Origin of the sequence: Campylobacter lari, assembly GCF_004357905.1 — a bacterium.
GTDB classification, from domain to species: domain Bacteria; phylum Campylobacterota; class Campylobacteria; order Campylobacterales; family Campylobacteraceae; genus Campylobacter_D; species Campylobacter_D lari_D.
The window spans coordinates 173,014-227,912 of sequence record NZ_SMTT01000002.1 but is presented as its reverse complement, the minus strand read 5'-3'; the positions used below and the strand labels follow the sequence as shown (position 1 = coordinate 227,912).

Genomic DNA, 54,899 nt, shown 5'->3' with positions numbered 1-54,899 from the left:
TTTTTTGACTTTTGTTCTTGTTTTGGGGTAATGCCATATCTTTTTTTATATCTTGCTATAAACCAAGCAGGAGAATTAAATCCAAGTTCATAACAAATTTGAGTGATATTTTTTGTAGAAAATTCAAGTAAAAATTTAGCTCTTTCAAAACGCTTGTTATCAAGCCATTCTTTAGGAGTAATACCAAAACTTTGTTTAAAATTACGACTAAAACTTGCTATATCCATTTTACTAAATTTGGCCATAGAAGCTACACTTTCAAAGTCATTTTGACAATATGCAAACATCTTATAAAGCTCTAATTTAAAACCACTTAAAATGGCTTTTAAAAAAGCTAAAAACTCTGCATTATCTTCACTATATAATAAAGACAAAAATAATTCTTCAAATTTTAATCTAAGCAGATATTCATTTTTCTCATTAAATTCATTTATACAAGGTAAGAAAGACTCGAAAATACCTTTAGTTATCAGATTAGTTTTTAAACTAAATAAACTTTTAGCATATTTTGGAGAATCTAATTTACAAATTAATTCTTGATATTTAAAAATAAGTTCTATTAAAATACTTTCCTTAAAACACAAAATAATAGATTCATATATATTTTCATCATTTAAATAATCTCTAATAGAAAAAGAATTTTTTGTAAAAAACACAAGCTCATCTTTTTTTACATTAAACTGATTATCCATAGTATAAATACTTTTAGAACCTTTTAAAATAAATACTAAAGCATAATCTTTAAATACAACTTCTTGATTTTTATCATTTGAAAAATCTTTTTGATACCAACATAAAGAAAAAAAAGTATTTTTCAAAACATTTTGACTGATTTTTTCAAGATCTTTTGGAAAAATTAACATATATACCTTTTTATAAGTTTTTTGATTATTTATATAATACAATAAAAAATATTTTTTATTAAGAATTTATGTTACAATATAATTAATTTCAATTAAAAAAGGAGAAAAAATGAAAAAAATCATTCTAGGTTCTTTACTAGCATCAAGCTTTTTATTTGGAGCAAATTTAGAAAATTTTAATCCAAAAGCACAAAAAGATCATTTAGTTATCAAAATGGAAATTCTTGATAAAAAAGCTAATAAAGATGCAGGCGAAGTTGTAGCAGTACAAACTCCTTATGGGGTAGCATTTTATCCAAATCTTAAAGGTTTAGAAAGTGGAATTCATGGCTTTCATGTTCATGCAAATGCTGATTGTGGAGCAACTGATAAAGGTTTAGGTATGAAAGCAGGTGGACACTGGGATCCTGAAAAAACAGATGCTCACTCAAGCCCATGGGATGATAAAGGTCACAAAGGGGATTTACCACCACTTTATGTAGAAAAAGATGGTAAAGCAACTAACCCTGTATTAGCACCAAAAATCAAAACTCTTGATGAGCTTAAAAATCATGCTCTAATGATACATTTTGGAGGAGACAATCACAGCGATCATCCTGCAGCACTTGGCGGTGGCGGTGCTAGAATGGCATGTGGTGTTATAAAATAAAAATCTAAAGGCTTTTTAGCCTTTAGTGTTATTTAAAAAGCTTAGTAAAATCAAAATCACCCATAAAATCATGGCTTGATCCGCCAAAACTTTGACTAGGACTATAAGTAGCAATAGCCACTGCAAGCTCACTGAGCATAGAAGCTATTTCTTCTCTTTTATCGACTATATAAGCTTTCATACCTTCATAATCACTAGTTTCTAAAATTTTTAAAGGATTATAAATTTCAAAAGCAAATGCCTTTGAACCAACATTTACATTATAATTATTATCAAATAAAGCATTACCTAAAAATGAGCAATTATCTACTATTTTCAAACTTTCACTAGCAATTAAAACTTTATCTTGCACATCTTCATAGTTTTTATCTTCTAGAAGTTTTGAAATTTTTTTCAATGAGGAATCTAAAATTTGCAAAGCACCTATAAAGTCATTAGCATCAGTAATATCTTCACTAAATTTTTGCGTTTGATGTTTTAAATTTGCACCATCTATGCTTGAACCTACTTGTCCTAAATGTTTTTGTAAGATTTCTAATTCATCTCTCATAATACACCTTCCTTGTTATTGCTATAACAAGAAAAGCATTTTTTATTCCAAATTTTGATCTACCCAAACTCTAAAATCTTTAGCAAAAAGCAAAAAAACCTCATCATAGTTTTGGATTAAAATTTGAGGATTATTATCATTTAATTCTTTTTCATAGTAAAAGTACTTACTCGCTATAAGTTTTTTAGTGTTTATTTGCACTAAATTTAAATTAATACCAAACTTTATTTTAGAATGCAACTCATCACTAAAATCTTGCTCTAAAATATCCACTTTACTTTCTAAAACATAATCAGCACTAGCTAGACTATCTTGATTTAAAACTGCTTTAAATACCCCCAAATCTTGCAAATGAAATTCCAAAAAAGATTTTATCATTAAAGCAGGATTTTCTTTCCAAAAATGATAAGCATAGGTATTGATAGTATAATCTTTTTTATAAAAAATTTCATTAGTATAAGCTAAGCCTTTAGGTAAGGAAACTATAATAGTTGCATTTTTTTTATTTTGACTTTGCTCTAGCTTTTCTAAATTAATACTAAAATATTTATTTGCAGGCAAAGTTTGACTTGGATTAATCAAAGAGCAAGCACTAAAAAAAATAGCTATTAAACTAATATATAAATATCTCATTTTATTCTCCTGGAGCATATTGAGTAGCCTTATCTTTATAAATTATATCTGAAGGATTTTGCTTTAAAATATTTAGTAATTGCGTAAAATCTAAAAACAAAACTCTTAAAATATCTAAATTTTCATTTAAGAGCATTCTACTTTTATTAAGCTCATTAAGTTGACCATTAGCATTGTTTAAAAAATTTGAAAATTCATCTGCACTTTTGCCAAGTTTAGAGCTTGTTTTATTTAAATTTGCTAAGAATGCTGGTACATTAGCATTTAAATGTGCAGAAAATTCTGATGAATTTTGCAAAATTTGCTCTATGTTTTTTAAATTTTTATCACTTAAGAGTTTTTCTAATTTTATTTTTGAACTTGTGATTAGTTCTAATAAATTTGAAGTTTGCTTATCTATGCTTGCAAAAAAACTTTCTTTTGATTTTATAATAGGATAAACATCATCACCTGCTCTCAAAACACTAGCTTCCTCACTACCTCCTGCAAGCTGAATAAATTTAAATCCTGTTATGCCTTGAATTTGCAAACTTGCATAAGTATCTGTTTTAACAACCAAACTAGAATCAAGCTTAACTAAAATTTTTACTCTTAGTTGCTTACTTGAGCTATCTATACTGATGTTTTCAACACTTCCAACATCTACTCCTAAAAATTTAACTGGAGCTTTTACACTAAGTCCTGCAACTGATTCTTCCATATAAATTTCATAATATTTGAATGATTTTTCATCTTTTAAATTTCCATACCACACTATAAAAAACAAACTAATAAAAAATAACACACAAACAAAAATTCCAATCAAAATATAATTTGCTTTGTTTTCCATTATTGCATAAACCTCTCATAAAGTCTTGGATTTTGCTCTTGCAAAGCCTCGACATTTCCCAAAAAACCAACTTTTTTATTCTCTATAACCAAAAAGCGATTTAATACATTTTTCATACTCTCTTTATCATGAGTAATTAAGACTACACATAATTTAAAGCTTTGTTTTAAACTCAAAAGTAACTCATCAAATTCTCTTGAGCTATAAGGATCAAGCCCTGAAGTTGGCTCATCTAAAAAAAGTAATTTAGAATCAAGTGCCAAAGCTCTAGCTATGGCCACTCTTTTTTTCATACCCCCACTTAACTCACTAGGATAAAGCTTTGCCACGCTCTCATCAAGCCCTACCATCTTAAGCTTCATCATAGCTATTTCTTTAATGTCGTTTTTGCTAAGTTTTGTGTATTCAACCAAAGGTATGCTAATGTTTTCAAGTATATTAAAAAAGCTAAATAATGCTCCATATTGAAAAACAACACCCCATTGTTTTTGCAAAAACAAAGCATCTTCATCGCTTATATTTTTTAATCTCTTACCTAAAATTTCATACTCTCCCTTATCAAAATGCTCAAGCATTAACATTTGTCTTAAAAGCACAGATTTACCACTACCACTACCACCTAAAATGCCAAAAATTTCATTATCTTGCACTTCAAAACTAATATCTTCATGCACACATTTACTTCCAAAATAAGTGCTGATATTTTTAGCCTTTATAATCAAAATCCAGCCTTTGTCAAAAATACAGAGAAAATCGCATCAAAAGCTATTACCCAAAAAATAGCATTTACCACACTTTTTGTCGTATAAACACCTATGCTTTCGGTAGTTTTTTGTACAAAAAATCCTCTAAAACAAGCAATAGAAGCAATCAAAAATCCAAAAATAGGTGCTTTTATAAGTCCTATGATAATATGTTTTAACTCCACTGCTTCTTTAAAACGACTCATAAACTCACTCGCACTAATTTCTAAACTAAACCAAGCAACTACAATTCCACCTATAATACTTAAAATATCAGCTACTATTACTACCAAAGGCATAGCAAGTGCTAAAGCCAAAACTCTAGGTAAAATGATAAATTCACTTTCTTTAAAACCCATAGTTTTCATCGCATCAATTTCATCAGTAAGTTTCATTACTCCAATTTGAGCTGTATAAGAACTTGCACTCCTGCCTGCAATAACAATAGCACTAATTAATGGTGCAAGCTCTCTAGTGGCAGAAATTCCCATTAAATCAACAATATAAATATTAGCTCCAAATTGTGCAAGTTGATACGCAGCTTGATAAGCAAGCACTACACCCACAAGCAATGAAGTTAGCATAATAATAGGTAAAGCATTAATAGCGCTATTTTCTACATGATATAAAAATGCCTTAAAGCGAAGTTTTTTAGGGTTTAAAAGTGTTTTAAAACAAGTATAAATAATAAGTCCTATGAAATTTAAAAACTGCACTAAAATTGTAAAAGAATTTGCAACTTTCTTTCCTAAATTTTCAAAAAAATCTTTGATTGTTTTTTTATCTTCATAAGAATCACAAAAGCTTTTATAGTGTTTTTGACAAAGTTCAAAAAGCTTAGCATGCTCGCTTTTAAGATTTATCCTACTAAACTCAAAACCTTTTTGCTTAAATTCATTTTCTAAAGCTAGAAAATACCTAATCCCAGCAGTATCTATAAAATCTAAATTTGCAAAATCAAAAATAATATTTTTTTGAGTAGGAAAATCTAATTTTTCCAATTTTCCTACGCTTGTTTTATCCCATATACCAAAGACGCTAAAAATACATTCTTGATTTTTAACATCTTTGATTATTTTATTTTTCATTACATAGACTTAAAATATATGAGCTTAATTTCTCCTCACTAAATCCAAAATGCTCAAATACATCTTTATCTTTACCACTCTCACCAAAACTTTCTATACCATAAAGCTCATCACAAATTCTATAAAGCTCGTTTGAATTTGCAGCTTCAACACCTATAACCTTACCTTGTAAAATTCTTTCTTTATAAGATTTTTCTTGAGCGATGAATAACTCATAACAAGGCATAGAAACCACATTAGCAATCACACCTTTTTCTTTTAAAATCTTAGCTGTTTTTACACATAATGACACTTCACTACCACTTGCTAAAAGTGTAAATTGCGCATTTGCGTTTTCTTCTAATAAATAAGCCCCATTTTCCACATCTCCAAAAACAGGCTCGCTTAAAGCACTTAATTTTTGACGCGATAAAACAAAAACACTTGGCATATTAGTTTTAAGTGCAATCTGCCATGCTTTTACATTTTCAACCCCATCAGCTACTCTAAATGTCAATGAATTTGGCATAGCTCTAAAAGTGCTAAGCTGCTCTATAGGTTGGTGTGTTGGGCCATCTTCACCTACACCTATACTATCGTGAGTAAAGATGAAAAAGTGTTTAGCCCTCATCAAAGCTGCTATTCTTGCAGCAGGTTTTAAATACTCACTAAATATAAAAAAAGTAGCACAATAAGGCAAAAACAAACCATATCTTGCAAAAGCATTTGATATAGCAGCCATTGCATGCTCTCTTATACCATAGTGGATATTTTTTCCATTTGGAAAATCGCCCATATCTTTGAGTTCAGTTTTATTTGATGGACCTAAATCTGCACTACCACCTAAAAATCCCGGTAAGGCTTTAGCGATAGCATTTAAAATCACACCATTGCTATCTCTAGTAGCTAAATCTTGTCCTTTAAAATCAGGAAATTGTATTTTTGAAAAATCAGGCTCTAAAAGCTCTTTTAGCAATGCTTGCTTCTCTGCATTTAATTTTTGCACTTTTTGATTCCATTTAGCTTGTGCTAAATCCCCAAGTTCTATTGCCCCGCTAAAGCGAATTTTAACTTCTTCTGGGATTTCAAAAGTTTTTTGTGGATCAAAACCTAAAGCCTCTTTTGCCTTTTTTATAAGCTCTTCGCCCAAAGGCGCTCCGTGAGAATGATGACTTCCCTCAAGATCTAAAGCTCCTTTAGCTATGGTAGTATGAGCGATAATCAAACAAGGCTTTTTGCTTTCTTTAGCAGTTTTTAATGCTAAATCAATTTGCTCAAAATCATGCCCATCTATCTCAAGTACTTCAAAATTTTGCGCTCTAAAACGCTCTTTTACATTTTCATTAAAAGCAATAGCCACATCACCTTCAATTGAAATATTATTGCTATCATAAATGATGATTAAATTATCAAGATTATGCACACCTGCTAAAGAACAAGCCTCATAAGAAATTCCTTCTTGTAAATCTCCATCACCGCATAAACAATATACTTTATGATTGATAATCTCTTCGCCCAAAAGCAAACTTGCTTTTTTGGCTGCCATAGCAAAACCAACCGCATTTGCAATGCCTTGTCCTAAAGGTCCTGTGGCAATTTCAACACCTGGAGTGAAAATTTCAGGATGACCTGGGGTTTTAGAGTGTAATTGACGGAAATTTTTTAAATCTTCTAAACTTACATCATAACCGCTCAAATGTAAAAAGCTATAAAGCAAAGCACTAGCATGACCACCTGAAAAGACTAATCTATCGCGGTTTAACCATGTAGGATCTTTTGGATTATGCACTAAATGAGTACTTAAAACACTTATAATATCTGCTAAACCCATTGGAGCACCTGGGTGGCCTGAATTTGCTTTTTGCACCATATCCGCACATAAAAATCTTATAGTGTTGGCTTGTTTTTGTAACATTGTTTAACCTTTTAAATATTTATCAATCAAAATTTGAAGCTCATTAGTAAGCTTAGAGTCTAAATTTTTCATTTTTTCTTCACATAAAGCAATTTTATCATCTTTTGCCTTTTTAGCACCTTCTAAACCTAAAAGTTTAACAAAAGAATTTTTATGCAAATCATTATGAGTTGGCTTTCCTGCTTCTTGAGTATCTAAAGTCGCATCGATAATATCATCTTTGATTTGAAAAACTAATCCTATCAAAAGCCCTATTTCATAAATTTGCTCGCATTCTTTTTCATCTAACTCACAAATTTCACAACCCATTTTTAAAGCCGCTGCAATCAATCTTGCAGTTTTATGAATGTGCAAAAACTCAACTTGCTCTAAATTTAAAGGCATATCTTCAAAATAACAATCAATAGCTTGCCCGATAATCATACCGCCAAGCCCTGCATTAAAGGCTAGAGTTTCTATGAGTTTTAATCTAACATTTTCTTTTAAATCAAGCTTAGAAAGAAGTAAAAAAGCTTGAGTATTTAAAGCATCGCCCACTAAAATAGCCGTAGTTTCATCATATTTTTTGTGTAAAGTTTGCTTTCCTCTACGCAAAGAAGCATCATCCATAGCGGGTAAATCATCATGTATTAAAGAGTAAGTGTGGATAAATTCCAAAGCCAAAGCTGCATTTAAAGCCTTTTCAAACAAAGCAGGATTTTTAGTATTAACTATACCCAAAAGCAGTTGGGCTCTAAAATGCTTCCCACCAGCTTCTAACATCCATTTTAAAGCTTCATTAAAAAATGGATGAAAGCTTTGAGTTTTAGGAAAATTTTGCTCTAAATGCTGTTTGAATTTTTCTAAAATCACTTATTTAGCCTTATAAAAAAGTCAAAGTATCCTTTATTAAAATGCTCAAAGTCATTATTTTTCGCTGAAGGGATATTGCTTGCTTGTCTTGAGACTAGAATATCAAAAGTATTAGCTTGAGCTAAAACAGCTTGAAGTTCATTAAAATTGTTGATTTTTTGATTATTAATTCTTAAAATTTTATCCCCTTTTAAAAATCCAGCCATTTGTGCTTTAGAATTTGGAGTAACTTCTGTAACATTCATTTTCATATCTACGCGCAATCCTAGATTGCTATAAAAAGAACTTGGCTTAGCTTGAACCACTTTTTTAGGCTTAGCAAATACACCCAAGTCTTTATCAAAAACCATAGTGGAGATATTAACATCTTTATTATCTCTTAATACATTAAAGTATAAAGTTGCACCGCGATCAGCAAATAAAATTTTTTCATTTAGTTTTCTTAAATCATCATAAGCTTGTCCATCAACACTCACAAGCTCATCATTAAGTAAAAATTGTCCATTTTTACGCACATTTTTAACATAAATTTTGCCATCACGCATATCAAAATCCACACCTATATCACCCCAATAAGCATCAGGATATTTTGCAAAGTGTTTTAAATAACGATTACCTATAAGTTTGCCATCTTCTAAACTTATACCAAGCATTTTACAACACGGCGAGTTAAGTTCTCCGATTTTAGAAGCAAAGTCAAGTTGATCACGCTCTGTCAAACTTTGCCCAAAATACTTCAAATGTCCTATATAGCTTTTATTGCTATCTAAAATTCCCACCCAACTATTGCGTGTTAAATCTTCTTCATTTCCCATAGGTGCAGGAATTAAACTAAAATCTGTTTTTACTAAATACAAATTTAAAAAGGGATCATATTTAGTATAGCTGTTTAATTTCGCGTTTTTAGTTTTAACTACTGCTAAAGTATTTTCATTTAAAGCAAAGGCAGGTAAGCCCTCATAAATCAACATACTAGCTTTATTTTTTTCATAACAACCCAAAAAATCATTAAAAGTCGGTCTTGGCACAGCAAAAAGTGTGCAAACTACACCCAAAATACAAAGTAAAATTCTCATAGCATTCCCATTCCGCTAAATAAATTACTAGCCATTGATTTTTTATTTTGTTCTACCATTTTCATCACATCATTAATCGCTGCTATTAATAAAATTTGCATAGACTCTTTATCTTCTAACAAAGAATCATCAATGTTTATATCGATGATTTCACCTTTTCCATTAGCACTAACTTTTACTAAACCACCACCACTTTTTGCACTAAATTCTTTTTTTAAAGCTTCTTGCTCTAATTCATTTGCTTTTTCTTGAGCCTTAGTTAAAAGCTCGCCCATTTTAGAAAAATCCATATTTTCAAACATTTATTTTCCTTCTTTTAATATCTCTAATACTACTTCTTTATCGTTAAAAGGATATTTTACACCCTTGATTTCTTGATAAGTCTCATCGCCCTTACCCAAAATCACTACAAAATCATCTTTTGTTTTAAGCTCTAATGCTTTTTTGATCGCTTCTTTTCTATCACATTCTACAAAAACACTCTCATCTTTTTCTATACCATTTAAAATATCATTAATTATATCCATTGGCTCTTCTGAACGCGGATTATCACTTGTGATGATGAGTTTTTTAGCATAGTGTTTGGCAACTTTAGCCATTAACGGACGCTTAGTTTTATCTCTATCTCCCCCTGCTCCAAAAACCACAATCAAATCACGATATTTTAAAGCATCTAAAACTTTTTCTATACCATCGGGCGTATGAGCAAAATCTACAATCACATCTTTTGCAACCACTTGCATTCTACCCTCAATGCCACCAAAATTACTAATGGCCTTTTCAAGCTCTTTTAAATTTGGCTTAACAAGTTCATTTACACAAGCACTTGCAGCCAAAAGATTATAAAGATTAAAAAGCCCCACCAAAGAAGAATCAATCATAAAAGTTTCTTTACCAAAATTTACCACAGCTTCAATGCCATTTTTTAAAGCATAAGCTTTAATGTGATAATAACTTGGATTTTCCACTCCATAAGTAAAAGCACCTTTGACATTAAAATTTATAGCTTTTGCATCTTTGTTGATAAATTTCATACACTCATCGGTAAAAAAACTTTCTTTTGCCGCTTGGTAGTTTTGAAAATCCCCATGAAAATCTAAATGATCTTGAGTGATATTAGTAAAAATTTTAGCCTTAAACTCAAGCCCTTCAATGCGATTTTGCACCAAAGCATGCGAGCTTACTTCCATAATCAAAAATTCACATTTTTCCTTACTTGCTAAAGATAAAAGCTCTAAGGTTTGTAAAATAGGAGCAGTAGTTAAGCCTTTTGGAGTGATATTTTTATCATTTATAAAACTACCCCTAGTTCCCATTAAGGCACATTTATAACCTAAATCAAGCAAGATAGAGTAAATAGCGCCCGCAGTAGTTGTCTTGCCATTTGTGCCTGTAATGCCTATGATTTTAATACTTTCATCTATATTTAAAAGCTTCTTGCATTCGCCAATGCCAATAACTTTTGCTTGTTTTTCTAAAGCTTGATGAAGAAATTTTTCATTTTGAGTAGTTTTTAAGAAAAAACAATCTTTTTCGCATTCATTAGAATTATCACAAATGAAAGTATTTTCAATCTTTACTATCATAATTTAATTCCTTGATTTTCTCACTAAGCTTAATAAATCTATAATTAGAATAAAAATGCGCTGAAACATCTTCCATATAAGCTACGAGCATATCTTTATAACCATGTTCTAAAAGCTTTTCTAAAAAATCCACAAAATCTTCTTTATCGTTAATAATAAGTTTATTAGATATTATAACATTTTCTAAAGCTTGTTTAAACCCAACTTTTGCTTCGCTAAGTAAAAAATCTTGATAACTCAAGCCCTCAAAATCTTCGCTATCTTCTTCAAACTGCACACTTTGGCTAAGATTAATGAGTTTTTCTAAGTCTTTATCTACTTTAGTATTTTTATAATTTTGCATAAAAAATTCAAAAAAAACAAAAGCTTCTTCAGGGCTTTTTAAAGCCAAATCACAAATATTAATAAAAGTTAAAAGTCTCTTATTTTTACGCTTTTCATAAGCAAGAGAAAAATACATCTTAGCATTTTTAAAATCTTTTTTGTAAAAACATTCTATGGCTATTTTTTTATAATTTTGCAAATTCGCTTTCCCCACCTGCTAAATTTACTATAGTAATATCTGGATGTATATCGATTTTAAGTTGTTTTTCCAAGCCATATTTCAAAGTCGTCCCACTAGCTGGGCAGCCATGACAAGCTCCGGTTAGCTTCACATAAACTACACCATTTTTCACACCCAAAAAATCAAGCCCTCCGCCATCATTTTCTAAAATATGCATAGTTTTAGCTAGACTGGCTTTTACAGGTTCGATTAATTCCTCATCACTAAAAGGCATATTCATAATTTTTCCTTGATTATTTTTAGTTTAATTTTATCTTATTTGCCTTTAAAAAATGTAAATTATTGTTTATTTTAGACTTTTTGCTATACAATGGTAAAAAGACTTTAGGAAATTTTATGCAAAAACACACCCAAATAAAAGGTTTTGAAAAACTCAAACTCATTATCATACTAGGCTTTTTATCTGCCATAGCACCACTTTCAACTGATATGTATTTACCTGCTTTAAATGAAGTAGAAAAAAGCTTCCAAACAAATTCTTTTTACACTCAACTTTCTCTTGCAAGTTTTTTCATCGCCTTTTCTTTAGGTCAGCTTTTATATGGACCATTAAGTGATGTATATGGCAGAAAAAAACCTTTATATATAGGACTTTTTATTTTTATTTCTTCAAGTATTGCTTGTGTTTTAGTTGATTCCATTCATGCTTTTATAGCTTTGCGTTTTTTTGAAGCTTTAGGAGGTTGCGTGGGTGTAGTCGTAGCAAGAGCTATAGTAAATGATGTTTTTGAGCTTAAAGAAGCAGCAGGAGTTTATGCTTTGATGATGGTTTTTACTTCTTTAGCGCCTATGCTTTCTCCTACTTTTGGTGGAATTTTACTTGAATTTTTTTCTTGGCATAGTATATTTTTAACATTGTTTATCTTAGGTTTTATTTTATTTTTACTTGTTATTTTTGTTCTAAAAGAAAGCAATCATAACACCAAAGGAAAAAAATTCAATCACAAAGAGGTTACAAAAAGTTACAAAAAAGTTTTAAAAGATCGCCGTTTTGTAGTGTATTTGCTTTGTGGAAATTTAATATTTGCAGGTTTTTTTGCTTATTTAACCGGCTCATCTTTTGTTTTTACACGCGTTTTTGGATTAAGCGAGCAACAATACGCAGCCCTTTTTGGAGCTCATGCTCTAAGCTTTGTTATATGTGCAAATATCAATGCAAGATTAGTCCTTAGATTTTCTCCTTATTATATACTCCCTAGAGCGCTTATGGTGATTACTTTTTTAACTTTTTTACTCATTTTGGGTGCAACTTTTGAGCTAGGTTTTTGGGCTTTTGAAATTCCTTTGTGTTTTATCATAGCAAGTTTGGGTTTTATCCTGCCAAATACCACAACCTTAGCCATGGCAAGATCAAAACAAAATGCAGGCAGTGCTTCAGCACTCTTAGGTGCAGCACAATTTGCTATGGCGGGAGTAATGGCATTTTTAGTAAGTCTTTTAAATGCTAATACACCTATATTTTTATCACTTATTTTAGGAACTTGCACATTTTTATCTTTGATTTCTTATCTAAGTTTGATTAATAAAAGAAAGTTAAATAAAATCAAAAAGAAGTTAAGCGTGATTTCTCACGCTTAATTAAGCAATATTTTTGAAAAGATTCACTGACTATATCGAACCTTTTTCAAAAAACTTTATATTTATTTTCAAAACACTTATAAACAATTTATGTTAAAATTTCTCATCAATCAATAAAATAAAGGCTTTATTAATGAAAAAAATAGCTACTATTTTTGCAGGAGCCGAAGGATGTGGAAAAACTACCTTATATTATAATGAACTTGAAAAAAACAAAGACTTTGGACTTAGAATCAACATCGATGAAATCGTAAGTAGCTTTGGTGATTGGAAAAATCGAGAAGATCAATTTAGAGCTTCAAGGATAGCCATTAAAATGCGTGAAAACTATATTAAAAAAGCTTATGATTTTAACCAAGAAACCACACTTTGTGGCACTAGAATTTTATCTTTATTCAAAAAGCTACAAAAAAATTCTTACACTATAAATCTTTACTACATCGGACTAGACTCTCCAAACACAGCAAAACAAAGAGTTAAAATTCGCGTAGCTAAAGGCGGGCATGATATAAAAGAAGAACTTATAGAAAAAAGATACTACGAGTCTTTACAAAATTTTAACACCGTTGCTAAATTCTGTAACCACATTACTATTTTTGACAATACTCAAAATTATAAAAAACTCTTAGAATTTAAAAACAATAAGCTAGAAGTATTTGAAACTACCAAATGGCTAGAACCATTAATGATAAATTTTAAAAATCCAAGTTTATAAATTTTTATTTTAACTTGTCGATATGCAAATCATGCTACTCACTCCTTAAGGCAAGAAAGAAGTGAGTTAGCAATAGATTGAAGGCTTCAAGGCTATCAAGTATTACAAGGCTACCTCGATAACCTTGTAAAGCTTGATCCCAAGGTTTTTAAAACCTTGGGTTAAGATTATTGTTTTAATTGAAGCAAAGTATTTAAAAGCTGATCACTTGTGGTAATCGTTTTTGAGTTTGCTTGATAACCCCTTTGGATTACGATAAGCTCTGTTAATGCACGACTTAAATCCACATTCGACATTTCTATGGCTGAACCTTTTAAGCCCCCTCTACCGCCTTCGCCTGCATGACCTATGGTAGCTGTTCCTGAGTTTGCTGTCGCTTTATAAAGGTTATTACCCATTTCTTCAAGACCCATATTATTTGGGAAAGTAGCTAGAGCAACCTTAGCTAGAGCTAGAGTTTTACCATTTGTAAATTCTCCATAGATATAACCATTCTCATCAGTTCTTAATGCATCTGGCTTTAGATTACCCCCTGTGTAACCATCTGTTTCTTGTTTAGTAGTAGATGAGTCTTTATCATAGCTTGTTAAACCATCAAAACCACCTGTTGTTCCAAAGTCAAGTTTGATTACTTGATCAGGTTTTGAGCCGTTGTTTCCGGTAAAATTTAATACATTTGGTGTATAGCTTTGTAGTGAGCCATCATTACCAAATCTTAAATTTCCTACTACTATATTTCCCGGAGCTCCATCACCACTAAAATTAATCTCTGCAGGTTCAGGCACTGAGATGATAATAGACCACTCAGCCCCACCATCTGCTGTTTTAGTTTGTTTGGTAAATTGCACGGTTAGCTCATGTCTAGTTCCTAATGAGTCAAAGATTTCTATACTAGCAGTATGAGCTGACAAGTACATGTCTTGAGAATATTTTTCATTATTACCTGCGTTGAAATTTCCATCTAAGGCACTAAACATAGCTGTGAATTTATCATTTGTAGCGATTTTGTTTGCCTCATTAGAATAACCAGTAACTTTAAAAGTCATATCTTTTGCACCATCTTGAGCAGGATTTGTGATTTTAAATCTACCATCACTTTCTACTACTACTTTTACACCAGCATTAGCATCACCTTCTTCTCTTTGCCCATTTCCATCATAGTCTACAGCCCATCTAGCATCTCTTTGTAAAAGCTCTCTTAAATCTTCTGTAGTATGGAAAGTTCTTCTTCCTACCATATCAGGCCATGTGGCATCATCATTAGGGTCTGGGTTAGCTCCTATATCTACATTGCTTGCACTATAAATATACTCATGAGCCGTCACAACACTTATAGGTCCATTTTGTCCACCAAGAATGTTATTTCCAGGTCTCGGAGCGGCTATATTGGCTAAATCTGTACCAGAATTCACATTTTCACCAGCAGTGTTATTTTCTCCAATTGTTATATTGATATTTTTTGTTTTTGATGTAGTTCCTGTACTATTATCATTTGTAAATGTTAATCTACCATCTACTATAGAAGCTACTACACCTGTTTCTGGTGTCTTAGCATTAATAGCATTGATAAAAGTATCTCTACCTACACCTGTAGCTTGGATTCTAGTTCCATTAATAGTGATATCTAAAGTAGCAGGTGTTTGTGTACCATCAGCTTTAGTATAACCCCAAAACGTATAATTAGTATTTTGCTGAATATCTGCCTGGGTTGTAGGTAGGTCTGGATTGGTAAATGCTGTACTTTGCCACTTAGCATCAGCATAACTAACCCATATGCCTTGACCATCTCTTAGGTTTAAGCCTTCACCTTGAGCATTAAATACTACGCCCATATCCACACCTTTTTCGGTTACTTGGGCTCCACTTTTTGAAGTAGTATAAAACTCAGTATGGCCTGTGTCATTTTCATCTACAGCCGTTCCTGTATCTTCTCTTCTACCATGAGTAGAATCAAGAGCATAGATAGGACGCTTAGCAGAAGCATTCATACCTAAAGTATTACCACTATCTAAATTTGCTGTAAGGCTTACTGAAGTACTTGCTCTAGCAGGCATACTCATACCAGGTGGGATAACTATGTCTTGCACTGAAGTTGAAGAGTCAATTTGCCCTGTTTCTTGATTATAATTCCAACCTTGAACCGTGTAGCCGTTATTATCTACGAAATTTCCTACTGCGTCTGTTTTAAAGTCCCCTGCACGGGTAAAAAACTGCGTAGTGCCACCATCATTTGAAACGATGAAAAATCCATCACCATTGATAGCCATATCGGTGTTTTTGTCTGTAGTTTGGATATTACCTTGAGAGTGAATTCTAGTAGTAGAATTTACACCTGCACCAAGTCCAACTTGCATAGGGTTTTTACCACCTAGGTTGCCATCTGGAGCTGTAGCTATCTTAGAAGTTTGACTCATAAGCGTTGAGAAATCCGCACGAGAATATTTAAAACCAAATGTATTAACATTGGCTATGTTATTACCTTCTACATCCATTGCGTATTGGTGTGCTTGGAGTCCTGAAACCCCAGCCCAAAGAGATCTCATCATAATTAAATCCTTTAAAAAATATTGCTTTGTGATTACTTCACAATCTACTATTGCTTAGCCAAGACAAAGCAATAAGTGTTCCAAAAATACAAATAAAATGAAATTAAAAAGTAGAAAATAAATCAAAAATTAGATTTTAATGTGTAAAGTTTTTTTAAAATTACTCGATATAGCTAGTGAATCTTTTCAAAAATATTGCTTAATTAAGCGTGAGAAATCACGCTTAACTTTTATTTCTTTCTTTTAATTTAGCAATCACATCATTTAAACTCAAATCCGCATCAGCTAATAACACTTCTAAATGATAAAGTAAATCAGCAGCTTCATTTATCAACTCATCTTTATCTTTAATAGTAGCAGCCAAAGCGGTTTCAACGCCTTCTTCACCTACTTTTTGTGCTATGCGTTTAGTGCCTTTTGAAAAAAGTTCAGCCGTGTAAGAAGAGCTTGCACAAGTGTTTTTGCGTGAGTTGATAAGTCTTTCAAGACGCGATAAAAATACAAAATCAGCTTTTTTAGAAAGCGTTTCAAAACAAGAAGTATCGCCTGTATGACAAGTAGCGCCTTGAGCTTTTACAAGGATTAAAATACAATCTCTATCACAATCAAGTCCCATATCTATGATATGCAAGAAATTCCCACTTTGCTCACCTTTCATCCACAAACGCTCTTTAGTGCGTGAGTAAAATACAACCTTTTGGTGCTTAAAACTCTCTCTTAGAGCTTGTTCATTCATAAAACCTTGCATTAAAACTTCACAAGAATGATAATCTTGGATTATCACAGGGATAAGGTTATTTACCTTTTGCCAATTTATGCTTTTTATAAATTCTTCTTCATTTATACCCATAGTTTTTCCTTTTAAATACGAATTTGTATACCTTGATCTTTTAAAAATAGTTTTAATTCTTTAATATCTATAAGTTTTTTATGAAACACTGAAGCTGCTAAAGCTCCATCAACACCAAGTTTAAAAGCGTCCAAAAAATGCTCTTTAGTTCCTGCGCCACCGCTTGCCACTAAAGGCACAGGACAAATTTGTCTAACCTTGGTAAGTTGATCGAGATCATATCCCTTTCTCATGCCATCTTGATTCATCATATTTAGCACGATTTCGCCAGCCCCTAGCTCGCATACTTGCTTTACCCACTCTAGTGTTTTTTTACCACTATGATGAGATTTGCTCTCATCTCCAGTATATTTATATACTAAAAGCTCGTTGTTTTCATCTTTAAAAGTATCTATGCCTACGACTACGCATTGCACTCCAAAGCTTTTTGCAAGGCGTGAGATCAAATCAGGATCATTTAAAGCAGGGGAATTAATAGAAATTTTATCAGCACCATTTGCTAAAAGTTCTTTTGCGTCATCTTCGCTTTTTATGCCTCCTGCAACGCAAAATGGTATAGAGATATTTTGTGCTACTTTGCTTACCCAAGCTCTATTGATACGCTCATTCTTGGCTGAAGCTGTAATATCATAAAACACAAGCTCATCAATGCCATTTTGTGAGTAAAATTTAGCAAGTTCTATAACATCTCCCATATCTTCATGATTTTTAAACTGCACCCCTTTAACTACTCTACCATCTTTTACATCTAAACATGCAATTATGCGTTTTGTAAGCATTCTTGAGCCTCCTTTATGCTAAATTCTTTATCAAGCAAGGCTTTGCCTACGATGATACCACTTACTATGCCATTTAGCTTTTTAAAATCTTCTAAGCTCGCCACGCCTCCACTTGCTTGGGTTTGCAAATGTGGGAATTTCTCATGCAAAGCTTTGTATAAAGTGATGTTTGCTCCACTCATCGTGCCATCTTTAGAAATATCTGTGCATAAGATATGTTTTACATCTTTATAAAAATTTAAAAGCCCAAACAAACTCTCATCGCTTGTTTTACTCCATGCATCAACAGCCACAAAAAACTCATCTTTAACGCAAATACTATCAAGTGCTAAGACTATATTTTCTACGCCAAATTCATTTAAAAGCTCTTGTGCAAGGGGCTTATTTTTAACCGCTAAAGAGCCTATAACTACGCGTTTAACACCGCTATCAAACAAAGCTTTAACCTCATCTTTAGTGCGAATTCCTCCACCTACTTGAAGATTTACTCTAATTTTTGAAGCTAGGTTTTCTATGAGTTTTAGTTGTCTTTTACTAGGATCTTTTGCACCACTTAAATCTACCAAATGAAGCCAAACAACACCTTGAGCCTCATACTCTTGAAATTTAGCTAAAGGATCAAAGCTGTATTCTTGCTTTTTAGCATAATCTCCTTTATAAAGCCTTACTACTTTGCCATCTATTAAGTCTAATGCCGGAATGATTTGAGTTTGCATTTTTACCTACATATTTATGAAATTTTTTAATAATACTTCGCCCGCTTCGCCGCTTCTTTCAGGGTGAAACTGCACACCATAAAAATTGTCTTTATTTAAACTTGCACTAAATTTGGTAGAATACTCACACTCTGCGATGGTGTATTCATTTAGCCCCACACAATAACTATGCACAAAATAAAAATAAGCTCCATCTAAATCTTTAAAAAGCTCATGAGAGCTAAAGACTTGATTCCACCCCATATGCGGGAAAGTAAAATTTGCTTTTTCTTGGAATTTTTGTGTTTCAAAAGGCATAATACCAAGTGTTTTTTGGTGTAATTCTTCTGAAAATTTACCCAAAATTTGCATACCAAGACAAATGCCTAAAAGTGGTTTTGTGGTAGTTTGGATAAAATTTTCTAAATTAAGTGCTTGTAGATTAGCCATTGCTTTAGCTGCTGTGCCAACCCCAGGAAGTAAAAGCTTATCTGCTTGTGAGAGTTCTTTTAAATCATGCGTGATAATACTTTTTTGTCCTAAACGCTCGAGTGCAAAAGCAAGTGAAGCTAAATTCGCACAACCTGTATCTATAATAGCTAGTTTCATATCATTCTCTCTTGAAATAAATTTGCTTTTGTTAAAACTTTCAAATCGTTAATCTTGTTTTTAATCATTTGAAAATTTTTCTCTAACTCTATTTTACGATTTACAGAAATTTTAATAAATTCATCTTCTTTTTCAAAACCTATAAATTTTCTATTTAATAAATTAGCTGCAATCCCTGTAGTCGAACTTCCACTAAATGGATCGCAAATTAACGAATTCTCATTACTTGCCATTAAAATTAATCTAACAAGTAAGGATAGTGGCTTTTGGGTGGGATGTTTGCCATTATTTTTTTCCCACGGAGCTATAGCACTAAATTGCCACACATCTCGCATTTGCTTATTATCATTTAATTTTTTCATCAACTCATAATTAAATATATGTTTATGTTTAAGACTTTTTCTAGCCCATATAATCTGTTCTGTAGAATGAGTTAAATATCTACAAGAAAAATTAGGCGGTGGATTAGTTTTTTGCCAAGTAATAATATTTAAAATTTTAAAATCAAGTTTTTGTAAAATTCTGCCAAGAGAGAAAATATTATGATAAGTTCCGCTTATTAAAATACTTCCAGTATCTTTAAGTGCTATTTTTGCATTTGAAAGCCATTTTAAGTTAAACTCATCTATTTTTTCAATATCATCACCTTTATCCCATTGCCCCTTATTTACACTTACTATTTTACCACTTTGGATACTCAAACCATCATTAGATAAAAAATAAGGGGGATCTGCAAAAATTAGATCAATTTGATTTTCAAATTGAGGTAATAATTTATTACAATCATCTTGATAAAGCTGAAAGAGTTTATCTTTGCTTGTAAAAATAGACTTAGACATTTTTTACCTTTAAGATAAAATCATTAATATTAGAAAGATTATAAATTTCTACTTTTTTATAAGCTTCTTCAAGTTTATTTTTAGCTTTTAACCAACCTTGACCATCTGTTATCCATATAAATTCATATTGAGAAAACTGATCAAATTTAAGAGCTAGTTCTTGATAAGCTCTAGCAACTTCATTTAATTTGCTTCCCGCACCTGCATAAAAATTACATTCTATAAAATAAGTTTTTTTAGAAGCAAAAATTGCAAAATCAAATTTTTTTATATCTTCACCAAAAACTTTATGAAGTTCGGGAAATTTTTTAATATTTACCTGCTCTTCAAATTTTAAACAATGTGGAGTAAAAATTTCTTTTAATTGCATTTCCATTATTTTACCACTGCGATTTTTTCTCGCATTAGTATCAAGCCCCACTTCTATTCCGAATACATAATCATTTAAATTTTTAATCTCATGAGTAGAAAAAATTTCTAACAAGCCTGTTTCGCAAATAAAATTATAAACACTATCTGAATTTTTAAAATACCCTTCCAAAGATACAAAATTTGAAAATTGATTTATAACAATGTCCTTTTTATCTTTATCTCTAACCGCAATTAATACATTTAAAACATTAAAAGCTTTTGGATATTCTTCAAAAAGTTCTTCTATAGATTGCCTTAATTCATTTTCGCTTTTTCCTAGTAGAAAATTTAAATGATTAAGATAGATGCTAATTTTATTTTTATTTCTTAAGCATTTTTCCCAATCTACATAAAAATCTAAATGTCTATTTGTGGCTTGCAAACTATTTATAAATTTTTCAAAACTAAGTTCATTTTTCATATCACTCCTTTAGAGCTTGCTAGGTTTTCATTTTCTATTTTTATAGCCATTTTTAAAGCTCTCGCAAAGGCTTTAAAAAGTCCTTCGGCTTTGTGATGATCGTTTTTGCCTTTAACTTTTAAATGCAAACTCGCACCCATAGCATAGCTTAGTGAGTAGAAAAAATGCTCTATCATTTCTGTGCTTAATTCTCCAAGCTTTTCTTTTTTAAATTTAGCCTTATAAACTAAATGCGGTCTATTACAAAAGTCAATCGCGCAACTTGCCAAGCACTCATCCATAGGTAAAACAAAGCCATATCTTGCAATACCTATTTTTTGATCTAGTGCATTTTTAATAGCCTCGCCCAAAGCAAGTGCGACATCTTCTACGCTATGATGTTCATCAACTTCTAAATCTCCTTTGCATTTTATCTCTAAAGATATATTTGCATGCGTAGCAATTTGCTCTAACATATGATCAAAAAATGCGATATTTGTTTTTATATTAGCTTTTGCTTTTTCATTAAAAGCCATTTTAACTTGAATTTGGGTTTCTTTGGTATTACGCTCTATACAGGCACTGCGGTAATTTTGCAAAATAAAATCAGCGATTTGCTCCCAATTAAAGTCGTTTTTGTCATATTTTAAACCTTGAATTCCAAGATTTTGCGCCAAAAGCATATCGCTGTCTCTATCGCCTATAACAAAACTTTTGGTTTTATCATAAAGTTTATTTTTGATATAGTTTTCAAGCATGGCAGTTTTTGGCTTCCTGCAGGCGCAATTTTCATGCTCAAAATGCGGACATATAAAAATATCTTCAAATTCTATGCCACAACTTTGAAAAACACTTAGCATTTTTTCATGAGCCTTGTCAAAATTTTCCCTAGGAAAAGAATTTGTGCCTAGACCATCTTGATTACTTACCATAACAAATTTAAAACCAAAATTTTTTAACTTTAAAAGCGCATTGATAGCACCTTTTTCAAACTCAAGTTTTTCTAAAGAATCGATTTGAAAATCATCTTTTGGCTCATCAATGAGTGTACCATCTCTATCGATAAATAAAATTTTTGCACTCATTTTAGACTTTCTAATCTTAAACTCACGGCATTTTTATGCCCATCAAGCCCTTCAGCTGCTGCTAAAATTTCCACCACAGGACCAAGCTTTTTAAAGCCTTCTTTGCTAAGTTCTTGTACAGTCATTCTTTTCATAAAATCAGCAAGCCCTAGTGAAGAATAAGACTTGGTAAAACCATAAGTTGGCAATACATGATTTGTCCCACTTGCATAATCTCCCATAGATTCTGGAGAATACTCACCTAAAAATATTGAACCTGCATGCATAATATCATCAAGTAAGCTAGATGGATTTTGTGTATGAATGATCAAATGCTCGGGTGCATAGTCATTTGAAATACTTATGGCATGTTTTATATCTTTTGCAAGAATGATTTTAGAGTGTGCTAAAGATTTTGAAGCAATCTCTTTACGCGAGAGTTTTTCAAGCTGTAAAGCAACTTCACTATCTACTTCTTTGGCTAATTTTTCACTTGTGCAAACTAAAATTGCTTGAGAATCTGCTCCATGTTCAGCTTGCGAGAGTAAATCTGAAGCTATAAATTTAGCATTAGCAAACTCATCTGCTAAAACTAACACTTCAGAAGGCCCTGCTTGCATATCAATAGCTACTCCATGATTATTAACTTGCTTTTTGGCTTCAGTTACAAAGGCATTTCCTGGACCAAAAATTTTATCTACTTTTTGCACACTTTGCGTTCCATAAGCAAGCGCTGCTATAGCTCCTGCTCCACCTATTTGATACACTGCATCAACTTCACAAAGTTTTGCCACAAAAGCAATGGCAGGATGTAATGGCGCTGGGGAAGCTAAGGCTATGAATTTACATTTTGCAATTTTAGCAGGGATAGCTAGCATAAGTGCGGTTGAAAAAAGTGGCGCTAAACCTCCTGGTATATAAAGCCCTACTTTTTCAATGGCTCTTGTTAGCACCTTGCAAGTTACCCCTTCAAAGGTTTGAACCTCTATGGTTTGACTTTCTTGAGCTTTGTGGAATTTATAGATATTTTCATAAGCTATTTTGATAGCTTGTTTTAACTCATCATCAATTTGCTCTGCTAAATTACTAAGCTCTTCATCGCTTAGTTTGATGGAATTTAACTCTACTTTATCAAATTTTACAGCCATTTGCTTTAAAGCTTCATCGCCATTTGTTTTAACATCTTCAATGATTTGTTCTACTATGGTTTTAACCTGTGCATTAGCACTCATAGCAGGACGCTTGAGTGCTAATTCTTGTTCGTTTTGGTTTAGTTTTTCAAAATCAAGTATTTGCATTTTTATCCTTTAAGAGAGCATTTTTTCAATAGGTAAAACTAAAATCGCACTTGCGCCTTCTTTTTTTAAAGCTTCCATAGTTTCCCAAAATAAATTTTCTTGACTTACCATATGTAGTGCCACTCTAGCTTTATCATTTTCTAAAGGTAAAATCGTAGGTTTTTCAACACCTGGTAACAAGGCTGTGATTTTTTCTAGCTTTTCAATAGGAGCATGCAACATGATGTATTTTGACTCTCTTGCTTGCATAACTCCATGAATTCTAATGAGTAATTTATCGATTAATTCTTGTTTGTGTGAAGCTAAACTTTCTTTTCTTTGGATAATGCAAGCTTTTGACTTATAAATCACCATAACTTCTTTAAGTCCGTTTGCTTTTAAAGTAGCTCCACTTGAAACTAAATCACAAATTCCATCAGCTAAATTTGCACTTGGTGCTACTTCAACTGAGCCTGTTAGCATACAAGTTTTATAAGGGATGTTATTTTCTTCCATAAAACGCTTTAAAAGCTGTGGATAAGAAGTTGCTATGCGTAAATTTTTAAAACTTTCTATACCTTTATACTCACTATTTTCTGGTAATGCTAAAGACAAGCGACACCCACCAAAATCAAGCTTTTTAAGCATTATAAAATCTGCATTTTCGTTTTTTGATTTTCTTTCTAACTCATTTTCTTCTAAAACATTTTCCCCAACTATGCCAAGATCTACTACTCCATCAAAAATTAACCCTGGTATATCATCATCTCTTACTCTAAGTAAATCAATAGGTAAATTTGTAGAAAAAGCAATTAAACTTTGATCATGTATGCGAAGTTTTACGCCTATGGACTCAAGCAAGGCAATAGAATCTTTACTCAAACGACCTGATTTTTGTATAGCTATGCGTAATCTTGAATTTTCTTGCATTTTTTTCCTTTTTTGTAGTTAAAAAGATTAATAGTAGCAAAAAATGGATAAAAATACAAAAAATAGTAAGTAAATAAATAAAAATAAGAAGTTTTTAGCCTTTAAAAAGGCTAAAAATTAAGCTACGAATTCGATGAAAGCCATTTCTGCAGCATCGCCACGGCGGATTCTTGTTTTGATAATTCTTGTATAACCACCATTTCTATCTGCGAATTTAGGTGCAATTTCTGTTACAAGTTTATTTGTGGCTTCTTTATCTTGTAAGCTAGCAAAAACTGCTCTGTGAGCATTGAAATCACCTTTTCTTGCACGAGTGATCAATCTTTCAACATAACCTCTTAATTCTTTTGCTTTAGGTAATGTTGTTTCTATTTTACCTGCTTTAATAATAGCAATGGTAAGGTTTTTTAATAAGGCTGCACGATGAGTAGAAGTGCGACCTAACTTTCTATATCCATGTCTATGTCTCATTGATTATCCTTCATTTTGTGCTTTTAATTCTGTAATTTTTTTCTTTAGCGTTTCTTTTGCACTATCACTGAGTTTTGAATTTCCTATAGGGAAACCTATAGATTCCATTACACTTTTAATCTCATCTAAAGATTTTTTACCAAGATTTTTTAAATCTGCAAGTTCGCTAACACTCATTAAGGCAAGTTCACCAATATAAACTACATTTGCTTTTTCTAAACAGTTAAAACTTCTTGCACTTAAATTTAACTCAGTTATATTTTGAAGTAATTTTACATGTTCTACTTCATTATTTGGTGTTTGACTTCTTACAACGCTTTGTGCATTAGTGATTTTATCAAACACTGATAATTGTTTATACATTGCTTCTAAAGCATTTTTAAAAGCGTCACTTGGTGAAATTTGACCATCAGTTGTGATTGTAAAAACAACTTTTTCATAATCTGGATTATCTTCAAAAAGCACTTTTTCTATATCATAAACCGCATGTTTTACCGGAGTAAAGAACGCATCAAGTGCTATAAATTCAGGATCTAAGAAATTTTGAATTTCTTCAGAAGGCACATAACCTATACCTTTTTCAATGATTAAAGTAAATTCTAAATCTGCATCTTCATTAATCGTTGCAAGATAGCTATCTGCATTCACAACTTCAACAACTTCATTGTCTAAGTCTTTTCCGCAAATTTCTTTTGGTCCTTTAAAACTAAAAGTTACGATTTCTTTTTCAGAATCTGTTTTTAGTTTAAATCTTAATTTTTTTAGATTGATAATAAACAATGCTACATCTTCAAGCATACCACGCATACTATCAAATTCATGTGCTACGCCTTTGATTTTAACTCCTGTTGGGGCAAAACCTACTGTGCTTGAATAAAGCAAACGACGCAAAGGATGCGCCAAAGTAATAGCATAACCAATTTCAAAAGGCCATGCACTTACTTTTGCTACTGTATCACTGATATTTTCAATACTAAACTCTGTTGGTGTATAAGCAGAAGTTGTAATATGTCTCATATCAAAAACCTTTATTATTTAGAGTACAACTCAACGATATATCTTTCCTCAACTGGAATGATAACTTCTTCTCTTTCAGGTTTTCTTGTAAAAATTCCAAATCTTTTCTCTTTTTCTACATCAACCCAAGCAACTATACCAGTTTGAGCAGTAAGTTCGATCGCTCTTGAAATTTGAGGATTGTTTTTGCTTTTTTCAATCACTTCAACTTTTTGACCTGCCTCTACTCTATAACTAGGAATATCTACTCTTTTACCATTTACTAAAATGTGTCCATGAGTTACAAGTTGTCTAGCAAAACGGCGTGTTGTAGCAAAACCCATTCTATAAACAACATTATCAAGTCTTTGTTCTAAAAGCTGGATTAAAAGCGCACCGGTATTGCCATCTTTTCTAGCAGCTTCACTAAATAATCTTCTAAATTGTTTTTCACTAACACCATACATAAATTTAGCTTTTTGTTTTTCTCTTAATTGAAGTCCATATTCACTAATTTTAGCTTTTCTTTGTCCATGCTGACCTGGTGCGTAAGGGCGTTTATCTAAAGCACTTTTACCTGCTAATCTTCTTTCGCCTTTCATTGCCAAGCTTACGCCAAGTCGTCTTTCTAATTTTTCTACTGGTCCTCTATATCTTGCCATTATAATTCTCCTAAATCTTATATCTTATTCTTAGACACGACGACGTTTTGGTGGTCTACAACCATTATGAGCTAATGGGGTAATATCTTTTAAGAAAGTTACTTTGATACCTTCCATAGCACCTACACTTTTAACTGCTGTTTCACGACCACTTCCTGGCCCTTGTACTTTAATGCCTACTTCTTTAATACCATGTTCTTTTGCTTTATTTAAAGCATCTTCTACTGCTTGTTGTGCCGCATAAGGAGTTGATTTTTTAGAACCTTTAAATCCTAAACCACCTGCACTACTCCATGCAATAGCATTTCCCATTTCATCAGTTACAGTAACCATAGTATTATTAAATGTTGCACTGATATAAACTATACCTTTAGCTATATTTTTTTTAACTATTTTTTTCTTAACAACTTTTCTTTTTGCCATTTTCTATCCTTATGATTTTGCACCAACGGTTTTTCTCTTACCTTTTCTAGTTCTGGCATTTGTTTTTGTTTTTTGACCACGAACCGGTAAGCCTTTTCTATGTCTTAAGCCTCTAAAGCTTCCTAGATCCATTAATGCTTTGATATCCATAGCAACTTGTTTTCTAAGATCACCCTCAACCATATAGTTTTCTTGAATTTCTTTACGGATAGCCGCTGCTTCGTCCTCACTTAACTCATGAACTCTTTTATCATAAGAAATTCCGGTTTTATCTAAGATTTTTCTTGAAGTATGCAAACCTATACCATAAATATAAGTCAAACCATATTCAATTCTTTTTTTCTTTGGTAAATCTACACCTGCAATACGAGCCATAAATTATCCTTGTCTTTGTTTGTGTTTTGGATTTTCGCAAATAATGCGAACTACGCCTTTACGACGAACTACTTTGCATTTGTCACACATCTTTTTAACAGATGGTCTAACTTTCATGCTTTACTCCTGTTATTGTAAATTCCACTTTTTTACAACTGCACCAGGTTTTTAGAGCAACCAACTATTTTCAAAATAAGTGGTGATTTTGAAAATACTTCTTCATACAGTTTTATTGCAATTTCTGCAAAAGTGCTAATTATACTTTACTTTTGCTTTTAAACAACTTAGACTTATTTGTATCTAAATGTAATACGACCCTTATCAAGACTATAAGGCGTTAGCTCTACTTTAACTCTATCGCCAGGCATAATTCTAATATAATGCATACGCATTTTACCTGCAATATGACAAAGTATCACATGTTTATTATCTAATTCAACTTTAAAAGTCGCATTAGGTAAAGCTTCGATTACATTACCATCAATTTCGATAATATCATCTTTTGCCAATATTTCTCTCCTTTCTATAAAATACAAAGCTATTATTTTATCACAATTTTTCTTTTTAAATTTTTAATATTTTTTTACAAACTATAATATTTTTACTATAATTACAAAATTACTACAAAAAGAAAGTATTTATAGATGTCAAAAACTTTAAAAAGAGGTGATTTTAAAACTCTTTCCTTATCTTCTTTGGGTGGAGCTTTAGAATTTTATGATTTTGTTATTTTTGTATTTTTTGCTAATTATATTTCAAGAAATTTTTTTCCTAGTGATTTAAGTGATTTTTGGAAACTTTTAAACACTTATGGGGCTTTCGCGGCAGGATATTTAGCTAGACCAATCGGTGGTATAATTATGGCACATTTTGGAGATAAAATGGGTCGCAAAAAGATGTTTATGCTTAGTATATTACTCATGGTGCTTCCAACTTTCTCTCTAGCTTTTATACCTACTTTTGAAACTATAGGATATTTTGCTCCTATTTTTTTACTACTTGTTAGAATAGCTCAAGGTATAGCTATAGGCGGAGAACTCCCTGGTGCTTGGGTATTTGTAAAAGAACATGCACCCGATGGAAGAGATAGTTTTTATATTAGCGCTATTAATGCTTCTATGGCTTTTGGAATTCTTTTAGGTTGTATTGTTGCCTTAGCGATTAATCATTACTTTGATCAAGAAGCAATTTATGAATATGCTTGGCGTATTCCATTTGCTATAGGTGGATTTTTTGGTATCATTTCTATATATCTTAGAAAATTTTTAGAAGAAACACCTGTTTTTCAAAAAATGCGACAAGAAAATGATTTAGAAAAATTTCCTTTAAAAACACTTTTTAAAGAAAAAAATATTTATTTAGACATCATTGCTTCTATGCTTTTAACTTGGATGCTCACAGCTTGCGTGATAATACTTATTTTACTTATGCCTAATTTTATATCAGAAGTTTTGATTCTTGATAAAACAGATGCGATTTTAATCCAAATGTTTGCAATAGTAATTTTATCTTGTGGAACTTTACTTGCTGGAATTTGGGTTGATAAATTTGGTTTTTTAGCTACCGCTTTAATTTTTACCATAGGATTTAGTTTATCGTGCTTTTTTTATTTTTATTTTTTCTATGCTCAAATTTTGCATTTGAGTATATATTTTTATTTTATAGCGTGTTTTTTTGGTGGTATTAATGCTTTAGCACCTATTTTAATGTGTAAAATTTTTAAGCCAAGTATTCGTTTTAGTGGAATTTCTTTTTCTTATAATATAGCTTATGCAATAGCGGGTGGTTTCACTCCTCAACTTGTATTTGCATTACATTCTTTGGCTATAAAACCTGAAAATCCTTTCGTGTATGGAATTTTTATTTATATTTTGTTTTTATCCCTGATAACACTGATAACTACCATATTTACTTATAAGAGGTTAAGATTTTAATGTTATAATTAAAAAAAATTATTAATTAAAAATTTATAAAATTAAAGGAAAATGATTATGAAAATTTTTATTGTTTTAATACTTTCTTTGTTGCCACTTTTAGCATTTGAAATGATTACACCTATACCAGAAAGCATTCCTTATAATAAAGAAAAAGCTATTTTAGGAAAAAAACTCTATATGGATACAAGTTTATCAAAAGATAAAAAAGTATCTTGCAATAGTTGTCATGATATTGCAAATTTTGGAGTAGATAATAAAACTTTTTCAACAGGTATTAATGGCATAATAGATGAGCCATTCCATACTCCTACAAATTTTAATGCCGTTTTTAGCCTAGCACAATTTTGGAGAGGCAATGCAAAAGATTTACAAGAACAAGCCAAACATCCTTTGTTAAACCCTAAAGAAATGGGGTTAAAAGATGCAGATGAAGTGGTGCAAATAGTAAAAACTAACGCAATTTATGAAAAAGAATTTAAAAGACTTTACGGAGAAGTTACCTTTGATAATATAGCAGATGCTTTAGCTGAATTTCAAAAAACCTTACTTACGCCAAATTCCCCATTTGACCGCTACTTAAAGGGAGATAAAAACGCTATAAGCGAACAAGCAAAAAGAGGCTATAATGCCTTTTTATCAAATGGTTGTATAGCATGCCATCAAGGACAAAATATAGGTGGAAATATGTATCAAAAAATGGGAGTATTTGTTCCTTATGATAATGGAACAAATTGGAAAGGACGCTATGAGATCACTCAAGATCCTCACGATCAATTTGTAGTAAAAGTGCCAAGTCTTAGAAACATAGCCAAAACTGCTCCTTATTTTCATGATGGTTCTATGCCAACACTTGATGCTTGCGTACAATTTATGGCGTATTATCAGCTTGGTAAATTTTTAGAGCAAGATGTAGTTGATGATATAGTTGCATTTTTAAATTCTTTAACAGGAGAATACCATGATCCACTCAAATAAAAAAACTTTCTCTTTTTTAAAACAATTCATCACTTTATCCATAGTGGTTTTGGTATTGCTTTTAACTTTGACTTTATTTATTTTTAATACTTACAATACCACCAAAAGAAATTCACTTATTATGGATTCTTTTCAAAAATTAGAAATTCTAGATACTAAAATAGATGAAATTTTTAAAAATAAACTAAATCTACAAAACTATGACATTAGCGTCAAACTAGTAAGAGATTTTGAAAATACTTTAGCTATTTTAAAAGCCAATGAAATAGATACTAAAAAGCTAGAAGCAATTTTTCAGAAAAAAAATACACAACTACAACATTTTAAATCAGCCAATTCTATTGCTATAAATTCAAAGCTTTATCTTTATGAAATTCAACAAGAAATCATCAAACAAACAAATCAATTAGCACTCACTACTCAAGAGGCTAAACAAATAGAATATATAGGAAATATTTTAAGCATTATAGGAACTATGGATATATTAGAACCTTTAGCACAAAATAGATTACAAAATCTTGTCACAAATTTAAACGCAAAAGATTCTCAATTACCACAAGAGTTATTTGAGCTTTTTAATACACATTGTAAGATGATATTAAGTCAAATTAAAATATTAAAAGATAATTCTCAAAGTTTTCTTGATCAAGAACTGCAAAAACAAATTTTAGCACACCAAAATTTAATTGCTAAAAATATCAATCTACAAAATAAATATAATCTTTATACAGCTATAGGAATTTTCCTATTTACCTTAGTTGTATTGATTTTTTTCATACTTTTAACATTAAAAAAAGTAATCATACCTATATCTTTACTTGAAAAACTAAGTGCAAATCTAGCAGGAGAACATGCGAATTTAAGTGCAAGATTAGACATTGATAAAAAAAGCGAATTAGCTACAAGTGCTCGCTATATTAATTCTTTCATACAGATAGTGCAAAATTCAGTTTTAGAAGCCATACAAACTGCAAATTCAAGTCACAAAAGCTCACAAAAACTTTCCCAAAATGCTGAAATTTTACAGCAAAGTTCACTTTTACAACATGAGCAAATTTCTAATGTCCATGAAATAAGTTCTGTTTTAGAAAGTCATATAGACTTAACTCAAAATCTAGCTAAAAATACTATAAAAGATATGCATGATATGCAAGAAGTTATGGGAGAAGTTGAAAAAACGCTTAAAGAGCTAGTAGAGCTTATATTACTAAGTGGAGAAAAAGAACAAAGTGTTTTAAGTGCTATGGATATACTGGTACAAAGTGCTGATAGTATTGTAGAAGTTACAGCAGCCATTAAAGATATAGCCGATCAAACTAACTTGCTAGCTTTAAATGCAGCTATTGAAGCAGCTCGCGCAGGAGAACATGGTAGAGGCTTTGCTGTTGTTGCTGATGAAGTTAGAAACTTAGCTGATAAAACTACAAAATCTTTAGTCGCTATAGAAACTACTGTAAGAACTATAGTACAACAAATTAATGACAACAAAAGCTTGATGGATGGAATTCATCAATCCATGAGTGATACTTCTAACAAAGCTAATATCTTACAAGGTGAAGTCGGTGCTTCTATAGAAAAATTAAAAACAAGTATCCATTCTACTAAAATTATGGAAGAAAAAAGCGATGAGTCAAAAGCTAAAATGAATGAGTTAGAACAAAATGTAGAAAAAGTGACTGAACTTGCAAATTGTGTTAAAAACTATTCACTCGAGCTAACACAAATTTCACAAGATGTTTTAGAAAATGCCTCTAAACTTTCAGAAAAACTAAAAACATTTGAGTAAGAAAGTTTAAACTTTCTTACTTAGATAAAATATCTGCTTTGCCATTTATAATTGCAACACAATGCTCATAATGAGCAGCATTTAATCCATCTTTGCTTCCTGCTTCCCAATTACCTTTTAAATGTACCGGTGTGCCATCTTTTTGACATACCATAGGCTCTATGCAAAATACCATGCCATTTTTGATTTTAGGTCCACTTTTTGCACTAGCACCCGGTTCTAAATAATTTGGAATTTCAGGCTCACCGTGTGGCTTTTTACCTATACCATGACCACAATAACCTTTCAAAGGTACAAATCCTCTTTTAGTGATAAACTCGCCAAGCTCATATGAAAGCTCTTTAAAACGCATACCTTCTTTGATAATATCTATAGCATAATACAAAGCATCTTTAGCACAAGCAATCAAAGCCTCATCAGTAGCTGAAATTTGACCTATAGGTATAGTCCTTGCTGCATCTCCATAATATCCATCTATACAAGTACCCACATCAAGCCCTAAAATATCGCCTTCTTTTAAAATACGCTCATCCCCTACACCATGAATGCAAGCTTGATTAAGCGAGATACAAATACTGCCTGGAAAACCATATAAGCCTTTAAAAGATGGTTTTGCACCATGATCAAGTATAAATTCTTCTGCTTTAATGTCAATTTCTTTTAAACTCATACCCGGAACTATAATGCCCTCTAGATAGTCAAGCGTTCTAGCTACAAGTTCATTTGCCTTGCGTAGTTTTTCTATTTCTGCTGGTTTTTTGATTTCTATCATTTATATTTTCCTTAAAATTTTTAAAAATTTAGCATTTATGCGCTTTTAAAAGCTTTAAGGAAAAACCTTAAGTTTTAAAACTTAAGGTTTTAACATACACTTGTAAGATTAGTAGCTAGGCCACCTAAAGAAGTTTCTTTGTATTTTGAGTTCATGTCTTTGCCGGTTTCATACATAGTTTTTATAACCTCATCAAGACTTACTTTTGGAGTTGATTTTCTACTCATTGCCATTCTAGCAGCTGAAATTGCTTTAATCGCTCCAAAGGCATTTCTTTCTATACAAGGAATTTGCACTAAACCACTTACTGGATCACAAGTTAAACCTAAATGATGCTCCATTGCAATTTCAGCAGCATTACAAGCTATCTTTGCATCAAAACCCATTACAGTAGCCATAGCTCCTGCTGCCATAGAACTTGCACTACCAATTTCAGCTTGACAGCCAGCTTCAGCACCACTTATACTTGCATTTTTCTTATAAAAAGAGCCTATTAACATAGCAGTAAGTAAAAAATTAATGGCTTTTTCATCGTTAAAACCAATAGTATGATTTTTAAGATAAAGCATTACAGCAGGCACAACAGCACATGCACCATTAGTTGGTGCAGTTACCACTCTAGCTCCACTTGCATTTTCCTCTGCAATAGCAATAGCATATAAAGAAATAAAATCAATAATTCCTAAAGGATCACTTGTCATAGCCAAACGCTCATTAAGTCCTTTGGCGCGGCGTTTTAAATGTAAATTCCCTGGAAGAAAATCTGAGCTTGGATGAATACCATTATAATAAACTTCTTGCATTACTTCCCAAATTTCTAAACAATAAGCTCTAATTTCTTCTTTAGTGTGAAATTGAAGCTCATATTCATAAGAGAGTTTTGCTAGATCCCATGAATTTTCTTCGCAAATTCTTAAAGCATCGCTTGCATTATTAATATCAAGTTCTAATTTAGTATGTTTTTGCTCACAAGCTCCATCTTTGTGTTTTTGAAGTTCAGCTTCACTCATAACAAAACCACCGCCTACCGAATAATAAATTTCTTCAGCAATGATTTCTCCATTTTCATTATAAGCACTTATTTTCAATCCATTTTCATGCAAAGGTAAAAAGTCTTTTTCAAAAATCAAATCTTTATCATAATCAAAATTTAATTCTTTTTGAGCATCTAAAACCAAAATTTTATCTTGCAAAATTTTATTAAACACACGATCTTGCAAAGCAATATTTAATTCTTTTGCTCTTAAGCCACTCAACCCCCATATAATAGCTTTATCACTTAAATGGCCTTTACCAGTAAGCGATAAAGAGCCATAAAGTTTGATTTGAATTTTTGTAATTTGTGTGATTTTATCTTTGATTTTTTCACAAAACATATTCCCTGCTAGCATTGGTCCTAAAGTATGAGAAGATGAAGGACCGACACCAACTTTAAATATACTTAAATTACTACTCATTCATCAGCACCTTAAAAAGTATAAATTACAGTGATGATTGTCAAAATACCTGTGATAAACACAAATGCATCTAAAGCTTTGTTTTGGAATTTTTTCATTTTAGATACAGTGTAAATTGCAATCATAGGCATTAAAAATAAGATTGCGGCAATGATTGGACCACCTAAGCTTTCAATAAAACCTAAAATACTTGGATTTACATAAGCAGTAATTAACATAACAATATACATTACCAAAGTTGAATAAACTGCGATTTTTTTCAAATCCGGATTATCATTACCTGCTAATTTACAACATTTTCTAACTATACCATAAGCACCTTCCCTAGCACCAAAATAATGCCCAAAGAATGAACTAGAAATTGCTAAAAATGCGATTAGTGGACCACCATAAGAAATAAATGGATTATCAAGTTTATTAGCAAAATAAGAAAGTACAGGTATGTTTTGTGCTCTAGCTTCAGCAAGTTCTGCAGGAGTTAAAGAAAGCACACAAGATACCACAAAAAACATTACAAAAGCAAGTAACATTACAGAAGTTCTAAATAACACTTGATTTGCTTTTTGTACTGAATTTTCAGGATATTGTCTTTTTACACTTAAAGAAAAAGTAGAAATCGCTGGTGAGTGATTAAATGAAAACACTAAAACCGGTAAAGTTAGCCATACTATAGTAATAAATTCTTTTGTTCCAGGAATAGCACTAAAACTTTCAAACGACCATTGCGGGATAAGATATAAAGAAAATAAAAATAAAATAGCACATAAAGGATATACAAGCCACTCACATACTTTGGTAATTAATTCTTCACTAAAAAGCATAATAAGCATAAAAATACTTACTAAAACAAAAGCAAAAAGCGCTCTATAAAAAGGAAGTAAATTAGCTATAGTTTTTCCTTGCTCATTTACACTTGTTTGATACATAGCACTAATTGCGTTTGCGAAAGAACCATTTGGATCTAAAAGTGGTAAGAATTGATTATAAATAAAACTCTCAAAAGTATTAGTTATACCTACACAATATGCTAAACAAATTGGGAAAATTGCAAAGAAATAAAGCACAGAAATAAAAATACTTACTTTTCTGCCAAAATACTCTTCAGCCGCATGAGTAATATCTTTATCATTACCATTTGCTTGACATACAAAACGACTTAAGGCTCTATGGCTTAAATACACCATTGGAAAAATAATCAAAGCCATTACAACAACTGGCCAAAAACCACCAACACCTGCTTTAATAGGTAAAAATAAAATCCCCGCACCAACTGCAGTCCCAAAAAGAGAAAGCATCCAACGCGTATCAAAAGAATTCCACTTAAGATTATCCACATTTTCTCCTTGTAAAAAATAATAAAAAAAGCTTTTACCTAAAAACTTTTTGTATTATTTTACAAATATGCTCTTGAGTAGTTTGGCGTGATTTTTTCCCTTTCATTTAAAGCAACTGCAGCTTCATTTGCAAAATTTGGACTTCTTAATAATTTTCTACCATAACAAACTAAATCACACACCTCACCCAAAAGCAAAGCCTCACCTTCGCTAGAACTATTTATAAGACCCACGCAAGATATAGGAATTTTAACAACTTCTTTTAAAGCCTTAGCATAAGGAGCTTGGTAAAGTGGTGCTATATTTGGCACTAAAGAAGGTTTGTTGATATTTCCTCCTGCTGAAATATCTAACATATCAACGCCTAAATTTTCTAAAATCAAGGCAAGTTTTTTACTATCTTCCAAATTCCAACCACCCTCTTGCCACTCTGTAGCTGAAATTCTTACAAATAAAGTAATATCAACTTCTTTTTTTATACGCTTAATGATATCACACAAAAGACGCGCTCTATTTTCAAAACTACCACCATATTCATCATCTCTTTGATTTGATAAAGGAGATAAAAATGAACTAAGCAAATACCCATGAGCACTATGAAGCTCTATCGCATCATAGCCTGCTTCTTTAGCTCTTTTAGCACTTTGGATAAATTCTTGCTCTATTTGTAAAATTTCATCTTTACTTAAAACATGAAGTTTAGAAAATTTTTCACTAAAAGCGATATTACTTGGGGCTTTTGATATAGCTTGTTTGCATGAATTTTTACGACCACTATGATTTAGTTGGATAGCAACTTTAGCACCAAAATGATGACAAAGATCGACAAGCTCCTTATGTCCTAGAATTTGAAAATCTCCCCAAAGGCCTATATCATTATCAGCAATTTTTGCATTTTCATTAATCGCACAAGCTTGAACTATGATAAGCCCAACACCACCCAAAGCTCTAGCTCCATAATGTATCAAGTGAAATTGATTAATCTTACCATCTAAAACTTGTGTTTCATACATATCCATAGGAGGCATTACGATGCGATTTTTTACATAAAAATTTCCAATCTTTAGCTCACTTAAAAGTAAAGACATAATACCCCTTAAAATATTTTTTATATTACTATAATAGAAAAAAATTAATTTTTCTTAAAACATAGAGTATTTTAGACCAATATTATAATTTTTAATAGATTATTATTAAAAAAATAGTTTTTAATTATATTTTTTCACTATTAAAACTACAAAACACAATCTAATCAAATAAGCTTTTCTCAAAACACTTTAACATAAAACTTTTGCGATGCAAAGGTGAATAACCAAATACTTTAATCTTTTCTATATGAGCTTTTGTACCATAACCTTTGTGTTTATCAAAATCATAATGATTATATAATTTAGAAAAATAACACATTTTTTGATCACGACTTACCTTGGCTAATATACTAGCTGCTGAAACTTCTTGTACTTTCATATCAGCTTTAATCATGGTTTTTATGCCTAAAACTCCATAATTTAAATTTCCATCATATAAAATCTCATCTTGGTTAAAATGCCTTTTTATGATTTTTAAAGCTAGTTGCAAACACTGACTAAGCCCTAAAGTATCAATCTGCAAAGGCGAAAAAGCAAGGATTAAAAAATTTGAGCTAGAAAGAATTTGTTCATATAGTTCTTCTCTTTTTTTTGCACTTAATTTTTTAGAATCAGCTAAACCATCAATATTTTTTAAAAGCTTGCAAGCTCCTATGTGCATATCTCCAGCCAAAGCCCCGCGTCCAGCCTCATCTACTCCAACTAAAGCCATTATTTTTCCTTTATAATGCTATATTTTTCTACTAAATTTTCTAAAGAATAATTCATATTAGCAGGAGAACTTGAAGGAAGTTCAAAAAATTCTTGCTCAGGATAAAATTTAGCAAAATATTTACTTGCAACTTTACCTAAAACACAAATTTTTTCTATATTTGCCTTATCTAAAATAATATTTATATCATTTGCTTTAGCATAAGAAATGGTTTTATCATCTGAATTTTTTATCTTACAACTTGCTATAACATCCCAAAGTGCTATATGATTTGCTTTTAAAAAAGCTTTTTGATCTTGTACTGTTTTTAACTCACACTCAAATAATATTTCAAAAATGCGCCAAAAACGATTTTTACTATGTTGATAATAAAAATTTTCTTCTCTTGATTTAATAGATGGAAAAGAACCTAGTATTAAAACTTTTGAGTGTTCATCAAAGAAAGGTTCAAAAGGATGAGTTAAAATTTGCATATTAAACCTTGATAAAAATAAAATATTTTATCATTTTTATCAAGGTTTTTAAAATCATCCTAAAAATTCGCGTTTGAAGTATTCTTTTGGAGCTTTACATAAAGGACAGGCATTTGGTGCTTTTTTACCACGATGTATATGCCCACAAACTTCACAAACCCACAATTCTTCTACTTCTGAATTAAAGAAATCTTCTTCTTCAAGCATTTTTTTAAGCGCTAGATATTCTCTTTCATGCTCAATTTCTACTTTGCCTATAGCTGTAAATAATCTTGCTATATTTCTTTTGCCCTCATCTTCTGCGATTTTTGCAAAATTTGGATACATAGTAGTATGCTCGTAATTTTCACCCTCTGCTGCACAGATTAAATTTTTAGCAGTTTCTTCTAAAGCTTTACCATCTACTAATTCATGATATGCTTTAAATTCAGCTCTTGCATGCCATTTTTCATTTTCTGCAGCTTCTCTAAAATGCTTTGCAATAGCATGCCAACCTTCTTCTTGAGCAATATCTGCAAATAAATCATATTTGTTTCTTGCCATAGATTCACCTGCGAAAGCTTTCATCAAATTTATGGCTGTTAAATCTTTAGTAATGCACTCCATTTCTTGACCACAGCAACTAAGCTTTCCACCACCTACATTTTGCACTTCTACTTCATTGCCGCATTTTTGGCATTTATAGCTTTCATATTGTCTCATTTAATATCCTTGTGATTAATTTAAGTAAGATTTTGATTGAAAAACTCACCCAAATGTTATTGTAGCATTTGGGTGCTAAAAGATTTTAGTATTTTAAGAAATATTCTTGAATTTTCTTAGGATCACTTGTTTTAGTTAAAGCAAGCATTAACAATACTCTAGCTTTTTGAGGACTCATATCACCTGTATCAATAAAACCAAGTTTTGCATCAGCATCACTTACTGCAACTCTACCAGCTACTACGCGTGAGCTTACCGCTACATTAAGACCTTTTTTAAGCAATTCTTTTAATACATCTTTTTGATAATCATGAATACTGCCAGCACCTGTTCCAGCTACAACTATACCTTTAGTTCCATTTTCAAACAAAGCTTTCGCTGCAACACCGCTACCATCATTTGCATAACTATAAAGAATATCTACTTTTGGTAATTCTTTTAGCTTGCTAACATCAAATGGAGATTTTTTAGTGTGTAATTTTGTATTAGTATTGTAGAAGAATGCTTTTCCATCTACTATATAACCCATATCACCCATATCCGGTGAACTAAATGCATTTACATTTAAACTATGAGTTTTCATAACGCCTCTAGCGCTTTGAATTCTATCATTCATAGCCACCATTACACCTTTATTTTTTGCTTGTGGATCTGCTGCTAACGCTACAGCATTGTAAAGATTTTTAGGACCATCTGCACTAATTGCAGTTGATGGGCGCATTGCACCAACTAAAACAACAGGTTTATCGCTTTTTACGGTTAAATTTAGGAAATATGCAGTTTCTTCCATGGTATCAGTACCATGAGTAATCACAACTCCATCTACATCAGATTTTAAAAGCCTATTGACTTCTTTAGCAAGTTTTAGCCAAATTTCATTTGTCATATCTTTACTATCAATATTTGCAATTTGATCCCCGCTAATTACTGCTAAATCTTGAATTTGAGGCACTGCTTTAATCAAAGCATCAACCCCTAAAACACCCGCTGTATAACCTGTTGTAGCTACCGAACTATCAATCGAGCCTGCAATAGTTCCACCTGTAGCTAAAATTGCAACTTTTGGTTTTGCTTCCAAAATTCCTGCTCCTAAACTTAGTGCCATAGCTGCGCACATTAACATTTTTTTCATGTTAGTCCTTTCATTAGAAATGATAAAAATTATAATGCAACTATGTTTAAATAAAAATAAATTATTAATATAAAAAATACTTTAGTAAATATTCATTAATTAAAGCCATAAATTTGCAATTTTTTTTAGTTTTTCCACATCGCTTGAAGCATAAAATTGAATGTTGGCTTCTTCTTGGATTGATGTTAAGTTAAATTCTTGTTGCAATTGCAAAGCTATAGCCTCGCCTGAATGAATAAGTTTTGTATTTTTGCCAAAATACTCTTCCAAAGAATGGGCAATTAAAGGAAAATGCGTGCATGCTAAGATTAGAGCATTAGGATGAAATTTAAGCTTATTAAAATAATACTCAAAAGCAGCTTTTAAAAAATCTCCTTGAAAAATCCCTTCTTCAACCATAGGTACAAAAAGCCCAGTTGCTTTTTCTTCCACTTTTAAAAAACCTTCTTTGATTAAAGCTTGCTTATAAGCGTGAGAATCCACGGTAGCTTGTGTTGCAATAACTAATATATTAGAGTTTTTATCTTCTAAAGAGTTTTTAACCGCTAAAACCCCTGCTTCTATAACTCCAAGAACCGGAAATGGTGCATTTGCTTTTAGAATTTCTAAAGCATGCGCGCTAACTGTATTACACGCAATAATAAGCATATCGACTTTTTTTTCTTTGAAAAACTCTAAAGCTTCTAGGGAAAATTTAATGATAGTTTTTTTATCTTTAACCCCATAAGGTACCCTTGCGGTATCTCCATAGTAAATATATTCTTTAAAAAGTTTTGCTTGAAGTAAAGATTTTAAAACACTAAGCCCACCTACACCGCTATCAAAAACGCCTAGTCTCATCAAAATCCTTAAAAAGAGAAGAAAGTAGAAAATCTACTTTCTTATAAGCCTACTGCACTTAAGGTTTGGTATTTATTCATATAAATTTGAGCTTCGATTTTTCTCATTGTATCAAGCGCTACTTGAACTACGATCAAAACAGAAGTTCCACCAAAATAAAAAGGCACACCAAACAACTTCACAATAAGCCATGGTAATGTAGCTACAAGCCCTAAATAAATAGAACCTGACAAGGTAAGTCTTGATGCTACTTCATTAAGATAATTTGCAGTTCCTTCACCTGGTCTAATACCTGGTATGAAACCACCTTGTCTTTTAAGATTTTCAGCTATATCTTTTGCATTAAATACAATTGATGCATAAAAATACGCGAAGAAAATAACAAGTAAGAATGTTAAAAAATGAAAGAAAAATCCATTTGGATTTAAAAAGTCATAAATTTTTAACACATACTCATTTGTACTTGTTTGCAAAATAGTGCTTGGAAACATCAAAATCGCACTTGCAAAAATAGGAGGAATTACTCCACTTAAATTTATTTTAATAGGTATGTAATTCATAATGCGTTTGTTTTGATTTTGCATGATTACTTTTCTTGAGTAAGAAATAGGAATTCTTCTTTCTCCAAGCTCTACTACTATAATAGCCCAAATAGTAAGTAAAATTACAACTAAAATAGCAATGATAGTCAAGAAATTCATCTCACCTGTATTTACCAAATTTACTGTTCCACTAATTGCACCTGGAATTGTAGAAACAATACCGCCAAAGATGATCAAAGAAATACCATTTCCTATACCGCGTTGAGTGATTTGCTCACCTATCCACATTAAAAGCATGGTACCTGCAAGCATAGAAATAGCAGAAAGTGCAATAAAAGTATTCATATCAATCATAATAGCTGACTGACCTGCTTTTCCATGAAGACTTTGCAAGCCTATAGAAACGCCTATACTTTGTATCAAAGTGATAGCTATAGTAGCATAACGGATAATTTGCATATATTTTTGCATACCATCGCGTTCTTTTTTCATCTTTCCTATGTTAGGAAAAGTTGCCGCTAAAAGCTCCATAATAATCGAAGCAGTAATATAAGGCATAATGCCTAGAGAGATGATGCTAAGTCTTTCAGCAGCACCCCCACTAAACATATTAAACAAGCCTAATGCATTAGATGCATTAGAATCAAAAAATTCCTTGATAACACTGACATTAACCCCCGGAACTGGAACATAAGCTAATATTCTATAAGCAAATAAAAAAGCTAATGTTATGAGAATTTTATTTGTCAATGCTTTATTCATTATTTTTGTCCGCTAAAAGTGATCTTCTCGTCTTTAATTTTACTAGCAAGATCTTTAGCACTTGCTCCAATAAGCTTAACTTTATTTACATTTTTTGAAAGCTTATGAATACTATTGATTGTTTCAAATGTAATTTCGCTAAGCTCTTTGATTGCTGTGATTTTTTCAACATTAATCACATAAGGTTTTTCAAATTTAGAAGTAAAGCCTACTTTTGGTAAGCGTCTTTGAAGTGGTTGTTGACCCCCTTCAAAACCTCTTTTTTCGTTATAACCTTTTCTAGCAGTTTGGCCTTTTCCACCTTTAGTAGAAGTTTTTCCCATACCACTACCTTGACCACGGCCTATTCTTTTGGTTTTATGTGTTGAACCTGGTGCTTTTGTTAAATTCATTGATTATCCTTTAAGCATTGTAAGTGCTTTGATAGTAGCACGCACAACATTTGCTGAATTATTTGAACCTAAAGACTTAGTTAAAATGTCTTTAATACCTGCAAGTTCCACGATAGGACGTGTTGAACCACCTGCAATAACCCCTGTACCTTCACTTGCTGGTTTAAGTAAAATTCTACTTGCGTTGTATTTTACTTCTACATCATGAGGGATAGTTGAACCTTTTGTTTTAACTTCAACAATGTTTTTAAAAGCATCATCAACTGCTTTTCTGATAGCATCTGGAACTTCTTTAGCTTTTCCATAGCCCACACCAACTAAACCTTTTCTATTTCCAACGATAACTAAAGCAGTAAATCTAAATCTTCTACCACCTTTAACAACCTTAGTAACCCTGCCGATATCGACGATTACTTCTTCAAATTCTTCTCTATTATATTTTTCCATCGATCTTCCTTTTGGGTTATAGTTTGATTCCGTTTTCTCTTAGTGCTTCAGCTAATGCTGCAATCACACCATGGTATAAATAACCATTTCTATCAAACACTGCTTCTTCTATGTTTTTAGCTTTTAAAACTTTTGCAAATTCAGCTGCTATTTTTTTAGCACCTTCTTTATTTGCTTTAACACCAATTTTTCTTCCATCTACTGCTGCTAAAGTTACTGCTTTAACATCATCGATAGCTTGGATATATAAAGTTCTGTTTGATTTAAAAACAGAAACTCTTGGAAGAGCTTGTGTTCCTGAAATTTTTGCTCTAATTCTTTTTTTTCTTTTAATTCTTAAAGATATTTTTCTTTTTAATACATTTGCTCTCATATTCTATCCTTACTTCTTAGATGTCTTACCAGCTTTGCGGATAATACGCTCATCTGAATATTTAACACCTTTTCCTTTGTAAGGCTCAGGTGGTCTAAATTCACGAATTTGAGCAGCAACTTGACCTACCACTTGTTTATCGCTACCTTTGATAATAACATTGTTTTTATCAACGGTAATTTCTATGCCTTCTGGAATAGCATAGTTGATAGGATGAGAAAAACCTAAAGCAAGTTCAAGAACTTTACCTTTTAACGCAGCTTTATAACCAACACCGTTGATTTCTAAAGTTTTGCTAAAACCATCAGTTAAACCGATGATGATGTTTTGAGCTAAAGCTCTATAAGTTCCCCAATAAGCTCTACTTTGTCTATCTTCACCTTTAGGAGAGAAAAGAATTTGCCCTTCTTTAATCTCAACATTAACATTTGCTTTTGTATCAAGCTCTTTTGCTAAATTTCCTTTTTTGAATTTTAGCAAGTTACCTTCTAATTTTACTTCTACTCCACTTGGAATAGCAACTGGTTGTTTACCTATACGAGACATTCATTTTTCCTTTTTACTTGTCTACGATATGACTACTTTATAAGAATGGATACCGAATACCATAAAAAGTAGAAACTCTTACCAAATAGTACATAAAACTTCGCCGCCAACGCCTGCTTTGTAAGCTTCGTCGTTAGCTAAAACACCTTTTGAAGTGCTTACTACGATAGTACCATAACCGTTTTTAAATCTTTTGATCTCATCTTTGCCTTTATAAACACGACGACCAGGTTTAGAAATACGCTTAACTTCGTTAATTACGCTTTTACCTTTTTCATCATATTTTAAAACTACATTGATGAATTTCTTTTTATCCTCTTCAATAACATTAAAGCTTTCAATATAGCCTTTAGCTTGGAAAATTCCAAGTAAAGCTTCGATAACTTTAGAATGCAAAAGTTGAGTAGTCTCTAATCTTCTCATCCCTGCATTTCTAATTCTTGTTAGTGAATCTGAAATTAAATCATTTATCATGGTTCTTTCCTCTTACCAACTTGCTTTTTTAAGACCAGGAATTAAACCTTCATTTGCCATTTTTCTTAAGCAAACTCTGCAAATTCCAAAATCTCTATAAACTGAATGTGGTCTTCCACAAATTTGGCATCTAGTATACCCTCTAACGCTAAATTTAGGTTTGCGGGCAGCTTTTGCAATCATTGATTTTTTAGCCATATTACTTTCCTTTTGCAAATGGCACGCCAAATAATTCTAATAATTTTTGTGCCTCTTTATCTGATTTTGCTGTTGTAACGATAGAAATGTTCATACCATGAGTTCTTAAGATTTTATCATATTCAACTTCTGGGAACATTAACTGCTCATCTAAACCAAAGTTATAGTTTCCTCTTCCATCAAAACCATCTCTTGGAAGACCTCTAAAGTCTTTAACACGAGGAAGAGCTATAGTAATAAGCTTATCTAAGAAAGCATACATATTGTCTTTTCTTAATGTTACCATTACACCTACTGGGAAGCCTTCTCTTACTTTAAAACCAGCAACTGATTTTTTAGCTTTTGTGATAACTGCTTTTTGCCCAGCGATCAATGAAATAGTATCTGCAACATTTTGTAATACTTTTTGATCTTTTGCTAATTCCCCAGCACCTACACTGATTACAACTTTTTCAATAAAAGGAACAAGCATAGGATTTTTAATATCAAATTCTTTAACTAAAGCAGGTTTGATATTTTGAGTATATTTTTCTTTCAATCTCATCATCTTATTCTCCTGCCTTTGCTACATTTGAAATATCCATTGGCATTTCTTTATTGACAAAACCGCCGTTTGGATTTTTATCACTTGGCTTAACAGCTTTTTTAGCGATTTTACAACCCTCAACAATTACTTTATTTGTTTTAGGAAATACTGCTAAAACTTTACCTGTTTTGCCTTTGTCATCGCCTGCGATAACTTTTACCATATCATTCTTTTTAATTTTTAATTTCATTACAACACCTCCGGTGCTAGTGAAACAATTTTCATAAAGCCACCATATCTTACTTCACGACCTACTGGTCCAAAAATACGCGTTCCGATAGGCTCTCTTTTAGCATCAAGAATAACTGCCGCATTTTCATCAAAACGAATTAAAGAACCATTGTCTCTATGAATTTCTTTTTTAGTTCTAACGATAACTGCTTTTACTACTTGACCTTTTTTAACTTTACCATTTGGTAGAGCTTTTTTTACAGACGCAACGATTACATCACCAACAGTAGCGTATCTTCTTTTGCTACCACCTAAAACCTTAATGCACATTAATTCTTTTGCACCGCTATTATCAGCAACTGCAAGCCTAGTAAAACTTTGAATCATTACTCAACTCCTGCTGATACTATAGTTTTTAAGCGAAATGATTTTCTCTTAGAAAGTGGTCTACATTCAATAGCAACTACAGTATTTCCCACTTTAAGTTCATTTCTTTCATCATGAATTAAATATTTTTTAAAGCGTTTTACGATTTTTCTGTATTTTGGGTGAACCACTTTTCTTTCAACCAAAATTGTTGCTGTTTTATCTCCAGCAATTTGAACAACAACGCCTTGAATTTCTCTTTTAAATGCCATTTTCTATCCTTATTTTAAAGCGCTAATTGCAGTATTGATTCTAGCGATGTCTTTTTTAACTTCGCTAATCTCTTTAGGATTAGTTAGCTGCATTGTTTTTAGCTTTTGTCTTAAAGTAAATAAAAGCACCTTTTTTTCTTTTAGCATTGTTGCAAGCTCACCTGCTGTTTTATCTTTAATCTCAGTATATTTCATTTTGGCTCTCTCTTGTAACAAACTTAGTTTTAAATGGCAATTTATGCATCGCTAAAGTTAAAGCTTGTCTTGCCATTTCTTCATTAACCCCTGCCATTTCATAAATAATACGACCTGGTTTAATGTTCATTACCCATTCCTCAACTGCACCTTTACCTTTACCCATACGAGTTTCTAAAGGTTTTTTAGTTAGAGGTTTATCTGGGAAAACTCTAATCCAAGTTTTACCTTGTCTTTTTACAAAACGAGTTAAAGCAATACGAGCTGCTTCAATTTGGCGTGAATTGATACGGCCAGCTTCAGTTGCTTTTAGGGCAAAATCACCAAAAGTAAATTCAGTCCCTCTGTTGGCATAACCTCTGTTACGCCCTTTCATCATTTTACGATATTTTGTTCTTTTTGGCATTAACATGATTATTTACCTCTTCTTGCTCTTCTAGTTTTTTTAGCTGGAGCGTTTTCTTCGGTTTTTTCAGGTTGAACACCCTTTTGTAAAACTTCACCTTTGAAGATCCATACTTTAATACCTATATTTCCATAAGTAGTATGTGCTTCTGCGAAACCGTAATCGATTTTTGCTCTTAAAGTGTGAAGTGGAACACGACCTTCTAGGTACCATTCAGTTCTTGCCATTTCAGCACCACCTAAACGGCCTGAAACTGAAACTTTAATCCCTTTAGCACCTGCTTTTTGCGCTCCTTGAATTACTTTTTTCATTGCTCTTCTAAAAGCAATTCTTTTTTCAAGTTGAGTAGCAACACTTTCAGCTGCAAGCTGAGCTGAAGCACCTGCTTTTCTTTCTTCTTTGATATTGATATTAACTTCTTTTTTGATTAAATCTTGAAGTTCTTTTCTTAAAATATCAACATCACTACCTTTTTTACCAATAATAATCCCTGGTCTTGCAGCTACAACAGTTACTCTTAATTTTTTCGCTGTTCTTTCTACAAGAATTTGGCTAATTCCTGCATAATAAAGTTTTCTTTTTAAAAATGTTCTGATTTTATAATCTTCACCAATATTTTCTGCTAAATTAGCTTTTGTAGGAAACCATCTTGATTCCCAATTTCTATTAATTCCTAGTCTTAAACCAATCGGATTTACTTTTTGTCCCATATTAGCTTTCCTTTTTCACTGATGCTTTTTTAGCTTTTGTAGTTTTTTCAGCACTTGCTTCTACTTTACTAACTTCTACCAAAATGTGTGAAGTTGGCTTTCTAATACGACTAGCACTTCCTCTAGCTCTTGGTCTAAATCTTTTTAAAACCGCACCAGCATCAACACGACAACTTGAAACAACAACTTCATTTGCTTCAAATCCGCCATTTGCTACAGCACTTGAAATAGCATTTGCTATAAATTTAGCACCTTTATTTGGCATAAATTTCAAACTAGCTAATGCAAGCTCTGCATTCATACCTTGAACTTCTCTAGCAATCAATCTCGCTTTAGTTGGAGATAATCTTATGAATTTAATTAACGCTCTACTCATAAATCTCCCTTACTTACCTATTTTTTTCTGAACAGAGCCTTTATGACCCTTAAATGTTCTAGTAGGTGCAAATTCACCTAATTTGTAACCGATATGATTTTCAGTAATATATACTGGGATAAAGCTTTTTCCATTATGAACATTAAAAGTTAAACCTATCATATCAGGTATAATAGTGCTGCGTCTTGACCAAGTTTTAATTGGCTTACCATCGTTAGCTTTTTTAGCAGCGATGACTTTTTTCATTACATGGTCATCAACAAAAGGACCTTTTTTTAGTGACCTAGCCATCTTACTTTCCTTTTCTTCTTGAAATTATTAGCTTATCGCTAGCTTTTTTACGGCGAGTTTTAGCACCTTTAGTTGGTTTACCCCATGGAGTAACTGGATGACGGCCTGAATTTTTCTTACCTTCACCCCCACCGTGCGGGTGATCAACTGGGTTCATCGCAGAACCTCTTGTTTGAGGACGAATACCTCTATGGCGGTTTCTTCCTGCTTTACCGATAGTCACATTTGACCATTCTTCATTACCAACTTCACCGATACTTGCCATACATTCAGCTAAAACTTGTCTCATTTCACCACTTGCAAGTCTTAAGATAACATATTTTTCTTCTTTACCCATTAATTGAGCATAAGCACCTGCTGAACGGATCATTTGACCGCCTTTGCCTGGTTTTAACTCGATATTGTGTACGATAGTACCCACTGGGATATTTCTTAATTTCATTGCATTACCTGGCTTAATGTCAAGTCCGCTTTCAGCAGCACAAATAACATCACCAACGCTTAAACCTTTTGGTTGTAAGATGTATCTTTTTTCACCATCTCTATAAGAGATTAATGCAATACGACAATTTCTGTATGGATCATACTCGATTGCTTCAACTTTACCTTCAATACCAAATTTTCTTCTTTTAAAATCTATAATTCTGTAAAGTTTTTTAGCACCTGCTTCTTTATGACGGCTTGTGATTCTACCATTATTGTTACGACCTGCATGAGCTGGAAGTTTTACAAGTAATGAACGCACACTAGCTTTTGCTGTGATATCATCAGAGCTTACACCTGTGATGTATCTTCTACTTGGAGTATATGGTTTATAAGTTTTAATTGCCATCTTATGCCTCCGAACTTTCTAAGCTCACACCTTCTGGTAGCTTAACATAGAATTTTTTAAAGCTATTTCTTTGACCTTCGCGACCTCTAAAACGCTTTACTTTTCCATCCATTTTTAAAGAATTAATTCTTACTGGAGTTACACCAAAATATTCTCTTAAAACTTCTTTTAGACCATTTTTAGTCATTTTTGGAGAAGTTTGAATAACTACAACACCTTGCTCTTGAAGGTTTAAGCTTTTTTCAGTGTAAAGTATTGTTTTTATATCAGTAATATCTGCCATTTTAACCCTCTTTTACGATAGATTCAAGCGCTGCTTTTTCAATGATAACAGCATTAAATACAGATACTAAATAAGCATTTACTTCGCTAATATCAACTACATAGCAATTTGCTAAGTTTCTAAAAGCAAGAAGTGTTTTTTCATCTAGTAAATCTTTTACAATTAAAGCATCTTTTAAACCAAGCTTTTTAATAACTGCATTTGCATCTTTTGTTTTACCGCTTTCAATGCTTAAACTATCTACTGAGAATAATGCATTGTTTTGTGCTTTATCAGCCAATGCTCTTTCAAGCGCTAAGCGTTTTTGTTTTTTATTAACTTTTTGGAAATAATTACGATTGTTTGTAGGGCCAAATGCTACAGCACCACCAACCCAAACATTCGTTCTTGTTGAACCTGCTCTTGCACCACCACGACCTTTTTGTCTCCATGGTTTTTTACCACCACCGCTTACATCGCTTCTACCTTTAGTATGAGCTGTGTTTGCTCTAAGGCTAGCAAGATAAGATTTTACATATAAATAAAGGTTGTGAGGATTAACTTCTGCATATTTTGCTGGAAGATCGAGTTCACTAGCTTTTTCAAATTTATCATTTAAAACAGTTACTTTACTCATTTTGCAATCCTTATTTTACCCATAGCACCATTAAATCCTGGTACCGCACCTTTTACTACTAAGATGCCATTTTCTTCATCAAATGAAACTACTTCATTTTTAACAGTAACTTTTACATTACCATAATGACCTGCCATTTTCATACCTGGTTGAACACGACCTGGCCATTCGCGGTTACCGATTGATCCGTGGCGTCTGTGGAATCTTGAACCGTGACTTGCAGGACCTCCGGCGAATCCGTGTCTTTTAACAACCCCACTATAACCTCTACCTTTAGAATTAAAGCTTACTTTTAAGATAGAAGCTTCTTTTAAAGGATTAAGATCAATATCACCTGCTTCTGTGTTTGCTACTTCTAAAGAAGCAAATCTATTATATTCAGCTGAAAGATTGTATTTTTTTTGCTGACCCGCAATGCATTTATTATTTGCTTTGCCTTTTACATAAGCAACCAAAGCTTTTCCATTTTCTACTTCACATACTTTAGTTTGAACAAGTTTAAGTAAGGTTACAGGAATGCTTGGTGTGCTGATTGTTCTACTCATACCAATTTTTTCTACAATGTATTCCATATTCTATCCTTATTTACCCATAGCTCTTACTTCAACATTGACCTCTGGAGCCAAGTCAAGCTTAGTGAGTGAATCTACTGTATCTGGAGTAGCTGCTACAATATCAAGCATACGAGCATGAATTCTCATCTCAAATTGTTCGCGTGAATCTTTATTGATGTGTGGAGATTTCAAAACTGTGTATCTTTTAATTTTTGTAGGCATTGGCACTGGACCTCTGATGTCAGCACCTGTTCTTTTAACAGCTTCTACAATTGCTGCAACTGTGCGATCTAGAACTCTGTGGTCATAAGCTTTTAGCTTAAGCCTGATTCTTTCCATATTTTTTCCTTTGTAAAGAACTCGTTAGACCCATAAGAATCTAACCACCATATAATAATGATGTTAAGATTATATAAAAAGAGCCTTTGCTATGTCAAGAAATTTATACATTTTTTTTAATTATTTTCCTTTTAAAAAGGATAAAAATTAAATTTTTAAAATTTACAAGATTTTTTATACATTAAGAAAATATAAGAAAAAATATAGTATGATTTCAAAATCTAAAGGGGCATTAGCTCAGCTGGGAGAGCACAACGCTGGCAGCGTTGGGGTCAGCGGTTCGAACCCGCTATGCTCCACCATTAATTACAAAGAAATTTATGAAATCACTACAATTTTTTTACGATAATTACCCAAAATTTCAAAAATTTGATGAAAGAAAAATTCAAATTCAAACCCATAAAAACATCATTATAAAAGGTGGTTTTGCAAGTGGTAAGAAAAATTTAATTTTAAATTTTTTATCTTTGTACAAAAGTGAAAATATACTTTTTATCGATTGTGATGATTTGAAATTTCAAGCAAGTGCTTTGGTAAATTTGAATTCGTTTTTAACCTATAATCCACAGATTAAATTTTTAGCACTTTGCAACTTTGCTCATGATTTTGACTTTGCCAGTTTAAAACACCTTAATTTGCAAATCATAATAAGCGTTTGTGATAGCAATTTTCATTTAGATTATTTTGAAGAACTTCATTTAGATTATTTAGACTTTGAAGAATTTTTAAGCTTAAACAAAAAATACGCTGACACTAAAACCATGGTAAGTTATTTTTTACATACAGGACGCAATGTGATTTTAAATCACAACTTTAACACAAACTCATCATACTTAAGAAGTTTTTACACTCCATTAGAGCTTACTATACTCAAACAAATTGCCTTGGAACTTGGGAATGAATTTAGCGTTAATGAGCTATTAAAAACACTAAAAAACAGTATAAAAATTTCCAAAGATACCTTATATAAAAGCATAGAAAAACTAGAATCAAACTACACTTTGTATTTTGTAAAAAATCTTGAAAAAAATTTAAAAAAAGTATATTTTTGGGACTTTTCACTAAAAAATTCTCTAAGCATACAAAAAGACTTTAGTGCTTTGTTTGAAAATTTGATTTTAAGCGAGTTGTTTAAATTTGAACAAGAAATTTTTTATACCAAATATTTTGATTTTTACTTACCAAGTCTTAAAAATGCATTTTTATGCTCGCCCTTTAAAGATAAAGATTTACTTAGTTTAAAAGTCAAAAAAATACTTAGTAAAAACCAACTTGCACTTTCGACTATTTATATCATCACGCTTTCACAAAGAGATGAGTTTTTCATAGAAGGGGTGCGTGTGATGATTTTACCTTTTGATGAGTGGGCTTTAGGAAATTAATCTAACTCATCAAGCTTATGTTGATTTATGATAGAAATAATAAGCTTAGTATAATTACTTTTAATCTCTGAATATTTTTCCAAATGACTTGCCGCTTCTTTACCATCAAGTTTTTCATTTTGATTTATAGCATCCCACCGCCAAGCTCTAAATTCCTTATAAGCATCATGACGATTTAAATTTAGCAAGTATGAATCCACACTTTCTTGCAAGGTATCAAATATACGAATTTTATGAGTTTTACCTTCACTTCTTTCTTTTGGAATCAAACCTTTCTCACCCCAAGTCCATTCTCCAAATAAATTATTTGCTTCTTTAGCAAAACGACTTGTGCCAGTTGCGCTTTCAATAATTGCTTGGGCTATGGCTAAAGATTTTGGAACCTTTTGGATACGCAGTTGGTATTCCTTGTGATCGTATAAATTTTTAACGCGATATTTTTCTTTTAAAAACCATAGTTTTTGCACAGCATTAGAATTTAGTTTTCTAAAATTACTCTTTAAAGCTTCCTCAAAAAAAATATCTATAAATTCTTTTTCATTTTCAATTTCTTTGAAAGAAACATCTAACAAAGCATTGATTTTTTTGATAAAAACTTCACGCTTTTCTTTTATACTTAAAGCATAATAATGTTTATCAAAACCTGCTATAAATTCAGCTTTTAAAAATAAAAAACTACTAAGTAAAATTATAATCAGCTTCAAAACAGCACTTTACCTTTCCTCTGAAAAATATTTGATCATCCTCTAATCTAAAATATAAATTTTCTTTGCTTTTTGGCTTTACTAAAATATCATCTTTAACTTTTTGATTTAAATAAGCAAGATAAAAACAAGCTCCCATACCTGTACCACAAGCTAAAGTCTCATCTTCTACCCCGCGTTCATAGGTTCTAACTCTTATAAATTCTTCATTTTCTATTTTAGCAAAATTAACATTTGCGTTATATTTTTTACGCACTTCTTTGCATAAATTTACATCAAATTCATTTAAATCATCAACAAAAGTCACCATATGTGGCACACCTGTATTACATCCTTGCCAAATTCTATCTTTATGTTTAAAAGCTTCTTTAATATCCTTCACTCCACTTAATTTAATCTCTACCATGTCATCATCAACAAATGATTTTATAAGTCCTGCTCCGGTTAAAAAATTTAAATATTGTGATTTTTTTAGATAATGATGAGCAAAATGAGCTGCTGCACGCGATCCATTACCGCACATATTTGCTTTACTGCCATCGCAATTATAAAATTCCCATTCAAAATCATATCTATCATGAGGCACAACTACTATAAGTCCATCAGCACCTATGCCCTCATAACGATTACAAAGAATTCTAGCTAACTCGCTACGATCTTTTTTTTCACCATCTGCAAATACTACAAAATCATTTCCGCTTGCACAATATTTATAAAATTTCATTTTTAACCTTTAAAGTATGTTTTAAAAAATTTAGCACATTTTCTTCAAATTTTTCATAACTTGAAATATTTTTTATCACAAAATCTGCTTTTTTTAGTTTTTCTTCTATATCAAGTTGCAAATTAATTCTTTTTAAGGCTTCATTTTCATCTAAATTATCTCTTTGTATTAATCTTTTTAATAAAATTTCTTTTGGAGCATAAATCAATATACTTTTTCCTAGATCTTGATAATGATTATTTTCAAAAAATAAAGGCAATTCTATAAAAAAAGCCTTGTTTTTTTTATCTAAAATTAGTGCTTTTTGTAAAATTTCTTCTTTGATTTTAGGATGTAAAAAACCTTCTAACTTTTTTTTGGCGTTTAAATCATTAAATACAATAGCACCAAGCTTTTTTCTATCTATTTTTCCTGCTATAAGTAAATCATCATTATCAAAAAGCTTAGCTATAGAATTAGCATTTTCATTTAAAAGCTCATGAGCTATCACATCTGCACTTAAAGTATCAAAACCCAAATTTTGAACTATTTTTATAAAGCTTGACTTTCCACCTGCTATACTTGAAGTCACAAAATAAGCATTTTGCATAATTTAACCTTAAAATATTTTTAGTTAAAATACCTTTTAAATTCTTAAAGGAAGATAAATGAATATAAGCTATGAAGATGCAGGCGTAAGTATAGACAATGGTAATACTTTTGTAGAAGCAATTAAGCCTTTAGTAAAAGAAACTTTTAATGAAAATGTTTTAGGTGGCATAGGCTCTTTTTCGGGTGCTTTTGCCATGCCAAGTGGTTTTAAAAATCCTGTTATGCTAGCAGCAACAGATGGGGTAGGCACAAAGTTGCGTCTTGCTATTGATAGTCAAAAATTTGACACCATAGGCGAAGATTTAGTAGCAATGTGCGTGAATGATTTAATTTGCAATTTTGCTACGCCTTTGTTTTTTCTAGACTATTATGCAAGTGCAAAGTTAGATGTAGAAGTAGCTAAAAAGGTTGTAGCAGGGATTGCTAATGGTTGTAAAAAAGCAAATTGTGCCTTAATAGGCGGAGAAACTGCTGAAATGCCTGGAATGTATCATAACAATGACTTTGACTTAGCAGGTTTTTCAGTGGGCATGGCTGAAAAAGATGAAATAGATAGAAGAAATTTTGTAAAAAATGGAGATATTTTACTAGCTTTGCCTAGTAGTGGGCTTCATTCTAATGGATATTCTTTAGCTAGAAAAGTATTATTTGAAGCACAAAAGCTTAAATTTGATGATAAAATAGATGGTAAAAATTTAATCGATATTTTACTTGAACCTACAAGAATTTATGTAAAAGACTTTTTAAAATTAAAACCCTTCATCAATGCACTAGCTCATATAACAGGTGGTGGTTTAGTAGAAAATTTACCTAGAGTTTTTCCAAGAGGAATAGGTGCTATTATTAGAAAACATCATCTAAAAACTCCTGAAATTTTTTATCAAATAGGCCAAAGCGTAGAAGAAGCTGAAATGTATAGAAGCTTTAACATGGGTGTGGGCTTAGTTATGGTGATAGATCCATCTAATGTAGGAAAAGTTTTAGAGAACTCAGATGCTTATGTAATAGGCGAAGTTGTGCTAAATGAAGGGGTTGTTTTAGAGTAAAATCTCTTAGACTTTCTAAGAGATTTTATTTTTTAGTTTAGCGGATGAAGTTCATTTGCATAAAAGCTTACTGAATTCATACCTTCTTTGATAGCCCATTCATAAGCTTTTACTACAAATTCCCAGTTAATGTGTGCGTAGAATTTATCTAAATACACAGGGCGTGCATTACGGTGATCTACATAGTAAGCATGCTCCCACACATCAACTACTAAAAGTGGAACTTTACCTTCAGTGATAGGTGTAGCAGCATTGCTTGTAGCTACTAATTCTAATTTTTGATTTTGAGTGTTATAAACTAGCCAAAACCAACCAGAACCAAATACTCCTGTAGCTCCTTTGATGAATTCTTCTTTTAAATTTTCCATAGAACCAAAGTCTTTTTCAACCGCTGCTTTAAACTCATCACTTAAAGAACAGCCACAGCCACAGCATGTTTTTGGCTTAATGCAGTCAAAATAAAAGTCATGATTATACACTTGAGCAGCGTTGTTAAAAATTCCGCCATTTGAGTTTTGTATGATATAAACTAAATCTTTTCCTGCAAATTCAGTATCTTTGATAA

The 54,899-nt window shown here is 31.8% G+C and carries 72 protein-coding genes, 1 tRNA gene and 1 pseudogene (2 of these 74 only partly in view); 10 read left to right on the top strand and 64 right to left on the bottom strand.

Annotation, left to right across the window (positions count from 1 at the left end):
• Positions 1 to 863, bottom strand: partial view of a helix-turn-helix domain-containing protein gene (locus E2O22_RS03115; protein ID WP_133319170.1) — the 5' portion only. It extends 19 nt beyond the left edge of the window; only the first 863 of its 882 coding nucleotides appear in the window; its start codon is at positions 861 to 863; its stop codon lies off the left edge, out of view.
• A 109-nt stretch (positions 864 to 972) separates the two neighbouring features.
• Between E2O22_RS03115 and E2O22_RS03110 the strand changes: the two genes are divergently transcribed.
• The gene (locus E2O22_RS03110) at positions 973 to 1,512 is read left to right on the top strand and encodes a superoxide dismutase family protein (protein WP_133319169.1); all 540 of its coding nucleotides are present in this window, start codon (positions 973 to 975) and stop codon (positions 1,510 to 1,512) included.
• A 28-nt stretch (positions 1,513 to 1,540) separates the two neighbouring features.
• Here the strand turns inward: E2O22_RS03110 and E2O22_RS03105 are convergent, their stop codons facing one another.
• The 12 genes from E2O22_RS03105 to E2O22_RS03050 are packed head-to-tail and all read right to left on the bottom strand — an operon-like array spanning position 1,541 to position 11,542.
• Positions 1,541 to 2,062 (bottom strand): flagellar FLiS export co-chaperone, encoded by a 522-nt coding sequence (locus E2O22_RS03105; protein ID WP_133319168.1) that lies wholly within the window; start codon positions 2,060 to 2,062, stop codon positions 1,541 to 1,543.
• A 42-nt stretch (positions 2,063 to 2,104) separates the two neighbouring features.
• Positions 2,105 to 2,695 carry an ABC-type transport auxiliary lipoprotein family protein gene (locus tag E2O22_RS03100; protein WP_133319167.1) on the bottom strand — a complete coding sequence of 197 codons (591 nt, stop codon included), beginning with the start codon at positions 2,693 to 2,695 and terminating at the stop codon, positions 2,105 to 2,107.
• 1 nt (position 2,696) lies between these two features.
• The gene (locus E2O22_RS03095) at positions 2,697 to 3,524 is read right to left on the bottom strand and encodes an MlaD family protein (RefSeq protein ID WP_133319166.1); all 828 of its coding nucleotides are present in this window, start codon (positions 3,522 to 3,524) and stop codon (positions 2,697 to 2,699) included.
• A complete protein-coding gene (locus tag E2O22_RS03090; RefSeq protein WP_133319165.1) occupies positions 3,524 to 4,246 on the bottom strand; it encodes an ABC transporter ATP-binding protein in 723 nt (240 codons plus the stop codon). Before E2O22_RS03090 ends, E2O22_RS03095 begins: the two co-directional genes overlap by 1 nt.
• Positions 4,243 to 5,343 carry an MlaE family lipid ABC transporter permease subunit gene (locus tag E2O22_RS03085; protein WP_375154869.1) on the bottom strand — a complete coding sequence of 367 codons (1,101 nt, stop codon included), beginning with the start codon at positions 5,341 to 5,343 and terminating at the stop codon, positions 4,243 to 4,245. Before E2O22_RS03085 ends, E2O22_RS03090 begins: the two co-directional genes overlap by 4 nt.
• Position 5,344: 1 nt before the next feature.
• A complete protein-coding gene (tkt, locus tag E2O22_RS03080) occupies positions 5,345 to 7,249 on the bottom strand; it encodes a transketolase (protein WP_133319163.1) in 1,905 nt (634 codons plus the stop codon).
• A gap of 3 nt (positions 7,250 to 7,252) precedes the next feature.
• Positions 7,253 to 8,098 (bottom strand): polyprenyl synthetase family protein, encoded by an 846-nt coding sequence (locus E2O22_RS03075; protein WP_165955266.1) that lies wholly within the window; start codon positions 8,096 to 8,098, stop codon positions 7,253 to 7,255.
• Positions 8,098 to 9,177, bottom strand: a complete 1,080-nt coding sequence (locus tag E2O22_RS03070) for a PDZ domain-containing protein (protein ID WP_133319161.1) — start codon at positions 9,175 to 9,177, stop codon at positions 8,098 to 8,100. The genes E2O22_RS03075 and E2O22_RS03070 overlap by 1 nt, the downstream gene beginning before the upstream one ends.
• Positions 9,174 to 9,479, bottom strand: coding sequence for a YbaB/EbfC family nucleoid-associated protein (locus tag E2O22_RS03065; RefSeq protein ID WP_039667857.1), 306 nt, complete (start codon positions 9,477 to 9,479; stop codon positions 9,174 to 9,176). Before E2O22_RS03065 ends, E2O22_RS03070 begins: the two co-directional genes overlap by 4 nt.
• Positions 9,480 to 10,763, bottom strand: a complete 1,284-nt coding sequence (locus tag E2O22_RS03060; protein ID WP_133319160.1) for a UDP-N-acetylmuramoyl-L-alanyl-D-glutamate--2,6-diaminopimelate ligase — start codon at positions 10,761 to 10,763, stop codon at positions 9,480 to 9,482.
• Positions 10,747 to 11,286 (bottom strand): histidine kinase, encoded by a 540-nt coding sequence (locus tag E2O22_RS03055; protein ID WP_133319159.1) that lies wholly within the window; start codon positions 11,284 to 11,286, stop codon positions 10,747 to 10,749. The genes E2O22_RS03060 and E2O22_RS03055 overlap by 17 nt, the downstream gene beginning before the upstream one ends.
• Complete coding sequence (locus E2O22_RS03050) at positions 11,273 to 11,542, bottom strand: NifU family protein (RefSeq protein ID WP_039619526.1); 270 nt, start codon at positions 11,540 to 11,542, stop codon at positions 11,273 to 11,275. The genes E2O22_RS03055 and E2O22_RS03050 overlap by 14 nt, the downstream gene beginning before the upstream one ends.
• A gap of 122 nt (positions 11,543 to 11,664) precedes the next feature.
• Between E2O22_RS03050 and E2O22_RS03045 the strand changes: the two genes are divergently transcribed.
• Positions 11,665 to 12,906 (top strand): multidrug effflux MFS transporter, encoded by a 1,242-nt coding sequence (locus E2O22_RS03045; protein ID WP_133319158.1) that lies wholly within the window; start codon positions 11,665 to 11,667, stop codon positions 12,904 to 12,906.
• A 133-nt stretch (positions 12,907 to 13,039) separates the two neighbouring features.
• Positions 13,040 to 13,621, top strand: a complete 582-nt coding sequence (locus tag E2O22_RS03040) for an ATPase (protein WP_133319157.1) — start codon at positions 13,040 to 13,042, stop codon at positions 13,619 to 13,621.
• Between the two features lie 167 nt (positions 13,622 to 13,788).
• Here the strand turns inward: E2O22_RS03040 and flgE are convergent, their stop codons facing one another.
• The 17 genes from flgE to infA form a co-directional block, all read right to left on the bottom strand.
• A complete protein-coding gene (gene flgE, locus E2O22_RS03035) occupies positions 13,789 to 16,167 on the bottom strand; it encodes a flagellar hook protein FlgE (RefSeq protein WP_133319156.1) in 2,379 nt (792 codons plus the stop codon).
• 223 nt (positions 16,168 to 16,390) lie between these two features.
• Positions 16,391 to 17,017 carry a bifunctional phosphoribosyl-AMP cyclohydrolase/phosphoribosyl-ATP diphosphatase HisIE gene (hisIE, locus tag E2O22_RS03030; RefSeq protein WP_133319155.1) on the bottom strand — a complete coding sequence of 209 codons (627 nt, stop codon included), beginning with the start codon at positions 17,015 to 17,017 and terminating at the stop codon, positions 16,391 to 16,393.
• An 11-nt stretch (positions 17,018 to 17,028) separates the two neighbouring features.
• Positions 17,029 to 17,796 (bottom strand): imidazole glycerol phosphate synthase subunit HisF, encoded by a 768-nt coding sequence (gene hisF / locus E2O22_RS03025; RefSeq protein ID WP_133319154.1) that lies wholly within the window; start codon positions 17,794 to 17,796, stop codon positions 17,029 to 17,031.
• Positions 17,778 to 18,512 (bottom strand): 1-(5-phosphoribosyl)-5-[(5-phosphoribosylamino)methylideneamino] imidazole-4-carboxamide isomerase, encoded by a 735-nt coding sequence (locus E2O22_RS03020; protein WP_133319153.1) that lies wholly within the window; start codon positions 18,510 to 18,512, stop codon positions 17,778 to 17,780. The genes hisF and E2O22_RS03020 overlap by 19 nt, the downstream gene beginning before the upstream one ends.
• A 6-nt stretch (positions 18,513 to 18,518) precedes the next feature.
• Complete coding sequence (hisH, locus tag E2O22_RS03015) at positions 18,519 to 19,100, bottom strand: imidazole glycerol phosphate synthase subunit HisH (protein ID WP_133319152.1); 582 nt, start codon at positions 19,098 to 19,100, stop codon at positions 18,519 to 18,521.
• Positions 19,097 to 19,939: a DNA-methyltransferase gene (locus tag E2O22_RS03010; RefSeq protein WP_133319151.1), complete on the bottom strand. Its 843-nt coding sequence runs from the start codon at positions 19,937 to 19,939 to the stop codon at positions 19,097 to 19,099. Before E2O22_RS03010 ends, hisH begins: the two co-directional genes overlap by 4 nt.
• Positions 19,932 to 20,771, bottom strand: coding sequence for a type II restriction endonuclease (locus tag E2O22_RS03005; RefSeq protein ID WP_133319150.1), 840 nt, complete (start codon positions 20,769 to 20,771; stop codon positions 19,932 to 19,934). The genes E2O22_RS03010 and E2O22_RS03005 overlap by 8 nt, the downstream gene beginning before the upstream one ends.
• Entirely contained in the window at positions 20,768 to 21,835 is a 1,068-nt protein-coding gene (gene hisB, locus E2O22_RS03000; RefSeq protein WP_133319149.1) for a bifunctional histidinol-phosphatase/imidazoleglycerol-phosphate dehydratase HisB, read from the bottom strand. The genes E2O22_RS03005 and hisB overlap by 4 nt, the downstream gene beginning before the upstream one ends.
• Positions 21,832 to 23,112, bottom strand: coding sequence for a histidinol dehydrogenase (gene hisD / locus E2O22_RS02995; RefSeq protein ID WP_133319148.1), 1,281 nt, complete (start codon positions 23,110 to 23,112; stop codon positions 21,832 to 21,834). Before hisD ends, hisB begins: the two co-directional genes overlap by 4 nt.
• 9 nt (positions 23,113 to 23,121) lie before the next feature.
• A complete protein-coding gene (hisG, locus tag E2O22_RS02990) occupies positions 23,122 to 24,021 on the bottom strand; it encodes an ATP phosphoribosyltransferase (protein ID WP_133319147.1) in 900 nt (299 codons plus the stop codon).
• Between the two features lie 117 nt (positions 24,022 to 24,138).
• Positions 24,139 to 24,492, bottom strand: a complete 354-nt coding sequence (rplQ, locus tag E2O22_RS02985) for a 50S ribosomal protein L17 (RefSeq protein ID WP_012660847.1) — start codon at positions 24,490 to 24,492, stop codon at positions 24,139 to 24,141.
• Positions 24,493 to 24,495: 3 nt separating this feature from the next.
• Entirely contained in the window at positions 24,496 to 25,509 is a 1,014-nt protein-coding gene (locus tag E2O22_RS02980) for a DNA-directed RNA polymerase subunit alpha (RefSeq protein ID WP_039627711.1), read from the bottom strand.
• 14 nt (positions 25,510 to 25,523) lie between these two features.
• Positions 25,524 to 26,150 (bottom strand): 30S ribosomal protein S4, encoded by a 627-nt coding sequence (gene rpsD / locus E2O22_RS02975; protein ID WP_133319146.1) that lies wholly within the window; start codon positions 26,148 to 26,150, stop codon positions 25,524 to 25,526.
• A 30-nt stretch (positions 26,151 to 26,180) separates the two neighbouring features.
• Complete coding sequence (gene rpsK, locus E2O22_RS02970; RefSeq protein WP_133319145.1) at positions 26,181 to 26,573, bottom strand: 30S ribosomal protein S11; 393 nt, start codon at positions 26,571 to 26,573, stop codon at positions 26,181 to 26,183.
• Between the two features lie 9 nt (positions 26,574 to 26,582).
• Positions 26,583 to 26,948, bottom strand: coding sequence for a 30S ribosomal protein S13 (gene rpsM / locus E2O22_RS02965; RefSeq protein WP_012660843.1), 366 nt, complete (start codon positions 26,946 to 26,948; stop codon positions 26,583 to 26,585).
• 3 nt (positions 26,949 to 26,951) lie between these two features.
• A complete protein-coding gene (rpmJ, locus tag E2O22_RS02960; RefSeq protein WP_002781429.1) occupies positions 26,952 to 27,065 on the bottom strand; it encodes a 50S ribosomal protein L36 in 114 nt (37 codons plus the stop codon).
• A gap of 173 nt (positions 27,066 to 27,238) precedes the next feature.
• The gene (gene infA, locus E2O22_RS02955) at positions 27,239 to 27,457 is read right to left on the bottom strand and encodes a translation initiation factor IF-1 (protein ID WP_012660842.1); all 219 of its coding nucleotides are present in this window, start codon (positions 27,455 to 27,457) and stop codon (positions 27,239 to 27,241) included.
• Between the two features lie 135 nt (positions 27,458 to 27,592).
• Here infA and E2O22_RS02950 point away from each other — a divergent pair, with 135 nt between their 5' ends.
• The 4 genes and pseudogenes from E2O22_RS02950 (at position 27,593) to E2O22_RS08205 (ending at position 31,646) form a co-directional block, all read left to right on the top strand.
• The gene (locus E2O22_RS02950) at positions 27,593 to 28,882 is read left to right on the top strand and encodes an MFS transporter (protein WP_133319144.1); all 1,290 of its coding nucleotides are present in this window, start codon (positions 27,593 to 27,595) and stop codon (positions 28,880 to 28,882) included.
• Between the two features lie 54 nt (positions 28,883 to 28,936).
• Positions 28,937 to 29,860: a cytochrome-c peroxidase gene (locus E2O22_RS02945; protein ID WP_243705637.1), complete on the top strand. Its 924-nt coding sequence runs from the start codon at positions 28,937 to 28,939 to the stop codon at positions 29,858 to 29,860.
• A pseudogene (locus E2O22_RS08210) lies at positions 29,844 to 30,515 on the top strand (DAHL domain-containing protein); the annotation flags it as partial. The gene E2O22_RS02945 and the pseudogene E2O22_RS08210, both read left to right, overlap by 17 nt.
• Before the next feature lie 483 nt (positions 30,516 to 30,998).
• Complete coding sequence (locus tag E2O22_RS08205; RefSeq protein ID WP_393921357.1) at positions 30,999 to 31,646, top strand: methyl-accepting chemotaxis protein; 648 nt, start codon at positions 30,999 to 31,001, stop codon at positions 31,644 to 31,646.
• A gap of 16 nt (positions 31,647 to 31,662) precedes the next feature.
• Here the strand turns inward: E2O22_RS08205 and map are convergent, their stop codons facing one another.
• The 30 genes from map to rpsJ all read right to left on the bottom strand — a co-directional run bounded on the left by map (position 31,663) and on the right by rpsJ (position 49,887).
• Entirely contained in the window at positions 31,663 to 32,418 is a 756-nt protein-coding gene (map, locus tag E2O22_RS02935; protein WP_133319141.1) for a type I methionyl aminopeptidase, read from the bottom strand.
• Positions 32,419 to 32,507: 89 nt separating this feature from the next.
• Complete coding sequence (locus E2O22_RS02930; protein ID WP_133319140.1) at positions 32,508 to 33,875, bottom strand: L-serine ammonia-lyase; 1,368 nt, start codon at positions 33,873 to 33,875, stop codon at positions 32,508 to 32,510.
• 11 nt (positions 33,876 to 33,886) lie between these two features.
• Complete coding sequence (locus E2O22_RS02925) at positions 33,887 to 35,170, bottom strand: aromatic amino acid transport family protein (RefSeq protein WP_133319191.1); 1,284 nt, start codon at positions 35,168 to 35,170, stop codon at positions 33,887 to 33,889.
• Positions 35,171 to 35,268: 98 nt separating this feature from the next.
• Positions 35,269 to 36,297, bottom strand: coding sequence for an oxidoreductase (locus E2O22_RS02920; RefSeq protein ID WP_133319139.1), 1,029 nt, complete (start codon positions 36,295 to 36,297; stop codon positions 35,269 to 35,271).
• A gap of 160 nt (positions 36,298 to 36,457) precedes the next feature.
• Complete coding sequence (gene rnhB, locus E2O22_RS02915; protein ID WP_133319138.1) at positions 36,458 to 37,009, bottom strand: ribonuclease HII; 552 nt, start codon at positions 37,007 to 37,009, stop codon at positions 36,458 to 36,460.
• Positions 37,009 to 37,482: a DNA-deoxyinosine glycosylase gene (locus tag E2O22_RS02910; protein ID WP_133319137.1), complete on the bottom strand. Its 474-nt coding sequence runs from the start codon at positions 37,480 to 37,482 to the stop codon at positions 37,009 to 37,011. The genes rnhB and E2O22_RS02910 overlap by 1 nt, the downstream gene beginning before the upstream one ends.
• Positions 37,483 to 37,536: 54 nt before the next feature.
• Complete coding sequence (locus E2O22_RS02905) at positions 37,537 to 38,184, bottom strand: ferritin family protein (protein WP_087700790.1); 648 nt, start codon at positions 38,182 to 38,184, stop codon at positions 37,537 to 37,539.
• Positions 38,185 to 38,269: 85 nt separating this feature from the next.
• A complete protein-coding gene (locus tag E2O22_RS02900; protein WP_257928322.1) occupies positions 38,270 to 39,301 on the bottom strand; it encodes a type II asparaginase in 1,032 nt (343 codons plus the stop codon).
• A 114-nt stretch (positions 39,302 to 39,415) separates the two neighbouring features.
• Positions 39,416 to 40,156, bottom strand: a complete 741-nt coding sequence (murI, locus tag E2O22_RS02895; RefSeq protein WP_133319136.1) for a glutamate racemase — start codon at positions 40,154 to 40,156, stop codon at positions 39,416 to 39,418.
• Positions 40,157 to 40,197: 41 nt separating this feature from the next.
• Positions 40,198 to 41,460, bottom strand: coding sequence for a preprotein translocase subunit SecY (secY, locus tag E2O22_RS02890; protein WP_133319135.1), 1,263 nt, complete (start codon positions 41,458 to 41,460; stop codon positions 40,198 to 40,200).
• Positions 41,460 to 41,852, bottom strand: coding sequence for a 50S ribosomal protein L15 (gene rplO / locus E2O22_RS02885; protein ID WP_039617163.1), 393 nt, complete (start codon positions 41,850 to 41,852; stop codon positions 41,460 to 41,462). Before rplO ends, secY begins: the two co-directional genes overlap by 1 nt.
• A gap of 3 nt (positions 41,853 to 41,855) precedes the next feature.
• Positions 41,856 to 42,299 (bottom strand): 30S ribosomal protein S5, encoded by a 444-nt coding sequence (gene rpsE / locus E2O22_RS02880; RefSeq protein WP_039617161.1) that lies wholly within the window; start codon positions 42,297 to 42,299, stop codon positions 41,856 to 41,858.
• A 16-nt stretch (positions 42,300 to 42,315) separates the two neighbouring features.
• Positions 42,316 to 42,672, bottom strand: a complete 357-nt coding sequence (gene rplR, locus E2O22_RS02875) for a 50S ribosomal protein L18 (RefSeq protein WP_039617157.1) — start codon at positions 42,670 to 42,672, stop codon at positions 42,316 to 42,318.
• A 9-nt stretch (positions 42,673 to 42,681) separates the two neighbouring features.
• Positions 42,682 to 43,218 (bottom strand): 50S ribosomal protein L6, encoded by a 537-nt coding sequence (gene rplF / locus E2O22_RS02870; RefSeq protein ID WP_039617154.1) that lies wholly within the window; start codon positions 43,216 to 43,218, stop codon positions 42,682 to 42,684.
• Positions 43,219 to 43,296: 78 nt separating this feature from the next.
• Positions 43,297 to 43,692, bottom strand: a complete 396-nt coding sequence (rpsH, locus tag E2O22_RS02865) for a 30S ribosomal protein S8 (RefSeq protein ID WP_039617152.1) — start codon at positions 43,690 to 43,692, stop codon at positions 43,297 to 43,299.
• 12 nt (positions 43,693 to 43,704) lie between these two features.
• Entirely contained in the window at positions 43,705 to 43,890 is a 186-nt protein-coding gene (locus tag E2O22_RS02860) for a type Z 30S ribosomal protein S14 (RefSeq protein WP_012660824.1), read from the bottom strand.
• A 1-nt stretch (position 43,891) separates the two neighbouring features.
• Complete coding sequence (rplE, locus tag E2O22_RS02855) at positions 43,892 to 44,437, bottom strand: 50S ribosomal protein L5 (protein WP_133319134.1); 546 nt, start codon at positions 44,435 to 44,437, stop codon at positions 43,892 to 43,894.
• Position 44,438: 1 nt separating this feature from the next.
• Positions 44,439 to 44,666, bottom strand: a complete 228-nt coding sequence (gene rplX, locus E2O22_RS02850; RefSeq protein WP_039664935.1) for a 50S ribosomal protein L24 — start codon at positions 44,664 to 44,666, stop codon at positions 44,439 to 44,441.
• Positions 44,666 to 45,034 carry a 50S ribosomal protein L14 gene (rplN, locus tag E2O22_RS02845; RefSeq protein ID WP_012660821.1) on the bottom strand — a complete coding sequence of 123 codons (369 nt, stop codon included), beginning with the start codon at positions 45,032 to 45,034 and terminating at the stop codon, positions 44,666 to 44,668. The genes rplX and rplN overlap by 1 nt, the downstream gene beginning before the upstream one ends.
• Entirely contained in the window at positions 45,034 to 45,285 is a 252-nt protein-coding gene (gene rpsQ / locus E2O22_RS02840; protein ID WP_039617148.1) for a 30S ribosomal protein S17, read from the bottom strand. Before rpsQ ends, rplN begins: the two co-directional genes overlap by 1 nt.
• Positions 45,286 to 45,294: 9 nt before the next feature.
• On the bottom strand, positions 45,295 to 45,480 hold the full coding sequence (gene rpmC, locus E2O22_RS02835) for a 50S ribosomal protein L29 (protein WP_012660819.1): 186 nt from the start codon (positions 45,478 to 45,480) through the stop codon (positions 45,295 to 45,297).
• Positions 45,467 to 45,892, bottom strand: coding sequence for a 50S ribosomal protein L16 (gene rplP, locus E2O22_RS02830; protein ID WP_012660818.1), 426 nt, complete (start codon positions 45,890 to 45,892; stop codon positions 45,467 to 45,469). The genes rpmC and rplP overlap by 14 nt, the downstream gene beginning before the upstream one ends.
• A 2-nt stretch (positions 45,893 to 45,894) precedes the next feature.
• A complete protein-coding gene (gene rpsC, locus E2O22_RS02825) occupies positions 45,895 to 46,596 on the bottom strand; it encodes a 30S ribosomal protein S3 (RefSeq protein WP_039617145.1) in 702 nt (233 codons plus the stop codon).
• 1 nt (position 46,597) lies between these two features.
• Positions 46,598 to 46,972 (bottom strand): 50S ribosomal protein L22, encoded by a 375-nt coding sequence (gene rplV, locus E2O22_RS02820; RefSeq protein ID WP_039617143.1) that lies wholly within the window; start codon positions 46,970 to 46,972, stop codon positions 46,598 to 46,600.
• Between the two features lie 9 nt (positions 46,973 to 46,981).
• Complete coding sequence (rpsS, locus tag E2O22_RS02815) at positions 46,982 to 47,263, bottom strand: 30S ribosomal protein S19 (RefSeq protein WP_039664929.1); 282 nt, start codon at positions 47,261 to 47,263, stop codon at positions 46,982 to 46,984.
• A gap of 1 nt (position 47,264) precedes the next feature.
• Positions 47,265 to 48,095: a 50S ribosomal protein L2 gene (rplB, locus tag E2O22_RS02810; RefSeq protein ID WP_039625087.1), complete on the bottom strand. Its 831-nt coding sequence runs from the start codon at positions 48,093 to 48,095 to the stop codon at positions 47,265 to 47,267.
• 1 nt (position 48,096) lies between these two features.
• Complete coding sequence (locus E2O22_RS02805) at positions 48,097 to 48,378, bottom strand: 50S ribosomal protein L23 (RefSeq protein WP_039617139.1); 282 nt, start codon at positions 48,376 to 48,378, stop codon at positions 48,097 to 48,099.
• Between the two features lies 1 nt (position 48,379).
• On the bottom strand, positions 48,380 to 48,994 hold the full coding sequence (gene rplD / locus E2O22_RS02800) for a 50S ribosomal protein L4 (RefSeq protein WP_039617137.1): 615 nt from the start codon (positions 48,992 to 48,994) through the stop codon (positions 48,380 to 48,382).
• On the bottom strand, positions 48,991 to 49,566 hold the full coding sequence (rplC, locus tag E2O22_RS02795; RefSeq protein ID WP_012660811.1) for a 50S ribosomal protein L3: 576 nt from the start codon (positions 49,564 to 49,566) through the stop codon (positions 48,991 to 48,993). Before rplC ends, rplD begins: the two co-directional genes overlap by 4 nt.
• A gap of 9 nt (positions 49,567 to 49,575) precedes the next feature.
• Positions 49,576 to 49,887 carry a 30S ribosomal protein S10 gene (gene rpsJ, locus E2O22_RS02790; protein WP_012660810.1) on the bottom strand — a complete coding sequence of 104 codons (312 nt, stop codon included), beginning with the start codon at positions 49,885 to 49,887 and terminating at the stop codon, positions 49,576 to 49,578.
• Positions 49,888 to 50,113: 226 nt separating this feature from the next.
• Between rpsJ and E2O22_RS02785 the strand changes: the two genes are divergently transcribed.
• Positions 50,114 to 50,189, top strand: a tRNA-Ala gene (locus tag E2O22_RS02785).
• An 18-nt stretch (positions 50,190 to 50,207) separates the two neighbouring features.
• Entirely contained in the window at positions 50,208 to 51,269 is a 1,062-nt protein-coding gene (locus tag E2O22_RS02780; protein WP_133319133.1) for an ATP-binding protein, read from the top strand.
• Here the strand turns inward: E2O22_RS02780 and E2O22_RS02775 are convergent.
• Genes E2O22_RS02775 through coaE form a run of 3 tightly spaced genes read right to left on the bottom strand, consistent with a single transcriptional unit; the run spans position 51,266 to position 53,286 of the window.
• Positions 51,266 to 51,973 carry a glucosaminidase domain-containing protein gene (locus tag E2O22_RS02775; RefSeq protein ID WP_133319132.1) on the bottom strand — a complete coding sequence of 236 codons (708 nt, stop codon included), beginning with the start codon at positions 51,971 to 51,973 and terminating at the stop codon, positions 51,266 to 51,268. The genes E2O22_RS02780 and E2O22_RS02775 overlap by 4 nt on opposite strands.
• Positions 51,948 to 52,697 (bottom strand): diaminopimelate epimerase, encoded by a 750-nt coding sequence (dapF, locus tag E2O22_RS02770; RefSeq protein WP_133319131.1) that lies wholly within the window; start codon positions 52,695 to 52,697, stop codon positions 51,948 to 51,950. Before dapF ends, E2O22_RS02775 begins: the two co-directional genes overlap by 26 nt.
• The gene (coaE, locus tag E2O22_RS02765) at positions 52,684 to 53,286 is read right to left on the bottom strand and encodes a dephospho-CoA kinase (protein WP_133319130.1); all 603 of its coding nucleotides are present in this window, start codon (positions 53,284 to 53,286) and stop codon (positions 52,684 to 52,686) included. Before coaE ends, dapF begins: the two co-directional genes overlap by 14 nt.
• A gap of 58 nt (positions 53,287 to 53,344) precedes the next feature.
• On the opposite strand from coaE, the gene purM reads away from it, so the two are divergent.
• A complete protein-coding gene (gene purM, locus E2O22_RS02760; protein ID WP_133319129.1) occupies positions 53,345 to 54,334 on the top strand; it encodes a phosphoribosylformylglycinamidine cyclo-ligase in 990 nt (329 codons plus the stop codon).
• Between the two features lie 32 nt (positions 54,335 to 54,366).
• Here purM and sodB read toward each other — a convergent pair whose 3' ends face one another.
• Positions 54,367 to 54,899 carry the 3' portion of a superoxide dismutase [Fe] gene (sodB, locus tag E2O22_RS02755; RefSeq protein ID WP_133319128.1) on the bottom strand. Its footprint extends 121 nt past the window's final position, so 533 of the gene's 654 nt are visible here — the last part of the coding sequence; the start codon falls outside the window, past its right edge; it ends in the stop codon at positions 54,367 to 54,369.

Excerpts from the sequence above, each read along its gene's own strand:
- E2O22_RS02805 (WP_039617139.1), bottom strand. The coding sequence starts at position 48,378 with ATGGCAGATATTACTGATATAAAAACAATACTTTACACTGAAAAAAGC.
- rpsC (WP_039617145.1), bottom strand. The coding sequence starts at position 46,596 with ATGGGACAAAAAGTAAATCCGATTGGTTTAAGACTAGGAATTAATAGA.
- rplQ (WP_012660847.1), bottom strand. The coding sequence starts at position 24,492 with ATGAGACATAGACATGGATATAGAAAGTTAGGTCGCACTTCTACTCAT.
- rplC (WP_012660811.1), bottom strand. The coding sequence starts at position 49,566 with ATGGAATACATTGTAGAAAAAATTGGTATGAGTAGAACAATCAGCACA.
- hisH (WP_133319152.1), bottom strand. The coding sequence starts at position 19,100 with ATGAAACTAGCTATTATAGATACAGGTTGTGCGAATTTAGCTTCACTT.
- rplR (WP_039617157.1), bottom strand. The coding sequence starts at position 42,672 with ATGAGAGCAAATGTATTAAAAAGAAAAATATCTTTAAGAATTAAAAGA.
- rpsQ (WP_039617148.1), bottom strand. The coding sequence starts at position 45,285 with ATGGCATTTAAAAGAGAAATTCAAGGCGTTGTTGTTCAAATTGCTGGA.
- dapF (WP_133319131.1), bottom strand. The coding sequence starts at position 52,697 with ATGAAATTTTATAAATATTGTGCAAGCGGAAATGATTTTGTAGTATTT.
- rnhB (WP_133319138.1), bottom strand. The coding sequence starts at position 37,009 with ATGGCTTTAGTTGGAGTAGATGAGGCTGGACGCGGGGCTTTGGCTGGA.
- rplD (WP_039617137.1), bottom strand. The coding sequence starts at position 48,994 with ATGAGTAAAGTAACTGTTTTAAATGATAAATTTGAAAAAGCTAGTGAA.
- rplF (WP_039617154.1), bottom strand. The coding sequence starts at position 43,218 with ATGTCTCGTATAGGTAAACAACCAGTTGCTATTCCAAGTGGAGTAGAA.
- E2O22_RS03060 (WP_133319160.1), bottom strand. The coding sequence starts at position 10,763 with ATGATAGTAAAGATTGAAAATACTTTCATTTGTGATAATTCTAATGAA.
- map (WP_133319141.1), bottom strand. The coding sequence starts at position 32,418 with ATGATAGAAATCAAAAAACCAGCAGAAATAGAAAAACTACGCAAGGCA.
- E2O22_RS02905 (WP_087700790.1), bottom strand. The coding sequence starts at position 38,184 with ATGAGACAATATGAAAGCTATAAATGCCAAAAATGCGGCAATGAAGTA.
- E2O22_RS03070 (WP_133319161.1), bottom strand. The coding sequence starts at position 9,177 with ATGAGAATTTTACTTTGTATTTTGGGTGTAGTTTGCACACTTTTTGCT.
- rplP (WP_012660818.1), bottom strand. The coding sequence starts at position 45,892 with ATGTTAATGCCAAAAAGAACAAAATATCGTAAAATGATGAAAGGGCGT.
- rpsS (WP_039664929.1), bottom strand. The coding sequence starts at position 47,263 with ATGGCTAGGTCACTAAAAAAAGGTCCTTTTGTTGATGACCATGTAATG.
- E2O22_RS03040 (WP_133319157.1), top strand. The coding sequence starts at position 13,040 with ATGAAAAAAATAGCTACTATTTTTGCAGGAGCCGAAGGATGTGGAAAA.
- rpsK (WP_133319145.1), bottom strand. The coding sequence starts at position 26,573 with ATGGCAAAAAGAAAAGTTGTTAAGAAAAAAATAGTTAAAAAAAATATA.
- hisD (WP_133319148.1), bottom strand. The coding sequence starts at position 23,112 with ATGCAAATACTTGATTTTGAAAAACTAAACCAAAACGAACAAGAATTA.
- purM (WP_133319129.1), top strand. The coding sequence starts at position 53,345 with ATGAATATAAGCTATGAAGATGCAGGCGTAAGTATAGACAATGGTAAT.
- E2O22_RS02950 (WP_133319144.1), top strand. The coding sequence starts at position 27,593 with ATGTCAAAAACTTTAAAAAGAGGTGATTTTAAAACTCTTTCCTTATCT.
- E2O22_RS03095 (WP_133319166.1), bottom strand. The coding sequence starts at position 3,524 with ATGGAAAACAAAGCAAATTATATTTTGATTGGAATTTTTGTTTGTGTG.
- E2O22_RS02980 (WP_039627711.1), bottom strand. The coding sequence starts at position 25,509 with ATGAGACATATTACAACTTCTGCTTATACACCAACAGAGTTTAGTATT.
- E2O22_RS02780 (WP_133319133.1), top strand. The coding sequence starts at position 50,208 with ATGAAATCACTACAATTTTTTTACGATAATTACCCAAAATTTCAAAAA.
- rpmJ (WP_002781429.1), bottom strand. The coding sequence starts at position 27,065 with ATGAAAGTTAGACCATCTGTTAAAAAGATGTGTGACAAATGCAAAGTA.
- E2O22_RS03020 (WP_133319153.1), bottom strand. The coding sequence starts at position 18,512 with ATGCAAACTCAAATCATTCCGGCATTAGACTTAATAGATGGCAAAGTA.
- hisB (WP_133319149.1), bottom strand. The coding sequence starts at position 21,835 with ATGAGTGCAAAAATTTTATTTATCGATAGAGATGGTACACTCATTGAT.
- rplE (WP_133319134.1), bottom strand. The coding sequence starts at position 44,437 with ATGATGAGATTGAAAGAAAAATATACTCAAAATATCAAACCTGCTTTA.
- E2O22_RS03065 (WP_039667857.1), bottom strand. The coding sequence starts at position 9,479 with ATGTTTGAAAATATGGATTTTTCTAAAATGGGCGAGCTTTTAACTAAG.
- E2O22_RS03045 (WP_133319158.1), top strand. The coding sequence starts at position 11,665 with ATGCAAAAACACACCCAAATAAAAGGTTTTGAAAAACTCAAACTCATT.
- E2O22_RS02930 (WP_133319140.1), bottom strand. The coding sequence starts at position 33,875 with ATGAGTAGTAATTTAAGTATATTTAAAGTTGGTGTCGGTCCTTCATCT.
- rplV (WP_039617143.1), bottom strand. The coding sequence starts at position 46,972 with ATGAGTAGAGCGTTAATTAAATTCATAAGATTATCTCCAACTAAAGCG.
- E2O22_RS02920 (WP_133319139.1), bottom strand. The coding sequence starts at position 36,297 with ATGTCTTTACTTTTAAGTGAGCTAAAGATTGGAAATTTTTATGTAAAA.
- secY (WP_133319135.1), bottom strand. The coding sequence starts at position 41,460 with ATGAATAAAGCATTGACAAATAAAATTCTCATAACATTAGCTTTTTTA.
- rpsH (WP_039617152.1), bottom strand. The coding sequence starts at position 43,692 with ATGATAAATGATTTAATTTCAGATTCACTAACAAGAATTAGAAATGCA.
- rpsJ (WP_012660810.1), bottom strand. The coding sequence starts at position 49,887 with ATGGAAAGAATCAGGCTTAAGCTAAAAGCTTATGACCACAGAGTTCTA.
- E2O22_RS03110 (WP_133319169.1), top strand. The coding sequence starts at position 973 with ATGAAAAAAATCATTCTAGGTTCTTTACTAGCATCAAGCTTTTTATTT.
- rplX (WP_039664935.1), bottom strand. The coding sequence starts at position 44,666 with ATGAAATTAAAAATTAAAAAGAATGATATGGTAAAAGTTATCGCAGGC.
- E2O22_RS02925 (WP_133319191.1), bottom strand. The coding sequence starts at position 35,170 with ATGCTTTCTCTTTTTGGGACTGCAGTTGGTGCGGGGATTTTATTTTTA.
- tkt (WP_133319163.1), bottom strand. The coding sequence starts at position 7,249 with ATGTTACAAAAACAAGCCAACACTATAAGATTTTTATGTGCGGATATG.
- E2O22_RS03010 (WP_133319151.1), bottom strand. The coding sequence starts at position 19,939 with ATGTCTAAGTCTATTTTTACAAGCAAAGATAAACTCTTTCAGCTTTAT.
- rpsD (WP_133319146.1), bottom strand. The coding sequence starts at position 26,150 with ATGGCAAGATATAGAGGACCAGTAGAAAAATTAGAAAGACGACTTGGC.
- hisF (WP_133319154.1), bottom strand. The coding sequence starts at position 17,796 with ATGCTTACAAAACGCATAATTGCATGTTTAGATGTAAAAGATGGTAGA.
- E2O22_RS03105 (WP_133319168.1), bottom strand. The coding sequence starts at position 2,062 with ATGAGAGATGAATTAGAAATCTTACAAAAACATTTAGGACAAGTAGGT.
- E2O22_RS02860 (WP_012660824.1), bottom strand. The coding sequence starts at position 43,890 with ATGGCTAAAAAATCAATGATTGCAAAAGCTGCCCGCAAACCTAAATTT.
- E2O22_RS02900 (WP_257928322.1), bottom strand. The coding sequence starts at position 39,301 with ATGTGCGCAGCTATGGCACTAAGTTTAGGAGCAGGAATTTTGGAAGCA.
- rplO (WP_039617163.1), bottom strand. The coding sequence starts at position 41,852 with ATGAATTTAACAAAAGCACCAGGTTCAACACATAAAACCAAAAGAATA.
- E2O22_RS03100 (WP_133319167.1), bottom strand. The coding sequence starts at position 2,695 with ATGAGATATTTATATATTAGTTTAATAGCTATTTTTTTTAGTGCTTGC.
- hisG (WP_133319147.1), bottom strand. The coding sequence starts at position 24,021 with ATGCAAGAAAATTCAAGATTACGCATAGCTATACAAAAATCAGGTCGT.
- E2O22_RS03050 (WP_039619526.1), bottom strand. The coding sequence starts at position 11,542 with ATGCCTTTTAGTGATGAGGAATTAATCGAACCTGTAAAAGCCAGTCTA.
- rpsM (WP_012660843.1), bottom strand. The coding sequence starts at position 26,948 with ATGGCTCGTATTGCAGGTGTAGATTTACCAAAGAAAAAAAGAATTGAA.
- E2O22_RS08205 (WP_393921357.1), top strand. The coding sequence starts at position 30,999 with ATGCATGATATGCAAGAAGTTATGGGAGAAGTTGAAAAAACGCTTAAA.
- rpsE (WP_039617161.1), bottom strand. The coding sequence starts at position 42,299 with ATGGAAAAATATAATAGAGAAGAATTTGAAGAAGTAATCGTCGATATC.
- hisIE (WP_133319155.1), bottom strand. The coding sequence starts at position 17,017 with ATGGGTATAAATGAAGAAGAATTTATAAAAAGCATAAATTGGCAAAAG.
- E2O22_RS02910 (WP_133319137.1), bottom strand. The coding sequence starts at position 37,482 with ATGCAAATTTTAACTCATCCTTTTGAACCTTTCTTTGATGAACACTCA.
- E2O22_RS03005 (WP_133319150.1), bottom strand. The coding sequence starts at position 20,771 with ATGAAAAATGAACTTAGTTTTGAAAAATTTATAAATAGTTTGCAAGCC.
- rpmC (WP_012660819.1), bottom strand. The coding sequence starts at position 45,480 with ATGAAATATACTGAGATTAAAGATAAAACAGCAGGTGAGCTTGCAACA.
- coaE (WP_133319130.1), bottom strand. The coding sequence starts at position 53,286 with ATGCAAAATGCTTATTTTGTGACTTCAAGTATAGCAGGTGGAAAGTCA.
- flgE (WP_133319156.1), bottom strand. The coding sequence starts at position 16,167 with ATGATGAGATCTCTTTGGGCTGGGGTTTCAGGACTCCAAGCACACCAA.
- rplN (WP_012660821.1), bottom strand. The coding sequence starts at position 45,034 with ATGATTCAAAGTTTTACTAGGCTTGCAGTTGCTGATAATAGCGGTGCA.
- murI (WP_133319136.1), bottom strand. The coding sequence starts at position 40,156 with ATGAGACTAGGCGTTTTTGATAGCGGTGTAGGTGGGCTTAGTGTTTTA.
- rplB (WP_039625087.1), bottom strand. The coding sequence starts at position 48,095 with ATGGCAATTAAAACTTATAAACCATATACTCCAAGTAGAAGATACATC.